Source organism: Mesorhizobium sp. WSM4846 (assembly GCF_055811415.1).
On the sequence record NZ_JBVVPZ010000051.1, the window covers coordinates 6,112 to 46,512 of the forward strand.

Here is a 40,401-nt window from a genome sequence, read left to right on the forward strand (position 1 = left end):
CGAGTGTGTGTGGGTGGCGCGGGTGTGTACCTCCCCGCGGTTATTCAATTCCCCCCTCTGCCCCCCCCCCCCCCGGCGCGGGGCGCCCCCCCCCCCCCCCCCCCCCCGCAGCATGTCAGTCCTTCCAATGCCATTTGGCGGCATGCCAGGATGCAACGCGGGTATTGGAATTTGCCTCGAAACCCTCCAGCCCCTGCTTGCGGCCGAACACGTTGGTGTAGGCAAACAGAGGCAGGAACGGCAGATCCTGACGAACGATTTCCTGCACGCGCAGATAGATGGCGCGCCGCTGTTCCCGATCGAAGGTGCGGGCGCCCTTCTCGAGCAGCGCATCGACCTCCGGGTTGGAGTATTGGCCGGTGTTCGAGCCCTTTCCGCCCTTGGCGACGATCGCCTTGCTGTGCAGGCGGTTGGAAACGTCGGGGTCGCCCGAGATGAGATTGGTTACACCGGAGATGGCTGACTCGAACTGCGATTTGAGCCAGAAATCGCCCCACATGACGGCGGCCGGCAGGTTCGAGATGGTCATCTCCACCCCGATCTCGGCAAATGTCTGCTGCAGGAACTGCTGCGTCTGCTCGCGCAAATGGTTGCCGGAGGTGGTGGAGTTGGCGAACGACAGGCGCACCCCGTCCTTCACCCGTATTCCATCGGCTCCGGGTACCCAGCCGGCCTCGTCGAGGATCTGGCCCGCGCGCTCGAGGTTGAACTCCTGTGCCGGCAGGTTCGGATTGTAGTAGAAGGAATTCTGCGGCATGAACGTCTCGGTGGGTTTGTGGATCCCGTAATAAAGTGCTTCGAGGATCGCTTTCCTGTCGATTGCCGCGTAGAGCGCCTGCCGGACCGCCGGGTCCTTGAATTGCGGCTTCTCAAGATTGAGATAGATCGACTCGACCGATGCCCCAGGCTCCAGTTTGACCGTACGATCCGATAGTGTGCTGGCTTCCGCGTAGTGGTCGGCGGTTATGTATGCCTGGTCGACGAGGTCGATGTCGCCGCTCTTGAACTGGGTGTAGAGCACCGTCATGTCGGGGATGTATTTGAAGACGAGCCGCTCCAAATAGGGGCCCTCCCCGGCATAATCCGCGTTTGCGACGAGTTCGACATGGTCGCCGGCAACGCGCTGCGCCCACTTGAATGCGCCAGTGCCGACAGGCGCCTGATTGAAGGCGGCGGCGTTAGGGTCGGCCTCTTGTTCGAGGATGTGCTTGGGAACCATGAATGTTTCGGCGAGAAACGACAAATAAGGGGCGAAAGCCTCCTCCATCCGCCAGGTCAGCTCGGTCGGCGAGACCACCTTGATATCGCGCACCAGCGAATGGCCGGCCGTGCGCCACGCGCGGAATTTCGGATTGGTGATGAGTTCGAGAGTGAATTTCACGTCCTCGGCCGTGAACGGCTTGCCGTCGTGCCAGCGGACATCGTCACGCAGGCGGATGTGCCACTTAAGACCGTCCTCTGAAATGCCGCCGTTTTTCTGGCTTGGCACTTCGACTGCAAGATTGGGCTGAAGAACGCCTTTGGGATCCATGCGGAAGAGCGCATCGAAAAGCGAGAAATGCACAGCGTCGTCGACCTCGATATGCGGCATCAAGGGGTTGAATACGGTGGGCTCCTGCGAGAGACCGACGACAACGCGACCGGTTGGGCTGGCCGGCGGGTTCTGGGCGAAGGCGGGCTTGGCCAACAGATTGGGCGCAAAGAGGCCTGCAGCCCCGCCTATCGCCATCAACCGCAGTGCATCGCGCCGCGAGTAGTTTGATTTGGTGTTTGAGCGTTCAGTCATTGGAATTCCCCTTGTTCTGGCGGTATCCGCCGTGGCTCTTACCCATTTGCTGCAACCGGACGGGTAGACCCCGGCTGCTCTCCAGGAATCGCCGCCACCAGCTCACGTGTGTAGGCTGATTGCGGGTCGAGGAAGATTTGCGAGGGAGGACCGCGTTCCACGATCCGCCCTTTCTGCATCACCGCGATTTCGTCGCAGATCTGGCTGGCGACGCGCAGATCGTGGGTGATGAAGATCATCGACACGCCGGTCTCCCGCTGGATCTGGTCGAGCAGCTGCAGGATCTGGGCCTGGATCGACACGTCCAGCGCCGAGACAGCTTCGTCGGCGATCAGCAGCTTCGGCTTGAACATCAGTGCCCGAGCGATGCCGATGCGCTGGCGCTGCCCACCGGAAAATTCATGCGGAAAGCGATCAAAGGCGCCGGCATCGAGGCCGACATGAGCCAGGAGCGCTTTCGCCTCTTCACGCGCCTGGGCATAGGGCGTCCCGTGCGCGACTGGGCCAACAGTCAGGATGTGGCCGATCGTCGAGCGCGGGTTGAGCGAGGCGAAGGGATCCTGGAAGATCATCTGGACCCGCGGCCGCACCGGGCGGAATTCGGCTTCGGAAAGCTTGGCGATGTCGTGGCCCTCGAACAGAATCCCGCCGCCGTCGCTGTCCAGCAGCTTGATCAAAAGCCGACCAAGCGACGATTTGCCGGAACCGCTTTCGCCCACAACGCCCAGCGTGCGCCCGGGCGCCAGATCGAACGAGACCTCGTTGACCGCGGGCACGACGCGCTGCGCGCTGAACAGGGAACTGCCGCTGCGGTAGGTCTTCATCAGGCCTTCGACCTTCAGGATCGGCGCTTTGTCGGCCGTCTCCAGAGGAACGCGGTCCTCACCGGTCAGATGTGGGACGGCTGCGATAAGGCGCCTTGTGTAGGGATGGCCAGGCGACTTCAGGACCTGCTGAGCGCTACCCTGCTCGACGATGTGGCCCTTCTCCATCACCACGACGCTGTCTGCGATCTCGGCCACCACGCCGAAGTCGTGAGTGATGAACATGACGCTCATTCCCTTCCGGCGCTGAATGTCGCGGATCAGGTCCAGAATCTGTGCCTGGGTGGTCACGTCGAGCGCGGTCGTCGGTTCATCCGCGATCAGGATCGTCGGTTCAAGCGCCAGCGCCATGGCGATCATCACCCGCTGCCGCTGCCCGCCGGAGAGGCGGAACGGATACTGGTGGTACATGAGTTGCGGGTCCGGCAGTCCCACCTCGGTCAGCAACTCGACAGCGCGGCCGCGACGCGATTTCGGAGTGCCGACGCCGTGCGCCGCCATGACCTCGTCGATCTGCGCGCCCACGGTCATCAGCGGATTGAGCGCCGACAGCGGGTCCTGGAAGATCATCGACACCACCCGGCCGCGCAGGCTGCGCAGCTTGTCCTGCGGCATGCCTATGATGTTCATCCCATCGAGGTGGATGGCACCCGAGGAGACGCGGATCACCTTGGGCAGCAGCCCCATGATGGCGTTGGCGGTGACCGACTTGCCGGATCCGGACTCGCCAATGACGCACAGGATCTGGCCGCGTTTCAGATCAAACGAGATGTTCTCGACGGCAAAAGTCCGTTCCATGCCTTTCGGCAGATTAACCGTGAGGTCGCGCACCGAAAGCGCCACATCGTGGGGGGCTACAGGCTGGATCGTTGCGACCATTGCGATCATCTCCCGTTTGAACCGAGCGGGTCCACGCTGTTGCGGACCGCATCATCGCGCTTTGAGCAAAAGCGCCTCACCATAGCGACCGTCGTCTGGTCATCTCGGCGCTTCGAGCGCTGAGGCTGCGAGAGACTGATTCTGCTCATCCTGGCGGCTCCCTTGCTGAAATTCGGTCCGTGGACCGGACACTGTTCCCTTTTGTTGGAGAACTCTCCGAAGGCGTAAGCCCTGCCTATCGGAAGTCCTCTGGAGCTTACCCATTGTAAGGAAGGGTTGCTCCGTTCTTTCAGCCAGTTTGACTGTTCTGTCTCCGCATAGTCGTCGAAATTTGGCCCTCGGGCGGCAGGAACTTCTGAAAAGAACGTCAGGTTCGGCATTTCACTCTGCTCCCGTTCCGGCGCAGAAAACCGGGATCAGACAACCAGGTCCTTCTTCCGCTAATTTGTGCGCGACAGGCCTTGCGTCACTGCGCGCCGCGTCCCGAAAAGCCCATGCCGCAGATCACGCGACTGGATGAAGTGTACTCCTGCTTGCCCCTGCGAGGTTGGGGCCAGCGAGCGCTTTTCGGCAACAATTGCCTGTTCCAAGGGCTGCAAACCGCAGGAAATTCCGTCCAGGCATGAACTCCGCAGCCTGCCTCTGCGGGCCGCAGGCTAGGATGTTTCAAATTTACCGGAGTCCCATCCATGCCCGCGCCGCTCATTCACATCGAGTCCAGCCCATCCCTGCCTCGCGAGGCGGACGTCGTCGTCATCGGCGGCGGCGTGGTCGGCGTATTCACGGCCTATTATCTCGCACGCCGCGGCGTGAGCGTTGCCCTGCTGGAGAAGGGGCGCGTTGCCGCCGAACAGTCCAGCCGCAACTGGGGCTGGTGCCGTCAGCAGAACCGTGACGCACGCGAGTTGCCGATGGCAACCAAGAGCCTCGATCTCTGGGAGAAAGTGGCGCTGGAGACCGGCGAGGACACCGGCTTCCGCCGCTGCGGCCTGCTCTATCTCTCGCAGGACGAAAACGAGTTGGCAGGCTGGGCAAAGTGGCGCGATTTCGCAAGGACGGTTGGCGTCACGACGCATGTGCTGAGCGCGCAAGAAGCCACCGAACATGGCAAGGCGACCGGCCGGAAATGGAAAGGCGGCGTGTTCTCGCCAACTGACGGAACGGCGGATCCTTCAAAGGCGGTGCCGGTTGCCGCGCGCGGCATCATGGCGGCCGGCGGCACCGTACATCAGAATTGCGCGGCGCGCGGGCTGGAGCTGAGCGCCGGCCGGGTCAGCGGCGTCGTTACAGAAGCCGGAACCATCCGGACAACAACCGTGGTCATGGCCGGAGGCGCGTGGGCGTCTTCCTTCTGCAACCAGCTTGGTATTCGTTTCCCGCAGGCTGCCGTACGGCAGTCCATTCTAGCGGTAGCGCCGGGCGCAAATGGCCTGCCGGATGCCCTGCATACCGCGCGCGTCTCGCTGACGCGGCGCAGCAACGGCGGATACGCGCTGGCGATCAGCGGGCGGGCGCGGGTCGATCCAACGCCGCAGCAGCTCAGGTTCAGCCGCGAATTCGTGCCGATGTTCGCCCGCCGCTGGCGCAGTCTGGCCCCGGGAGCGTTCGAGGGCTGGCGTCAGGGTCATGAAAGCCTGAGGAAATGGGCAGTTGACGACGTGACACCAATGGAACGGAATCGGATTCTCGACCCCAATCCTGACATGAGGCAGATTCGCCTGACCTATCAAAGAGCCTGCGAATTGCTGCCCGAGTTCCAGCGCGTCGCGATTTCTCATGCTTGGGCGGGCTATGTCGACAGCACGCCCGATGGCATCCCGGCAATCGGTGAAGTGGAGGGGATTCCGGGCTTCCTTCTCGCCGCGGGATTCAGCGGCCACGGCTTCGGGATCGGGCCGGGCGCTGGGCATATGATCGCCGATATCATCACCGGCAGCGAACCGATCGTCGATCCGCGTCCTTATAGGCCCGAGCGTCTGAATTCAGCCGCGTGGGGCAAGGTCGCTGAATTCTGAGAAGACCTTTGCCAAGCTGCAACCGGTCGCACACGAGATCGGGGTCGCGAGCGGCCAGCACTGAAAACAGGGCCAGCACTGAAAACAGGAACGTGACGATGCGCGAATATGAGATTGCCGCCATTCCTGCCGACGGCATCGGCCCGGAGGTCATTGCTGCCGGTCTCCAGGCGCTTGAGGCGCTGCAGCAGCGCTGCGGCGACTTCAAGCTGCGCGTCCAGCACTTCGACTGGGGCTCAGACTACTACAAGGCGCATGGTCGGATGATGCCCGAAGATGGGGTGGCGCAACTGAAGCGCTTCGACGCTATCTTCTTCGGCGCGGTAGGCGCTCCCGATGTGCCCGACGACATCACGCTCTGGGGCCTCCGGCTGCCGATTTGCCAAGGCTTTGACCAATACGCGAACGTGCGGCCGACCAGGATATTGCCCGGTATTGTTTCGCCGCTGGCCGGCGTTGGCCCTGTCGATCTGGATTGGGTGATCGTGCGCGAGAATTCCGAGGGCGAGTATTCGGGCCACGGCGGCCGAGCCCATCGCGGCCTCCCCGAGGAGGTCGGAACCGAGGTCGCGATCTTCACGCGCGTCGGCGTCACCCGCATCATGCGCTATGCATTCCGGCTGGCGCAATCACGGCCGCGAAAGCTCCTGACAGTCGTTACAAAATCCAACGCGCAGCGTCACGGCATGGTAATGTGGGACGAAATCGCAGCCGAGGTGGCGCCGGAATTCCCGGACGTCGCCTGGGACAAGATGCTGGTCGATGCTATGACAGTGCGTATGACCTTGAGACCTCGTAGCCTCGATACCATCGTCGCCACCAATCTTCACGCCGACATATTATCGGACCTTGCTGGCGCGCTCGCAGGCAGTCTCGGCGTTGCACCGACCGCCAACATTGATCCCGAGCGGCGCTATCCCTCGATGTTCGAGCCAATTCACGGCTCAGCATTCGACATCACCGGCAAGGGTATTGCCAACCCGGTCGCCACCTTCTGGACCGCTGCCCAGATGCTCGAACATCTGGGCGAAAGCGCAGCTTCCGCCCGGTTGATGAGTGCTGTGGAAACGGTGACGCGTGAAGGCGTGCTGACGCCGGATGTGGGTGGGACAGCGACCACGCAGGAGGTGACAGACGCCGTCTGCCGGACGATCCGCGACTCGAACGTGTGACAGGTTTGCAATGAAGCTCGACAAGATCGACATCAAGATCCTATCCCAACTGCAAAAGAACGGGCGGGTCACGAATGTCGAGCTCGCCGACCTGGTGAACCTTTCACCAAGCCCTTGCCTGATGCGGGTGAAGAAGCTTCAGGCGGAAGGCTTCATCACCGGCTATTCCGCCCAGATCGATGTGTCCAAGCTCGGGCAGACTCTGACGATCTTCACCGAAGTCACGCTCAAGCATCACCAGCAGAACGACTTCGCGAGATTTCTCACCGCAATTCAGAAAGTCGATTCCGTTATCGAATGCCACCTGGTTTCAGGCGGTTACGACTATCTTGTGAAGTTTGTCACAGCGGGCATCAGCGAGTACCAGACGATCATGGAGCGCATGATCGAACTGGATATCGGAATCGACAAATATTTCAGCTTCGTCGTGCTGAAGTCACCAATCGTCAAATCCCATTTGCCGCTCGACGCCATATTCGACAGATGAGGAAGCGGCTGCCGCGCGCATGCAGCGGCAGTCTGGACGATCATCCCTTCATCGCCGACCGCACGTCCTCGTCCTCGAGGGTTTGATCCAGGGTCATCCGGGTGCGTTCGAGGATTCCATCAATATCGTCGTCGGTGCAGCAGAGCGGCGGCGCAAAGCCGAGAATGCCGCTGTTGAAGGCCCGGAGGACAAGGCCGTTCACCCACGCGCGCTCGAAGATGCGGCGTCCCGGATCGGCCGCCGCCGGCAGTGGCGTCTTGCGCTCCTTGTCGGTGACCAACTCGATTGCTGCCAGCATGCCGCGGCCGCGAACGTCGCCAACGAGCGGGTGGTCGGCGAGCGAGCGAAGGCCTTCCATCAGGCGCTTGCCGGCCTTGCGTCCGTTCTCGAGCAAGCTGTCTTCGTAGAGACGCAGGCATTCGAGCCCGACTGCCGCGCTCACGGGATGGGCCGAATAGGTATAGCCATGGCCGACAGGCGCTTTGCCGGCTCCGTCCGCGATCGTATTGTACACGCGGTCCGAGATGAAGACGGCGCCCATCGGCACGTAGCCCGAGGTCAGTCCCTTCGCCGTGGTCATGAGATCCGGCACGACATCGTCTTCCTCACAGGCGAATAGAGGGCCGGTACGGCCAAAGGCAGTGATGACTTCATCGACGACGAACAGGATGTCATGTTCCTTGCACACGGCGTGCAAAGCCTTCAGCCAACCTGTCGGTGGAACGAGGACACCGCCCGAACCCTGGATGGGTTCGGCGTAGAAGGCCGCAACGCGGCCAACACCGAGTTCCGCGATTTTGGCGCGCAGGGCCGCGACGGATGCATCGATGATCGCCTGCGGGTCGGAACCGACCGGATTGCGATAGGCGTAGTGCGAGGGAATCTTGTGCTGCCAGTCGTAAGGCACGCCGAAACCTGCATGGAAAGCCGGAATCGCGGTCAGGCCTGACCCTGCCGTCGAGGAGCCATGGTAGCCATGCTCGACCGAGATGAACTGGTCCTTCTGCGGCGTGCCCTTGGCATGGTAGTAATAGCGGATGAAGCGGATCGTGCTGTCGATTGCGTCGGAGCCGCCAAGCGTGAAATAGACATGGTTCAGATCGCCGGGCGCCAGTTCGGCAAGCCTGGCAGCAAGGCGAATGGCAGGCTCGGACCCCAGCCCGAAATATCCCGTCGCATAAGGAAGCTCTCTCAGCTGCTTGGCGGCTGCTTCAACGACACTTTCCTGGCCGTATCCGATGTTTACACACCATAGACCGGCGAATCCGTCGAGCAGGGTTTTCCCGCTTGCGTCGGTCACCGTTGCGCCCTTGGCGGATTTGAGCACCCGCACGCCCGTCTCCTCATGGCTCCGATAGCATGAAAGCGGGTGAACCAGATGTGCGCGATCGAGTTCGATCAGTGAATTTGCCAGCATTTCTTCCTCCGAATTCAACCGAGTGCCTGATTTAGCCGACTGCCTGATTTAACCAAGCGCCTGACTGACCAACGCATATGTGCGGTGATGCGCGGGCTCGCTTTCCTTGTGCGTGGCCATGGGGCGTCGCATCGTGATCCCACCGCCGACGTGCGCGAGCCCGCGTCTGGTGAGCCATTCAGCAAGATCCGTTGAGACGTCGGTATCGACACGCACGAACTTGCCCTGATGATGGGCGAGCAGAAAGTCGATCAGGGCCTTGGCCTCGGCACCGTTTCTCGCCACCACCGGCCCGATGACCAGCCCCCGGCCGAATGGCCGGATGGCGGAAAAGGCCTGGGTATCGCCTTCATCGCGTATGACAGCGAGCTTCGCGCGCTCGAAAAGCCGCTTCATCAGCGCCGAACGGTCATGGCCAAATGCCTCGCGATCCAGCACCTCGAGGCGCGCAAGATCGCCGCTCTCTGCCCAGGATACACGGGCCGGCGCCGAAACTGCCAACGCCTCGCCTTGATGCTGCACGATCTCGCCAGTCGTGACGAAGCCCAGCTTCTCATAGAGCGGCAGGCCTTCCCGTGTCGCCGTCAGGCAACAGGTGCGCTCACCCGCCTTGGCAAGCGCCTCTTCCATCATCTTTCGGCCGAGTCCGCGGCCGCGCATCGCCGCATCGACGATCACCATGTTGATGGCGGCGGCATCGTCGCCGTAGGGGGTCATCATGATGGTCGCCACCACGCGTTCTTCTTCCAGAGCGACGATCCCCCGGCTGACCGGCTGGGCCAGTTCCCAATCCTCGCGGCGATGCGGCCAATTGACTTGGCGAGACAACTCGACAGCACCTTCCAGGTGCCCCGGTGTCATCTCTTCAAGGATGATCTGTCGTGTGGTCATGATGAGTTTCCAGCCTTCGTCTTCAGTGCTGACGGTAGACCACCAAAGACAGCAGTTCCTTCCGACCGGCAGCCAAGCGCGACGCGTTTTCACTATCCTTCGCCGCTCGTGCCGCATCTTCTGCCGGAGCAAGGCCGACAGGCCGCGCCGCTGCCAAAGCTCGAAAGGACACCTGGCGCAACTCTCTGCCAAACCGGCGATGCAATACGAAACGATCTGCTTCAGGTCGCGGCGAATGCGGCCGTTAGTCTTCCAGATCTCCGACTATGGTGATTGTGGTACAGGCACGCTGTGCCGAGAAAAACCAGGAGGATTGTCGCCATGTCGACGTTCAGACCGAAATACATCACCTTCGACTGCTACGGCACGCTCACCAATTTCGATATGGCCGGCGCGGCGCGGCGCGTCTACGGCGAGCGCCTCTCCCCGGAGGCAATGGCCAGCTTCGTGGAGGCTTTTAGAGGCTATCGCCTTGACGAGGTGCTGGGGCCATGGAAACCCTTCCTCGAGGTGGTGCAGAATTCCATCGAACGCAGCTGCAAGCGCATCGGTATCCAGTTCAAACCCGAAGACGCCCAACGCATCTATGACGAAGTGCCGACCTGGGGTCCGCACCCCGACGTCCCGGCTGGCCTGTCCAGAGTGGCCAAGGAAATCCCACTGGTGATCCTGTCCAACTCCATGAACAGCCTGATCATGTCGAATGTGGAAAAGCTCGGCGCGCCCTTTCACACCGTCATCACCGCCGAAGAGGTTGGCGCCTACAAGCCGCTGATGAAGGGCTTTGAATACATGCTCGACAAGCTCGGCTGCGGCCCGGAGGACATCACTCACGTCTCCTCCTCCTTCCGCTACGATCTCATGACCGCCTACGATCTCGGCATCAAGAGCAAGGTCTGGGTGAACCGCGGCCACGAGCCCGCGAACCCCTTCTACGAATATACCGAGATCAAGGATATCGGCGGGCTGGCCGCCGCGGTCGGCCTGGAGCCCGTTCGGGAAGTTGCTTGAGGCCGGCGGGCCTCCGGCCATCGCGGCATTCGAAGTATCGAAATGAGAAAGGGGCGGTTCGACCGCCCCTTTCTCATTGCTGATGCATGTCGCACAAAAGCATGCCCTCGGATCCTGGGATTGACCGAACCACCCCTCGCTCGTCGTCCCAGGGCAGAGCAAGGAGCGAGCGGCGCAGCATAGACCCTGACATCCATACGGCGGTGGACCTTCGCTGCCTGACGGTCGGGCAGCCAAATCTCCAACGCTGGCGATTGGCATAAGCCACCACGACTTCGGTCGAGGTAGAGGCGATGGTCGCCCATCGCCTCTACTCGACCGAAGTCGAGGGATGCTTCGGCTAATCCCGGAGGTTTGCGATTGCCACTGAAAATCGGCCGCTGAAAAGGGGACTGTGTTCCAATGCATGTCGCGCAAAGGGATGCCCTCGGGGCTGACCCTGGGCCTGACCGAGGGTGTGCAGCGGTTTTGCAATAGCGACAACAACCTAAAGCGCGTCGCATGAGGCCGTCAAAACGCGACGCGCTTTAATTCGCTGTTGCGACTCCGGCAAAGCCTACTGGTTCAACCCGCCAACATGAAGCGTCTTTACCTCGAGATATTCGTCGATGCCGAGCTGCGACCCTTCTCGCCCCACGCCTGACTGCTTGACACCGCCGAAAGGCGCAACCTCGGTCGAGATCAGGCCTGTGTTGAGCCCGACCATGCCGAACTCCAGCGCCTCGGCGACACGCCATGACCGCTTGAGGTCGTCGGTGTAGAAGTAGGCGGCAAGGCCGAACGGCGTCCCGTTCGCGATCGTGATGGCCTCTTCCTCCGTCTCGAAGCGAAAAAGCGGCGCCACCGGACCGAAGGTCTCTTCCGATGCCAGGAGCATCTCGGTGGTAGCCTCCCCCAGGACGACGGGCCGTGCATATTGCCTGCCGTCCGGCACTGCCTCGCTTTGGGCGAGGATCTGCGCGCCTTTCGTCTTGGCATCCGCGATGTGACGCTCGATCTTGTCGATCGCGGCCGCGTTGATCATCGGGCCGATCTCAGTGCCGTCGTCGGTCCCCGCGCCAACCTTCATCCGCGTCACGCGCTGGCTCAGCTTTTCGGCGAAAGCGGCGTAAACGCCTTCCTGCACGAGAATCCGGTTCGCGCAAACGCAGGTTTGACCGCCATTACGGAACTTGGATACGATCACACCTTCAACTGCGTTATCCAGATCGGCGTCGTCAAAAACGATAAAGGGCGCGTTGCCGCCAAGCTCCAGGCTCAGCCGCTTGATGCTGTCGGCCGCGCCACGCATGAGCAGCGCGCCGACGCGGGTCGAACCGGTGAACGAGATCTTGCGCACCGTTTCGTTGGCCATCAGCTCTTTGCCGATCTCGCCCGGCATGCCGGTCACGATGTTGATAACGCCTGCCGGGATGCCCGCCCGCTCCGCCAGGACACCGAGCGCGAGCGCCGAAAAGGGTGTGAACTCCGACGGCTTGATGACAACCGTGCAGCCGGCGGCCAGCGCCGGTGCTACTTTGCGCGTGATCATCGCGTTGGGGAAATTCCACGGCGTGATGATGGCACAGACGCCGACTGCTTCCTTGAGAACCAGAATGCGTCGATCGGCGGTGGGTGACGGAATGGTCGAGCCACCGATGCGGCGCGCCTCCTCCGCAAACCATTTCACGAAAGATGCGCCGTAGCGGATTTCCGCCGACGCCTCGGCAAGCGGCTTACCCTGTTCCAGCGTCAGCAGAAGCGCCAAATCCTGTTCGTGCTGGCGAATGAGGTCGTGCCATCGCTCCAGCAATCTCGCACGCTCGGCATGGGTCGTCTTCTTCCAGCTTTTGAATGCCTCGGCCGCAGCAGCGATAGCGGCCCTGGTGTCGTCGCCGCCCATATCGGGAACGCTGCCAAGAACGGCCAGGGTGGCAGGGTTGGTGACCTCGACGGCGGCCTTTGTATCCGCTTCCCGCCACACACCGCCAATCAACGCCTGCTGGCGGAACAGGTCCGCATCGTCAAACGTGCCAATCTTCGTTATCGCATTCATGGTCTTTCCTCTGCCCTTTCAGCTCAACGCCGCAAGCACGGCTTGCGTGATTGTTTCAGTCCGGTCCTTGCCTGCGATCGTGCCAATGCCCCGCGCGGTTATGGACTCGATTGCCGACATCACTTCTGCCGCAGCATGCCCCTCGCCCAGATGCTCGAGCATCATCGCACCGGACCAGACCGCGGCGATCGGATTGGCGACACCGAGATGCGCGATGTCGGGCGCCGAACCGTGGACCGGTTCGAACATGGAAGGCGCACTGCGATCGGGATTGATATTGGCGGAGGCGGCGTAACCCAGCCCGCCCTGAATGGCCGCTCCAATATCGGTGAGGATGTCGCCAAACAGGTTCGAGGCGACGATCACGTCGAGGCTTTCCGGCGCCAGCACCATGCGGGCGGCAATGGCGTCGATGTGGTAGTGCGAGACCTCGACATCGGCATAGTCCTTCGCCACCTCACGCGTGACCTCATCCCAGAAAACCATGGAATGCTTTTGGGCGTTGGATTTGGTCACGGATGCGAGCTTCTTGCCGCGCGCCAGCGCCTGTTCGAAACCGAAACGCATGATCCGTTCGACACCGGCACGCGTGAAGATTGACGTCTCAATCGCGACCTCATTGGCCGTGCCGGAATGCACGCGTCCGCCGGCGCCGGAATATTCGCCTTCCGTATTCTCGCGAATGCACAGGATGTCGAAACCATCGGAACGGAGGGGCCCCTGAACGCCCGGCAACAGCCTGTGCGGCCGTATGTTGGCGTACTGCGTGAACCCTTTCCGGATCGGCAGCAGCAGTCCGTGAAGCGATACTGAGTCGGGTACTTCCGCGGGCCAGCCTACAGCGCCGAGATAGATCGCATCGAATTTTCGGAGTGTCTCGATGCCGTCTGGCGGCATCATTGCGCCGGTTTCCAGGTAGTAGGCGCACGACCATGGGAAGCGTGTGCCATCAAGGGCGAAACCGCCCCGTTTGGCCGCGGCCTGCATCACCTGCCATGCCGCCCCGGTCACGTCCTTGCCGATGCCGTCGCCGGGGATGAGCGCTATGTCATAGGTCTTCATCGATCGAGGTCCTCATTCGCACTAGCGGAACCATAGCGGACCGCGCGCCGCATTTTTCGTCGAGAATGAGCGGCCCGACAGCGTCGAATCGCGTCGGGCCGAACTTGGATAGTCGATTGTTCTGGAACCGCCGCGCGCTCTACTCGGCCGTACCTTGAGCACTGAACTCAGTCGTAAACGCAGACGTAGATCTTGCGCACGGTCTCGTTCGTGCGCCAGACACCCACGAAACCGGGCTTCATCACGAAACTGTCGCCGGCGCGGTAAGTCTTGGTCTCGCCGCCCTTCTCCTCGATTTCGATGAGGCCCGAAAGGATATGGCAGAACTCGAAGGTGGTGCCCTTGATCGAATGCGTCTCGCCGGGGGTGGCTTCCCAGACGCCGGTCAGAACCTTCTCACCTTTCGAGGCATCCTGCGCCCAGCTCTTGAAGGATGGAGTGCCGGAAATGAGCCGCTCAGGCAGCGGCAATGCCTCCTTCGGCGTGAAGGCGGGATTTGTGTCAATCGTGGTCAGCAGTGACATGTTGGGTTTCCTGGTTAGTAGCCGAGTGTCCGATCGATGAGGCCGATCAGTTCTTCGCCGGCGCGGTGGCGCCGGACGTTGTCGACGGCGGCTTGCGCCGCCGTATGTGGTTGTGTCACCGAGGCAATGTGCGGCGTTATCATCACCTTCGGATGCGACCACAGCGGATGGTCTTCCGGGAGCGGTTCCGGATCAGTGACATCAAGCATCGCCGCGGATACGTGGCCTCTGTCGAGCGCGTCGATCAGCGCGGCCTGGTCGAGTTGCGGACCCCTGCCGACATGCAGCAGGCGCGCCCCTGCTGGCAGCAAGGAGAAGAGTTTTGCATCGAGAATGCCGCTGGTTTCCTGCGTCAGCGGTAGCAGGCAGACGAGAATATCCGTCTGCTTCAGAAAGCGGGGCAACTGATCGGCGCCTTGAAAACAGGTGACTCCCTCTATCCGCTTTTCGCTGCGGCTCCACCCGGCAAGCGGAAACTGGAATGGCTTCAGGCGCTCGATAGCCGCCTGCGCCAGCATGCCAAGACCAAGAAAGCCGACCCGGCGCTCGGCCGCCTGTCGAGCGGCAATCGGCTGCCAGAGGCCCCTTTTCTGCTGATCGAGATAGGCGGGCATCTCCCGGTGGAGCGCCAACACGCCAAGCGCGACGTATTCCTGCATCATGCGGATGATGCCGTCCTCGACCATGCGCACAAGCTTCACATGGCTTGGCACAACGTCTTGCTTGAATTGGTCGACGCCGGCTCCGATCGAAAACAGCACTTCCAGATTGCGATAGCGGGAGATGTCGTCCGGCACCGTCCAGGTGATGAGATAGCGCACCTTCTCCGGCTCCATCTCCTCGCCGGAATGGAAGAATTCCAGATCCGGGAGTTCGCGCGCGAAGATCTCGCGGAACACCGCGGCACGCGCCGCATCGGAATTGAAAAGGAATGCCATGGAACCCGCCTCTAGTTCACGCCGCGAGACGCGCGCCGAGATCCTCGATCATGCTCTGGCAGGCAGCAAGCTCACCGATCTCGATGTATTCATTGGGACGATGCGCGCGGGAAATTTCGCCAGGGCCGCAAATGATCGCATCGATACCGGCCTGCTGATAAAGTCCGGCCTCGGTGCCGTAACTGACCGCTGTGAGCGGCTCCTGCCAGGTCAGCTCGGTCAGAACGGCCGCCAGCTTGCTCCCATCCGCCGGCGCAAGGGCAGGATAGGAACTCAACTCGTGCCAAGCCACCTCGAAGCCGCTGTCGCGTAGATCGAAAAGCCGTGCTTTGACCGGCTCAAGCAGGGCTGCTGGGGAAACGCCCGGCACGGCACGCACCTCGATATCGGCTGTGCAGTGGCCAGCGATGATGTTGACCGCCTGTCCACCGGCGATGACGCCCACCTGCAAGGAAGAATATGGGGGCTCGAAATTTTGATCGAGCGGGCCGCCGGCGAGCGATTGGCCATAGGCCACGGCGTGCGTGATGACGCCGGCCATGGCGTGCACGGCATTGAGTCCGAGATCGGGGCGTGACGAATGGCCGGATCGGCCGATCACCTCGAGCCGCGCGGCGGCCTTGCCCTTGTGCGCGCGCACGGGCTGCATCCGGCTCGGCTCGCCGACGATCGCGCCGAGCGGCCTCTCGCATAGGCTCGGCAACGCAGCCAGGAGATGCGGCACACCACGGCATCCCGCCTCTTCATCGTAGGAGAATGCGAGATGGACTGGCTGCCGCAGGTTCATCGCCGCAAGTCCTGGCAGCGCGGCCAATGCGCAGGCGAGAAAGCCCTTCATGTCGGTGGTGCCGCGGCCGTAAAGCCTGCCGCCCTCGCGACGCAGGACGAACGGATCCGAGCTCCATTCCGGCTCGCCGGCCGGCACGACATCCATATGTCCGGAGATGATGTAGCCCCGACCGCCACGCGGCCCGACCGTGACGAACAGGTTGGACCGGTCGCCCTCGGGACCGGGCAGAACTGTCACCTCGGCTCCGGCTGCCTGACAGTAGTCGCGGATCCAATCGACGATCTCGCCGTTTGGCGCGCCCACAACGGAGGGAAATGCAATCAGGGTCGCGAGGATTTCTTCCACGTTCATGGCGGTCCGCTCTGCTTGAACTATCACCGGGTGCGATCAGCCTATCCCTGTGCAGCAGTGTTCCGTGCCGAATCGGGTCGTGCTTTGGCTGAAGATTGCGAAAAAACGCCTCGAACCAGCGAAACCTGCTGGCGTTCCCGTGTAATGCTGCGGCAAATGAGGCCTGTCGCAAACATGGCCATCGGCGCCAGGATTTAACACCGCGTGCCTTGGTTCATTCGTTAAAGGACTTGGGGCATTCGTTGAAGGAGCGGATCGACTGAGATGCAGAGATCAGTACGCCTGAAATCCTTTGAACTGGTCGCGCGCGACATCAATGATGTCGATGTTGATCTGCTGCATGCACTGTCGATTTCAGTCCGCTGGCCGCATCGCCCAAAAGACTGGGATCTGTTGCGCCGCGCCGGCCACGGCATCGTCGCCGTTGACGGAATCGGGCGCGTCTTCGGAAGCGCGATGTGGTTTCCCCAAGGCGACGATTTTGCCACCATCGGCCTGGTGATCACGACGCCTCGCACACAGGCGCAGGGAGGCGGCCGATGGCTCATGGACCAGGTCCTCGAGCAGTGCGGGGATCGCAATCTGGCGCTGAATGCCACCCATGCCGCCTATCCTCTGTATGTGTCGCTCGGCTTCACGAATGAGGCGATCGTCTACATGCGCCAGGGCGAGATCCCACAAAAACTCCCGCCAATGCCAGCTCCGGATGGTGAATTAAGTGATCTGCCCAGCGGCGGACTTCGCGAGATCACGGAACTGGACGCGCGCGCATTCGGGACCAACCGTGCAAGGCTGCTTGCGTTGCTCTCGGAGGATGCCTCGATCGCCACTTTGAGTCGCGGCGGCGAGGTCGTTGGCTATTCCATGTGTCGCGAGTTCGGGCGCGGCCATGTGATTGGTCCCACAATAGCCCGAAACGACCAGGACGCGGTCCACCTCACAGCCGTCCATCTGAAGAAGCTGGCAGGTCGATTCGCCCGCGTCGATACGCGCGAGAAGGATGGCGTGTTTGCCGAGTTTCTGCAGCAGAGCGGCCTCGGCATTGCCGAGACCGTGACGACGATGTCCAAAGGCCGCCGCTTTCTGAACCGCGAAAGCAACGGGCCCTGGGTCTATGGATTGGCCAGCCACGCCTGGAGCTGAATGCAAGCACGCTGTCGCCGATGCCGCAGGGCCGCTCCGGTCCCGTCAACGCTCTCACAACGACTCCAGCGCCCTGGACATGCGTTCGAGCCCTCTCCGCAACAGCGGACGAGGGCAACCGACATTGAGGCGAATGAAGCCTTCACCGCCGGGTCCATAGACGCGCCCGTCGTACAAATTGACTCCGGCTCGGTCGACGAAAAACCGTTGAACGCCTCCGACCTTCCGATCGAGCCCGCGCGCATCCAGCCACACCAGGAAGGAAGCGTCCGGCCGCATCGGTGTGATGCCCGGCAGGCGATCCTCGGCGAACTTGAGGACGAGATCGACATTACCGCCGATGTAGCGCGTCAGCTGATCCAGCCACGGCGCGCCGGTGCTGTAGGCGACCTCTAGCGCCAGCCGTCCAAAGAAGTTGGCATTGACCATGAACGACGCCTGCATGGTGGCCAGAAGCGCCTCGCGCCGCTGCTTGTTGGCCACCGACACGGTTGCGGAGGGCACGCCGGCCAGATTGAAGGTCTTGGTTGGAGCCGTGCAGATGAATGACTTTTCCGCGGCATCCTCCGAGAGGGACGAGAAGACGATGTGCGGGCGATCCGACAATCTGATATCGCAATGGATGTCATCAGATATGACAAGGATGCCGTAGTGATCGCAGACATCGTTCAGCGCCGTCAATTCCCCGCGCGTCCACGCCTTTCCAGCTGGATTGTGCGGATTACACAACAGGAAGGCCTTGGCGCCGGCTGCCAGTTTCGCGAAGTTCTCCAGGTCGAGTTCATATCGGTTATCCTGCAACCTTAGCCTGTTGACCAGCAGCTTCCTGCCGTTCCCCTGAATCACTTCGAAATAGGGCGAGTAAATGGGAGACTGCACAATCACCCCGTCCCCGGGCTTCGTGAAGGTCCGAAGCATCGCGGCTACCGACGGCATGATCGCAGGCGCCGGCAGCAGCGATTCCAGTGTCGGCGACCAGCCGTGCCGACGCGCGAACCATGATTGCACAATCTCGTAGTGACGGGGGTCGCGGCGGGTATAGCCATAGATTCCATGGTCCGCCGCTTCCCGCAGCCGCGCGATGACGGTTTCAGGCGCGCGAAAATCCATGTCTGCGGTCCACAGCGAAAGCAGATCTTCGCCCTCGACCCGAGGCGAGAATTCGTCCCACTGATTGGCCCATTTGACTGACCCAAACTGGTGGCGATCATAGATCCTGTCGAAGTCGATCATTCCAACATTTCTTTCCGCAACCGTCGGTTGCGATGCATCTGCACAAGCCATTGCTTGGTTTCCGGTGTGGTTTTCGCCGCTCGCGGCTGCTCGAACTTTTGGCGGGCTATTTGAGGATTTGCGCCACGTGCCTCGCTGCTGAAACTGCCTGTCGCATATTCCGCTTCCTAGCTCTTGTGGCCGCGCGCCAACGCGCGCTCCATCGAGTGCGAGTACCGGGACATTCCGAAGCAGAAGATCCAGTAGACCAGCCCGGCGAAGAGATAGCCGGTCGAAGAGATCGTCGGCCCAGCCCAGTTCGGGTCGACTCGCGCCGTTTCGACGGCTCTCAGGAAGTCCGCAATGCCGACGATCGCTACCAGCGTCGTGTCCTTGAACAGCCCGATGAAAGTAGAGACGATGCCCGGGATAACGATAGTGAGCGCCTGCGGCAGGATGATCAGACGCATCATGGTGAAATAGCTGACGCCGAGCGCGTTTGCCGCCTCATATTGCCCCTTCGGGATCGCCTGAAGGCCTGCGCGGACCACCTCGGCCATGTAGGCGGACGAGAACAGCGCTATTGCAATCAGCGGACGCAGCAGCCGATCAGGCGTCAGATAGTCGGGGACGAAAAGCGGCATCATGAAATTCGCCATGAACAGCACCGTGATGAACGGCACGCCCCTGACGACCTCGATAAAGATCACACACACTGCCCTGACGAAGGGAAGCTCCGATCGTCGGCCAAGCGCGAGAAGCACACCGAGCGGCAGCGAGAAGACGATGCCCACGATCGACATGAGCAGAGTGATGAGCAGCCCACCCCACAAGACGGTATCGATGACCGGCAGATTGAAGGACGCGACACCGCGCAACAACGCGAAGGCGATGACCGGGTAGGTAACAAAGAACAGCAACGCCGCCACGTTGCGCCGCGGCGCCCGTTTCCACAGCAGCCAGACGATCAGCACGGCGCCGATTGCCAGCGTCAGGTCCACCCGCCAGCGTTCGGGCAACGGGTAGGCTCCGTACCGGAGATAGTCGAATTTCTCGACGATGAACGGCCAACAGGCGCCGTCAGGGTTGGCGCGGCATTCTTCCTGTCCGCCGGCCCAGACTGCATCCAGGACTGCAAAACTCACGAATTGATGCAAAAGCCATGCGGCGAGAACTGTGAAGCAGATCGTGAGCACGCCGGAGAACGGTGTCGAGAACAGGTTCTTTCTGATCCAGGTCGCCGGGCTCGGCCGGATTCCAGAAGGCGGTGCCATAGAGGGCAGAAGCGGAGCGCCAACGAGGGGCGGATGCAGGGACTGGCCGCTCATTCATCACCTCTCGACAATCGCGAAACGTTGATTGAAAGCGTTCATGGCCATCGACATGACGAGGGAGATCGCGAGATAGACCGACAGCGTGATCGCCATCACCTGGACGGCGGCGCCGGTTTGGTTGAGCACCGTCCCCGCGAAAATCTGAACGAGGTCGGGGTAGCCGATAAACACGGCGAGTGAGGAATTCTTCGTGAGATTCAGGTACTGGCTGGTCAGGGGCGGTATGATGATGCGCAGTGCCTGGGGAACGATGACCAGGCGAAGCGTTTTGCCCGGCGCAAGCCCGAGCGCATGGGCAGATTCGGTTTGGCCTTTCGGCACAGCCTGGATTCCGCTGCGGACAATTTCCGCGATAAAGGAAGCGGTATAGACGGACAGACCGATCAGAAGAGCGGCGAACTCCGGATAAAGCTGGTGCCCACCCCGGTAATTGAACCCTTTCAACTCTGGCGTCACGAACGACACCGGCGAGCCGGCCAGGAGGAAGACGGTCAGAGGCAGTCCAATCAAGGCAGCGAGGCTGACCCACAGCCCGGGCAACTGCTTTCCGGTGCGGTTCTGCGCGCGCCTGGCGTAGAACCAAAAAGCGACGCAGAAGATGCTGGCCGCCAGGAACGCGAGTCCCACGGTACCTGCTCCTGCGTAGAGCTGGATTTCCGGAATGATGAGACCGCGATTGTTCAGATAAATGCCGCCGGGGAGTTCGATCGACGCCCTCGGCGCAGGCAGCGCTTTCAGGACGGCATTGTACCAGAACAAAAGCTGCAGCAATAACGGGATGTTGCGTATGATCTCGACATACGAAGCCGCGACCTTTGAAACGATCCAGTTCGGTGACAGACGGGCAATGCCGACGACAAAGCCCAAGACTGTGGCCAACACGATCCCAAGCAAGCTAACGTAGAGGGTGTTGACCACACCCACCCAGAACGCTTGGCCGTAGGTGGAGAGCGTGTCGTAGGGGATCAGCGTCTGATTGATGTCGAAGCCGGCGGCCTCGTTCCAGAAGCCGAAAGACAGCGGAATCCCGCGTGCCCTCATGTTCGACGCAGTCTGAACGGCAATGCCCACGGCCAATGCCAGCAGGCTGCCCGCTAGCAAAAGTTGATAGATGAGGCCTCGGACCTTGGCGTCGTGCAGGGACAAGCTCCTGCGCGAGGGCGCGGCGAGCAGCACATCGGACATGACCCTGTTCCTGTGTTGGTGCAGAACTAATGCATGTCGCGCAAAAGTGCGCAGCGGTTTTGCGATAACGACATGCATAAACAAGAACTTAAAGCGTGTCGCATGACTCCATTCAACCCCGACGCGCTTTAAGACGCCGGCGCAATCGCCTAGCGGATCGGCGGGGCGTACTGGAGACCGCCCTCGTTCCAAAGCGCGTTCAGGCCGCGCTCCATCTTGAGCGGCGAGGCTTTGCCGATATTGCGATCGAACACTTCGCCATAGTTGCCAACCTGCTTGATAACGTCCACGGACCAGGTATCGCCAAGCCCGAGATCCTTTCCGAGGCTGCCCTCCGCTCCGAGCAGCCGGCGAATGTTCGGGTTGTCCGACGCCTTCATTTCATCGACATTCTCAGAGGTTACTCCCAATTCTTCGGCAGCGACCATGACAAGGAGCGCCCATTTGGCCACGTTGAGCCAATGATCATCGCCCTGCCGCACGGCAGGCCCAAGTGGCTCCTTGGAGATAAGTTCGGGAAGCACGACGCTGTCGTCGGCCTTCGCCATGCGCTGGCGCGACGCATTCAAGGTGGACGTGTCGGCCGAGAGGACGTCGCAGCGACCTTCGTCGTAGGCCTTTACCACCGCTTCTTCGTCGGCAAACCCGACGGTCGAGTATGTCATCGAATGCGAGCGGAAGTAATCGGCGAGATTCAACTCGGTCGTCGTGCCCTGAGTGACGCAGATGGACGCGCCATCCAGATCTTTGGCCGAACCGATGTTCTCCGCTTTGCGGACCATGAAGCCCTGGCCATCGTAGAAATACGTGCCCGCAAAAAGTATTCCGAGAGACGTGTCGCGGGATGACGTCCAGGTTGCGTTATGTGCGAGTATATCGATTTCGCCCGACTGAAGCGCGGTGAACCGGTCCTTCGGCGTAAGCGGAATGAACCTTACCTTCTGCGCATCGGCCAGAACCGCTGCTGCAACAGCGCGACAATAGTCGACCACGAACCCGGTCCATTTGCCCTCATTGTCTGGAAGGCTAAATCCGGCCGTCGCTGAGTTGGTTCCGCAGGTCAGAACTCCGTTCTTCTTGACATTTTCGATCGTCGCGGCGGACGCGTTGGATACAACGAGCCCTACCGCTGCTCCGACCAGACCCTTGAGAATTGCTTGCATCTTGGTTCCCCTTATTTTTTTGTGGAGCACCAAGGTTGCGCAGGCCTCATTATTGGTCAAATTCATTCTCGTCATGATGACTATGAGGCCTGCTCATACAATGGCTGCACTCGTAATGGTTTCAGCCGTGTGTCTCCTGTTTATTTCTTCTGTTCTCTCTCAGAAACAATTTCTCTCTTTTTAATCTGTGACTCAGAGTAGATGTTTGAGAGAACTTCTTTGAGCCAGATCGTCCCTGGGTCCGTGGCCATTTGCGGATGAAGGAGCAACCACGCGCTCACATTCGGGATCGGCAGCGGCGGCGAAAGCAGCGTCACGTCACTCGCTCTATCAAGGATTTGGAGGATTCCGTCACCACAATGAGCAACAAGTTCGGTGCCTCGCAAAACCCACGGAAGTGCCAGATAATTCGATATCGTCGCGACCACGTTACGCCGCAAACCAAGCTCCTTGAGGGCGGCATCCGCAAGTCCGCTGGAAACGCCATCGGCGGAAACCTGCAAGTGAGACGCTGACAGATATGTCTCCAACGACATCGCCGAACTTGCGATTTGGCTGCCGCTCCAAACTGCGCAGAAGAGACGATCCTGGCCCAGTTCGATCTTCAACAGGCTTGGGTCGTCCTTGATCACTGCTCCAGTCAATGCACAGTCGATCTGTCGAAGATGAACCGAGGACGAGATATCGAGCCCGTTCGCTGGAATAATATTCAACGTGGCACCGGGCGCCTGCCTGGAAAACTCCCGGAGAAGACGGGGTATGATTATCATCGCATGGTAGTCGGTGAGGCCGACACGAAAGTTCCGCCGCGTGGTTGCGGGATCGAAAGTTTGATGGCGATCAATCGAGGCTCGAATCGTTGCCAATCCGGCCGAAATGTCTGGCAGAAGCTCGACCGCCCGCGGGGTCGGCCTCATAACTCCTCCATCGCGCGTGAACAGCTTGTCGCCGAAAAGGTGCCGCAGCCTGGATAAAGAATGGCTGATCGCAGATTGCGTTCTTCCCAATTCGCATGCCGTACGCGTAACGCTTCTTTCGCGCATCATTACGTCGAACACGCGCAGCAAATTCAGGTCGAGGTCATCGAAGCTCATGAGCCGAACAGGCCTTGGTTTTTCATCATGAGGCGAGAACGTCCACGTGGCGTTCGAAAAGGAAATCCTCGTTCCGCTTCTGGCGCCGGTCCATCCGTTCAGCCACAACGCTTCCTGAGTCGCTCGAGATCGGGCACATCGACCTGGGTCACTGAGCTGATTGCAATGACTTTCTCCGCGCGGAGCCTGGACAACTGCCGCGAGACGGTCTCGATCGTCAGCCCGAGGAAATCGGCGACGTCACCGCGCGTGAGAGGCAGAATAAACTTGCGGCCCTTCTGTTCGCTGTCCGCTGAGGGATCGAGGTGCGTGGCGATGAGATAAAGGAAGCTGGCGACCTTCTCGGCAGCTGTCTTTCTCCCCAGTGTGACCATCCATTCGCGGGCTTCATCGAGTTCCCTGAGAGTCTGCTCCATTAACCGACGCTCCAGTTTGGGATTCGCCGCGATCAACCGTTCCAGACCGCTCTGCGACACGCGGCAGAGATCGACGTCGGACGCAGCTTCGGCAGTTACGGCACTGTCAGGCGCGAAAAGTCGCCCGAGGAAATCCGGGGCGAACTGCAGCCCGACGATCTGCTGGCGGCCGTCTTCCAGCACCTTGGTCAGCTTGACTACGCCCCGCATTACATTCGCATAGGACTCGACAGGCATGCCCTCCGCGGCGAGTTCCTCTCCGGCAGAATGCCGCGCCAGGCGCGTGTGACGAGAAAGCGCAACAAGCTCGGCCGAATCGAGCACGCCGCACATTCCCTTGTGCCGAGCCTCGCAGCTCCGGCAAAGCACAGGAATGTCGGAGTTGTGTATGTCCTTGCGGTTCGTGTCCATGGCGCTGTCGTGAATATCGGACACTCCGGCGCCGAATGCCAGCGTGGCGTACACAAGGTTCGCATATTGCCGCAGACGCAGCCGATCCAGAAACTCGTCCGCACGTTTGATCCATGTCAAGAGAGCTCCGGCCCGTTGCCGGATAACGCTGGCGCAAGGGAGGCGCTTGGTTCTTCTGGGCAATTGACAGAGGGTTCGATCGAAGCGGAGATAGCGCTGCCAACGCAACCCCGACGTAACACGTACCTGATCCAGGAACTGAAAGGCCTGATCCAGGAACTGAAAGGAAAGAGTCGGGATTTGGGAGGATAGCATGGGCGAGGCTCTAGCCGGTCATCATGCCGATCGGATACAGGCCGCAATCATTTCAGATGCCGCTGCGAAATCGGCGCTGGTCGCTTCATGGCGACGCTCGTCCAATTTGCATAAACTCGATCCAACCGATCCCAAACCGCCGCGATACCTGACTGAGGCCGAATTTATCGACGCCAGGCAACGCATCGAACCGCTAATCCGAGCCGCCCAATCTAGCCTCGACAGACTCTACCTGGCGGTGGGAGGTGTTGGATGCTGCGTGCTTCTCGCCGACCGTGAGGGCGTGCCGGTCGAACGGCGCGGTGCACCCGCGGATGACGAGACGTTTCACTCCTGGGGGTTGTGGACAGGCTCAGTATGGAACGAGGAGAGCGAAGGCACCAACGGCATCGGCACCTGTCTTGTCGAGCAGCGCGTGCTGACGATCCATCGCGACCAGCATTTTCACACGCGCAACACAGCGCTGAGCTGCATCACCGCGCCCGTCTACGATCACGAGGGAGACCTCGTTGCCGCCCTCGACGTGTCTTCCTGCCGGGCAGATCTAACCGAAGCCTTCGCCAATCTTATTTCGGTGGCCGTAGCCGACGCCGCGCGACGCATCGAGGCGGAGAACTTCAAGATGGCATTCCCGAAGGCGCGCATTCTGCTCGCGCCAATAACCGACAAAGGTTCGGGCGGGCTGGTCGCGGTCGATGCGGACGACCTTGTGGTCGGCGCGACCCGCTCAGCGCGACTGGCGCTGGGAATCACGCAAAAAAGCCTTCGCAAGCCGCTCCCCGCGGCCGATCTGCTTGGCGGGGCGAGGAAGGTCACCGAAGCCCTCGCCGAGGCGGAGCGCGGGGCTCTGCAACGGGTGCTGGCACGGACAGATGGAAATGTCTCGGCCGCGGCCGCAGCACTTGGGATCAGCCGTGCGACGCTCCACCGAAAGCTCAACCGCCTCGATCTCCATAGATCGCACTGATCTTTTCGAATCCCGGCATGACTGTCGCAGTTCTGCGACACGTCCTGCGGGTCCACTGTTCTCACCATCGTGACAGCGAGCGGGCAGATGCGGCAAGACTTTCCGCCGAAGCGCCGCATCCCGCGGCGTTGTTTCGGGAGGTTGATATGAACAAGGTTGAATTCTCACGCTCCGTCAAGGCGCCCTTCGACAGGCGTTACGGCAATTTCATTGGCGGCAAATGGACCGAGCCGCTGTCCGGCAAGTATTTCGAGAATTTCTCGCCGGTAAACGGTCAGCTTCTCTGCGAAGTCGCCCGTTCCGACTCCAAGGATATCGAGGCCGCGCTCGACGCGGCCCATGCTGCCAGGGACGCATGGGGCCGCACCAGCCCGGCCGAACGCGCTTTGATTCTCAATCGCATTGCTGATCGCATGGAGGAGAACCTCGATCTCCTCGCGCGCGCCGAGACCTGGGACAACGGCAAGCCGATCCGTGAGACGACCGCCGCCGATCTGCCGCTGGCCATCGATCACTTCCGCTACTTCGCCGGCGCGATCCGCGCCCAGGAGGGCAGCCTCTCCGAGATCGACCACGACACCGTTGCCTATCACTTCCACGAACCGTTGGGCGTCGTCGGTCAGATCATCCCGTGGAACTTCCCGCTGCTCATGGCGGTATGGAAACTGGCCCCCGCGATCGCGGCCGGCAACTGCGTGGTTCTGAAACCCGCAGAGCAGACCCCGGCGGCGATCATGCTCTGGGCGGACCTCATCGGCGACCTGCTGCCGCCGGGCGTGCTCAACATCGTCAACGGCTTCGGCCTCGAGGCAGGCAAGCCCCTCGCCTCCTCCAACCGGATCGCAAAGATCGCCTTCACCGGCGAGACGACCACTGGCCGGCTGATCATGCAGTACGCCAGCCAGAACCTTATCCCGGTAACGCTCGAACTCGGCGGCAAGTCGCCCAACATCTTCTTCCAGGACGTCACCGCCGAGGACGACGATTTCTTCGACAAGGCGATCGAGGGTTTCGTCATGTTCGCACTCAACCAGGGCGAGGTTTGTACCTGCCCGAGCCGGGCGCTGATCCATGAAAAGATCTACGACCGCTTCATGGAGCGGGCGCTGAAGCGCGTCGAGGCGATCGTCCAGGGCGACCCGCTGGATCCGGCGACGATGATCGGCGCGCAGGCCTCGTCCGAGCAGCTCGAGAAGATCCTGTCCTACATCGACATAGGCAAGCAGGAAGGCGCCGAAGTGCTCACTGGCGGCGCGCGCAACGAGCTGCCGGGCGATCTCGCCGGCGGCTATTACGTCAAGCCGACGGTGTTCAAGGGTCACAACAAGATGCGCATCTTCCAGGAGGAGATCTTCGGGCCGGTGGTTTCGGTGACAACCTTCAAGGACGACGACGAGGCCTTGTCGATCGCCAACGACACGCTCTACGGCCTCGGCGCCGGCATCTGGAGCCGCGACGCCAACCGGCTCTACCGCTTCGGCCGGGCGATCCAGGCGGGCCGCGTCTGGACCAACTGCTACCACGCCTACCCGGCGCACGCGGCGTTTGGCGGCTACAAGCAGTCCGGCATCGGCCGCGAGACCCACAAGATGATGCTCGACCACTACCAGCAGACCAAGAACATGCTGGTCAGCTACAGCCCCAAGAAGCTCGGCTTCTTCTGAGGACTGCCTCACGGGGCGCGGGACGTTCCCGCGCTTCGCTTTCCGGAGGGAGGATGGAATGCACGACAAGGTGAGCGCCACGCCGGCGGCGCTGGAGTTCCTGGCGGAGATCATCGCCGAGCATGGGCCGGTGCTGTTCCACCAGTCGGGCGGCTGCTGCGACGGTTCCTCGCCAATGTGCTACCCCCAGGGTGATTTCGCTCTGGGGGACAGCGACGTATTGCTCGGCGAGATCGGCGGCGCGCCGTTTTACATCGGCGCGGCGCAATACGACGCGTGGAAGCACACCAACCTCGTCATCGATGCTGTGCCCGGACGCGGTGGCATGTTCTCACTCGATAACGGCCGCGAGAGACGGTTCCTGACGCGGTCCACGGTGTGCCACATGGGGATCTGATTTCGAGTATCAGCGGACGTCTATCTGGCGCGCCCTCGCGCCCTCAAGCTGGTTCATGTCTGCGCCGTTGCTTCACGAAATCGACAAAAGCACGAAGCCCGGCCGGCGTCAGACGCTTCGATAGCGAGAAGCGTAATTCTTGAACCCTCGCCTGCCAAGGCAGCAACGCGATAAAACGGCTCGTCGAAAGCGGCTGTCCTCTGGCAGGCGGCCAAGCTCAACCGCTTGAGCACCTCCGGTTCTACTCGAGCGCATCTGCGCAGATTGGGCCGCTTTGATCTCGATCAAGCTGAAAAGAAGGCCCAAAGGTAGAGTTCAAGCCAAGGCCTCGTCCCGGCGTGTCTGTGGACTGGACGCGCCAAGTGCGAGCGTTCCTTGGGCGGAACAGGCAACAGAGGACAAGAAGGCAATGTACAAGCACATCCTGATTTCGACGGACGGCTCCGACGTCGCGCAGAGGGGCGTCGACCATGGGCTTTCGCTTGCCAAGAGCCTCGACGCGAAGGTGACCGTCATCACGGTCACCGAGCCTTTCCCCTTCCATGCGAGCGCGGCCGGCGGCGGCTGGGTCCCGCTTCCCGGGGATATCTCGGGGTATGAAGAGGGGCAGAAGAAGGCTGCGGAGAAACTCCTGGCGACGGTGCGGGAATCGGCCGCCAGGATCGGCGTCAGCGCGGACGTGCTGCACGTGCCCGACTCGAGGCCAGCGGAAGCCATCGTCGAGGCGGCGAAGGCCCAAGAATGCAGCCTGATCGTCATGGCCTCGCACGGCCGGCGCGGCCTCGGGCGCCTGCTGCTGGGCAGCCAGACCTCGGAAGTGCTGGCCCATAGCCCCGTTCCAGTGCTCGTCGTACGCTGAGCGGGATGGAGGAAATTCCTGTCCTGAAGGACTACATCGAATGAAGCTTCGCGCACTTGTGCCCCTACTCACCTATCCGGAACCCCACACGACGGCAGTCGTAGCCAATGCTGTGGCGGTGACGGATCTGCTTGGCGCGGACCTCCACGCGCTGGTGCTAGAAGCTGACATTCCAGAGGTTTCGAACGCGTTCTCCCGCATGCTCATGAATCTGCCGGAAATGATCCGCAACGCCGAGAAACTCAGCGCGAGCAACGGCGCGGAACTGCTGGCCGCGGCCAGGGTTGAGGCGGAAGCCAGAAGCCTGAATCTGACGACTTCCGTGGAGAGGACGCAGGTCGCGCTGCTTGGCGAGGCGGCCGCTCGCCATGCCCGCTATTTCGACATGGCGCTTGTCGGGTGGAACTCCGACAACCCCGGTATCCGCGCGTTGGCGGAGGCCGTTGTCTTCAGCTCCGGCCGCCCGACGATCCTTCTGCCCGATCAGGCGCCGCCCGCCAGTTTTAGCCGGGTGTCGATCGCATGGGATGGCACGCGCGTCGCAGCCCGCGCCGTGTCAGACGCCAGGTTTGTTCTGGAGCGCGCCGTGGAGATGAAGGTTGTCACCGTCACAGACGAAAAGTCAATCGACGAGGCAGATGCGGGGGAGCGGCTCGCGGGAAGTCTGCGCGAAGCCGGGCTGAAAGCCACCTTCTCGGCAGTGCGCGCGGAGGACTGCCCGATTGCAGAAACCCTGCAGCGCCACTCTGCCGTCCTAGGTTCGGATCTGCTGGTGATGGGAGGCTACGGTCACTCACGGCTCAGGGATTTCGTTCTCGGCGGCGCGACCGAAGGCGTCTTGGCGGACCTGAGGATGCCAGTGCTGCTTTCGCATTGACCGCCCTGCTGATGATGGATGCTTACCTTGCCTGATGCGCGGTGGCCGATTCTCTCGTTGAGAGGAGTGCTCCTCGGCGTGGCGCTCAGCGGACTCATGGTCGGCATTACTGGATGGGCGTCCGGCGCAGGCTGGCATCCCTGGCCGTGGGCCGTCGCGACCGCGTTGGTGCTGGCGGCCCTCGCCGTCGAGATCGTCCGCAGTCTGTCGCGCGGCGAAGTCGGGCTTGACCTGGTCGCCGCGCTATCGATGTCGGCCGCGCTCGCGTTCGGCGAGATGTTAGCGGGCAACGTCGTCGCGCTGATGTACGCGGGTGGCCAGTTTCTCGAAGGCTATGCGGCCGGCCGCGCACGCAGGGAGATGACCGCCCTACTCGGTCGCGTGGCCCACAGCGCCATGCGGTACGGCAATGACGGGCTCGACGAAGTCCTCATCCAGGCTATCGTTCCAGGCGACCGGCTCCTCGTTCGCCGCGGCGAAGTGATCCCCGTCGACGGCAGCCTTGCGTCACCTTCTGCCGTCCTGGACGAGTCCGCCTTGACCGGAGAGAGCCTGCCACGCACGAAGTTGCTGGGTGACGAAGTCCTGAGCGGAGCAACCAATGCTGGCGATGCCTTCGATCTCCTTGCGGACAGACCCGCGGCCGAAAGCACCTACGCCAACATCGTCCGGCTTGTAACCAAGGCACAGGAAGGCAAGCCTCCCAGCGTGCGTGCGGCGGATCGCTACGCGGTCTGGTTCCTGCTGCTGACGGTCTTGGCGGCAGGAACTGCCTGGGCCATCTCCGGCGACCCTGTCAGAGTGCTGGCTGTGTTGGTGGTCGCAACGCCGTGCCCGCTCATCCTCGCCCTGCCCGTCGCCATCATCTCCGGCATGTCGCGTGCCGCCAAGCTCGGCGTTCTCGTCAAGGACGGCGGGGCTCTCGAGACCCTTGCGAAGGTCAAGACGGTTATCCTCGACAAAACCGGAACCCTGACGTTCGGCCAAGCCGAGGTGGTCGACGTACGCACCGTCGGGACCTGGTTACCTGACGAGGTCCTGCGGCTCGCCGCCTCGCTCGACCAGGCGTCCGGCCACGTCACGGCAGCGGCGCTGGTGGCGGACGCACGCCGGAAGGGGCTCCCGCTCTCTGCGCCGACGGACGTCAGCGAGGTCGCCGGAACCGGAATCAAAGGGATTGTCGAAAGACGCAGGCTGGTTATCGGCGGCAGCCGCTTCGTCAGGGACGCGATCACGCAGGGCGATCCCCATGGGTTGCGGGAAGGTCTTCCCTGGGGAAGCGCCGTGGTGGCCGTCGGCGTAGACGGCGTCCTGGCCGGGATCATCGCCATGGCTGACGCGATCAGGCCGGAGGCGCCCGCCATGCTCCGGGCGCTGGAGAAGGCTGGGATCGACCGCGTCGTGATCGCCTCCGGCGATCGCCAGGATGTGGTCGACGCCGTGGCTGCCCGGCTCGGGATAGCCAAGGCGGATGGCGAACTGGATCCGGCGCAGAAGGTCGAAGTCGTGACCAGGGAACGCATGCGCGCTCCCGTGCTCATGGCTGGAGACGGCGTGAATGACGCTCCCGCGTTGGCGAGCGCCGACGTGGGCGTGGCGTTGGGCGCGCGCGGCTCCGCCGCCTCGTCGGAAAGCGCCGGAGTCGTCATTCTCGTCGACCGCATCGACAGCCTGGCGTCCGCGGTAGAGGTCGCGCATCGGACCCGCCAAATCGCAACGCAAAGCGTGGTCGCCGGCCTCGGCCTCTCCGTCGTCGGGATGGCTGTGGCTGCGCTCGGCTATCTCCCGCCTGTGGCTGGCGCACTCGTGCAGGAGGGCATAGACGTAGCGGTGATCCTCAACGCCCTGCGTGCCCTCCGGTGATGTTCCGGACTCCTGAGCCACTCGGCCCCAGATTTCCCGCGTTCAGGCGTTTCAGTGCCCCGCGTGTTCGCCGTGAAGCAGTTCCAGACCGGGCGCCGATCGCTCCAGGTCATGAGCTGTCTGGCCCTCGGCCGGAGCCTGGGTCCATTCTGCCCTGTCCGTGCCGCAGACCTGGATCACCGGGAAATAGATCGTTTCGCCCGCCGGGAGGCTTGCGTCGAGAGTCGCCCTGAAGACGAACTCATCATCGTACTCGTCGTCCGCCACGCTTCCGCCGCTCCAGGATAGCTCGGTAACGCCTTCGGCCACCTTCTTGCCGTGCAGATCGTACTCTGCCTTGTACCCCGTCACCGTCTTTTCGATCGTCCATCCGGCCTTGGGCATCGGCTTGACCGCGATAACGCCTTCCGGGATCCGGACCCGGACCTCGTCCGTGGCCTTGCCGTCGCAACTGTGCGGAATCCTTAGAACCGCCTTGTAGGTCGTGCCGACGGCAGCCTGGGCGTTTTCGAACGAAACATGCGCATGGGCCGGTCCGGCCACGATCGCAGCGACCGCCGCAATTATAAGAGGCCTGTACATCTGACTGTCTCCTTTCTTCTCCAGGTCGAATGACCTCTCCAGGTCGAATGACACTCGAATTGCGCGACGGGTTGTTCCGCACGCTTATGGAGCCACTGCATAGCCGCGTTGGCCGTCAGCTATTTGCGCTGCAGCAAACTCCGCAGATACGCCTTCAGGTCGCTCCCCCGAAAATCCATCGGGAGTTTGTTCCAGGACAAACTCCTCTGTCATGGCGGGCGTAGAAGTCGCTCATCGACAACGATGGATCACAAGGAGAACCGAGATGTTCACGCGTCGCCGGGCACTGATGGGAGCAGCGGCCGCCGCCATGCTGGCCGCGATGCCTTCAATGACCGCTTTCGCGAACGAGACCGAGATCGCCGCGCTGCCGCGCGAGCAGGTCACACTCGTCGCACCGCCCTTCGTGCATGCGCACGAACAGGTGGCCAAGAGCGGTCCGAAGGTGGTCGAGTTCACGATGACCATCGAGGAAAAGCCCGTCACTATCGATGACGAAGGCACCGTGCTGCAGGGCATGACCTTCAACGGCTCGATCCCCGGCCCGATGATGGTCGTCCATGAAGGCGATTACGTCGAGTTGAACCTGGTCAACCCCGGCAGCAACTCGATGCCCCACAACATCGACTTCCACGCCGCCACCGGCGCGCTCGGCGGCGGAGCCCTCACGCTCATCAATCCCGGGGAACAGGTGAAGCTGCGTTTCAAGGCAACCCGAACCGGAACCTTCGTCTACCACTGCGCGCCCGAAGGCCCGATGATCCCGTGGCACGTCGTGTCCGGCATGAGCGGGACGATCATGATCCTGCCCCGCAACGGCCTGAAGAACGAGAAGGGCGAGCCGCTCACCTACGACAAGGTCTTCTACATCGGCGAGAACGACTTCTACGTGCCGAGCGACGAGGACGGCAACTTCAAGTCCTACGAGAGCCACGGCGACAGCTACGCCGACACGCTGGAGGTGATGAAACGTCTCGTCCCGTCCCATGTCGTTTTCAACGGCGCCAAGGGCGCCCTGACGGGCGACAACGCCATGGAGACAAAGGTCGGCGAGACGGTCCTGATCGTCCACTCGCAGGCCAACCGCGACACCCGGCCCCACCTGATCGGCGGCCATGGCGACTACGTCTGGGAAGAGGGCAAATTCGCCAACCCGCCCGCCAAGGACCTGGAGACCTGGTTCATCCGCGGCGGATCGGCGGGAGCCGCGCTCTACACCTTCCTCCAGCCGGGCGTCTACGCCTACGTCAACCACAACCTGATCGAAGCGGTCGAACTCGGAGCGACGGCCCACTTCGTCGTCGAGGGCGAATGGAGCGACGACCTGATGAAGCAGGTCGAGGCTCCCGGACCGATCCCGACTCACTGACCGATCAGGCTGGCGGCCCGGACCAAGGGGGATCCGGGCCACGTTCCCATGGAGTATTTCGATGCCCGTCACCATGCTGGAAGCAGCTTTCGGCACCGTCGCCGCGCTGGTCGTGCCGGCGCTCGCCGTCGGATTGCATGCGCCGCTGGAACACGAACGGTCAGTTCCGGTCGCGGCAACCGTCGAGATCGGGGAAAGGATAGTGACTTTCCGGCACCGGGCGAATTCCTGTCAGGCGGTGTTCCTGCACCGGCTCCCGCCAAGCCTATCATGGTCGCCGGCTTCCGGATGATGACGCGGCAGGTCAGCCTCGCCGAGTACGATCGCTGCGTTGCCGCAGGCGCCTGCATGGCGGCCGACGCACGACCTTCTCAGGCAGACGTTCCGGTCACCGGGGTCAACTGGACGGACGCCGACACATATGCTCGCTGGTATTCTGAGGCCACTGGCGAATCCTGGCGGCTTCCGACCGCGCTCGAGGCAGCCGCGGCGGCCGGCGAACGTTTTGGTGGCGAATCCTTCTCCGCAACGGCGGACGACCCCCAAAATCCCGCGGTGCGCTGGATACGGCGATACAAGGAGGAAGCCGCGGCCAGGCGCCCCGCGGATCCAGAGCCGAAGCCCGGCGGCCACTACGGCGTCAACACTCTCGGCGTCGAGGATTTCGGCAGCAACGTCTGGGAATGGACTTCGAGCTGCTACAGCCGCGTCACGCTCGAGGCCAAGAGCGGCCTGCCCGAGACCGTCGTCGAGAACTGCGGCGTACACGTGCTCGAGGGACGGCACCGGGCCTACATGTCCAATTTCGTTCGAGACGGCAGGAGTGGCGGATGCGCCGTGGGCACGCCACCGGAGAATCTGGGATTTCGGCTTGTTCGCGATGAGCCCTTTTGCGGGCCTGCATGCTGGATCAGCGCGCTCTTCTCCAGGGAAAGTTCCCAATCGTGACACAGAAATCAGACGCGTCGAGAATGCTTGCGGCAGCCTCGTCGCGGTTGCTGGAACTTGCCCAACAGGGGCGAAAGTTCCTTTGCCGCGGAGTTGCTGCGCCGCCTCGCCGAGGTGGGGCGTGACGGTGTTGCAACTGAAATCAACGACACCGCGTCCGATCGAACGGGAACGGTGGATCATGCGCCGAGTCCCGCCAAAAACTTCGCTGAAGCGAAGCGGATGCGCGACGCGATCGACGTCGCATTGGCGCTCCTCGATGAGATATTCGAGTTGGCGCCTCGCGAGCCCAAGCAGGCCGTCGCGAGCGACATCGCAGAGATATTCCGCGAGATCTCCGAGATCGCGGCGCTTGGAGAGAGTGCGGCCAGGAAGGCGATTGAGGAATGAAGAAACGCCGTCGCCCCAAGGAGACTACACCAATGGGTACCGATACTGCGCGACGACCGACACTCCCGATCGAATCCCTGACGCGGCCGTCGCTGGTCGAACGCATTCGTCAGGGAGTAGCCGGCGCAGCGCTCGAACGTCAATGCGCCAAGGCCGCGAACGGCATGCCAGATTATGTCGGCTTGGAAGGCGATCTGGTCCAGCGCGCTGGCGGGCTCGCGGACGCCAGAAGGATGCGAGACGCCATCGTGCTCGTCCTCGCGCTTCTCGGGGAACTGGACGAACTCATGCCCGACGAGCCTGATCGCTCCGCGTTCCACGAGATCGCGGATCTGTTTCAAGACGTCTCTGAATTCGCGGCGTTCGGGATGGAGGCCGCAAGACAGGCGGCAGGCGGAGGAAACAGCTGATGTCCGCCGCTACCACGCTAACCGACAGGTCCGTGCTGCGCTCGCTGCGCAAGTCCGGCTACGTTTCCCGTGACGGCCGGGGGCGGGTGTCCTCCATGCCGCCGATCCTCCAGTATGGATTCAGGCCGTTCTTCTTCCTCGCCGCGCTCCACGCCGGCGCGGGGATCCCGGCCTGGCTTTGGATCTATTTTTCCGGCCATGCTTTGCCCGGCCCCTTCCCCGGCCTGCACTGGCACGCCCACGAAATGCTGTTCGGCTATCTGCAGGCCGTCCTGGCCGGCTTCGTGCTCACCGCAATCCCGAACTGGACGGGCCGGTTGCCGCTGAGCGGCTGGCCCCTCGCGGGCCTGGTGACACTGTGGCTGGCCGGGCGCATAGCTTGTGCCGCCGCCCCCGGCCCGGTCGCTGCCGTCGTCGTTGATATTTCGTTCCCGGTCATGCTTGGCTTCGCGGTCTGGCGCGAGGTGGTGGCGGGGCGCAACTGGAAGAACGCGCCCGTGGCTGTCATGATCACGCTGTTCGGGCTGGCCAACGCACTGGACCACGCGGCCAATCTCGGGTTCGTTCCGCATGGCTTGGGCGTGCGGCTGGCACTGGGCGCGATCGCTATGCTGCTTGCCCTTGTCGGTGGCCGCATCGTTCCAAGTTTCACCCGGAACTGGCTTGTCAAGAATGGCGGGACGCGCCTTCCGGCAAGCTTCGGCGCCTTGGACAAGGCGGCGCTGGCGACGACCGCCGCTGGCGCGGCCGCCTGGGTGGCCGTTCCGGATTCAACTGCCGCAGGAGGCATGCTCGGTCTCTCCGGTGTGCTTCTGGCCGCGCGTCTGGCGCGCTGGCAAGGCCGGCACACCACGCGCGAGCCAATCGTGCTGATCCTCCATATCGGCTACGCCTGGCTCGGCTTCGCACTATTGCTGCTCGGTGGCTCCGTGCTGTTTTCAGGGCTACCGGAAAGCGCCGCTCTGCACGCGCTGACAGCCGGCGCGATCGGCACGATGACGCTCGCCGTCATGACCCGCGCCAGCCTCGGCCACACTGGACGGGAGATCGTCGCGGACCGGACCGTTCTCGCAGCCTACATAGCGGTTACATTGGGAGCTGTCCTGCGGGTCGCGGCGCCGTTGGCAGGAGACTGGCACGCGCACTTACTGATCTGCGGCGGTGCGCTGTGGAGTGCCGCCTTCCTGCTGTTCGCCATTCGCTATGCGCCTGTCCTGTGGGGGCGCAGGGCCAGCGCTTGAGATGGGCGGATACTCCGAGCTTCGGCCGGCATAGTTCGAGACGTTGGAGCCTCAGAAAAAAGGTATTGAAAAAGCCACTTAAGACGATAGCCTGTTCAGCGGTCTGACGCTTCACAGTATCTGGCCAAGTCCAAGGCACATGGAGTGGTCATGACCCAGGACAGCCCCCAGGCCCTTTCCGACCCCGGACCTTCGCGTTCGAAGACGAGGCGACGAGAGTTGCTGGCCTTTCTCGCACTCGCTTTCGGCATCTGGCCCATCGTCGCTGTCGGCGTCGTCGGTGGCTACGGCTTCCTGGTCTGGATGTATCAGATCGTGTTCGGGCCGCCCGGCCCTCCGGGAGGGTGAAGCAATGCGCGAAAATCCTGCTATCACCCGCAGATCCCTTCTCAAGGGTGGATTTCAGGCTCGGCATCATATTTCGAGCGCCGTCGTCGTCGTGCTGCCGGCGCGAAGGGAAGAATTGAGCAGGCGACTGGTGGAAATGCCTGGCGTGGAGATTCACGCCGGCGAAGGCAGCCGGATCGTCGTCACGATCGAGGGTCCAGGCAGCGGCATGCTCGGCGAGACCCTGACCACTATCTCGATGATGGACGGCGTGATCGCCGCCAACATGGTCTTCGAGCATATCGAGGGACGGGAGGACGAAAGCAAATGACGTCATCCATCAACCGTCGTGATCTGCTGAAGGCGCACGCGGCGTCGCTCGCGGCAGCGTCGGCCGGGATCGTTCTCCCGGCCGCGGCGCAGCCCGTTCCCGGTGGCGTCGAAGCACTGGAGATCAAGTGGTCCAAGGCTCCCTGCCGCTTCTGCGGCACCGGGTGCGGCGTGATGGTCGGCGTGAAAGACGGACGTGTTGTCGCGACACACGGTGACATGCAGGCCGAAGTCAACCGCGGCCTGAACTGCGTCAAGGGCTATTTTCTCTCCAAGATCATGTATGGCGAAGATCGCCTGACAAGGCCGTTGATGCGCAGGCGCGGCGGCGCCTACGACAAGGACGGCGAGTTCGAGCCCGTCTCCTGGGACGAGGCCCTCGACCTGATGGCGCAGAAGTGCAAGACCGTGCTCCGGGAGAAAGGTCCCGAAGCGGTCGGCATGTTCGGCTCCGGCCAATGGACCGTCTTCGAGGGTTACGCCGCAACCAAGCTGATGCGCGCCGGCTTCCGTTCGAACAATCTCGATCCCAACGCCCGACATTGCATGGCCTCGGCCGCCGTCGCCTTCATGCGCACATTCGGCATGGACGAGCCGATGGGCTGCTACGACGATTTCGAGCACGCCGACGCCTTCGTGCTGTGGGGCTCGAACATGGCCGAGATGCACCCAATCCTGTGGACACGGGTGGCGGACCGCCGGCTCGGCCATCCCCATGTGCGCTGCGCGGTTTTGTCGACCTTCACGCACCGGTCGATGGACCTTGCTGACATCCCGATTGTGTTCAAGCCGGGCACGGATCTGGCGATCCTGAATTACATCGCCAACCACATCATCCTGTCCGGGCGGGTCAACGAAACGTTCGTGCGCGACCACACTGTGTTCATGAGCGGGGCCACCGACATCGGCTACGGGCTGCGGCCGGACAATCCCGTAGAGATGGCTGCCAAGGGTGCGGCGGATCCCGGAAAAACGGAGCCAATCGACTTCGACGCGTTCAAGACGATGATCTCGGACTACACGCTCGAGATGGTCTCGGAACTGTCTGGCGTCGAGCCCGAGTTCCTCGAGGAACTGGCGGAGCTCTATGCCAACCCCGACGTGAAGGTGATGTCGCTGTGGACCATGGGCTTCAACCAGCACGTCCGCGGCGTGTGGGCCAACCAGATGGTCTACAATATCCACCTGTTGACTGGCAAAATCTCGGAGCCTGGCAACAGCCCGTTTTCGCTCACCGGCCAACCGTCGGCCTGCGGCACCGCGCGCGAGGTCGGCACCTTCGCCCACCGCCTCCCCGCCGACATGGTTGTGACCAACCCCGAGCACCGAAAGCACGCCGAGGAGATATGGCGTCTGCCGCACGGCCTCCTGCCGGAGAAGCCCGGCTTCCATGCCGTCCAGCAAGACCGCATGCTGAAGGACGGCAAGCTCAACTTCTACTGGGTCCAGGTCAACAACAACGTTCAGGCCGCACCGAACAATTCGAACGAGACCTATCCGGGCTACCGCAACCCTGACAACTTCATTGTCGTGTCCGATGCCTATCCGACCGTTACCGCGCTCTCGGCGGACGTGATCCTGCCGGCGGCGATGTGGGTGGAAAAGGAAGGAGCATACGGCAATGCCGAGCGCCGCACTCATGTCTGGCACCAACTCGTGGATGCGCCCGGCGAGGCGCGCTCCGATCTTTGGCAGTTGGTCGAATTCTCGAAACGTTTTACCACCGAAGACGTCTGGCCGGCCGACCTCCTGAATGCCAATCCTGACTACAAGGGCAAGACGCTGTTCGACGTGCTGTTCAGGAACGGCATGGTCGACCGCTTCCCATTAGGAGAACTCGACGCCGAGTATGAAAACAGGGAATCGCGCGAATTCGGCTTCTACCTGCAGAAGGGCTTGTTCGAGGAGTATGCCGAATTCGGCCGCGGTCATGGCCACGATCTCGCGCCTTACGACGTCTATCACGAGGTGCGTGGCCTGCGCTGGCCCGTCGTCGACGGCAAGGAGACGAAGTGGCGCTATCGCGAAGGCCTCGACCCCTATGTGAAGCCGGGCGAAGGCGTAAAATTCTACGGCAGGCCAGACGGCAAGGCAGTGATCCTCGCCGTGCCTTACGAGCCTCCGGCGGAATCCCCTGACGAGGAATACGACGTCTGGCTGGTAACTGGACGCGTCCTCGAGCATTGGCATTCGGGATCGATGACGATGCGGGTGCCGGAGCTCTACAGGGCGTTCCCCGGCGCGGTCTGCTTCATGAACGCCGACGACGCGCGACGGCGCGGCATCAACCAGGGAGCCGAGGTCCGGGTCGTTTCACGGCGCGGCGAGATCAGGCTCAGGGTCGAAACCCGGGGGCGTAACCGCATGCCGCGCGGCGTGGTGTTCGTGCCCTGGTTCGACGCCAGCAAGCTCATCAACAAGGTGACGCTCGACGCCACTGATCCCATCTCCAAACAGACGGATTTCAAGAAATGCGCGGTCAAGGTCATGCCCGTCTGACGCGCCGCGCGCGCGTCGCACTTGTCGCCGCAGGCCTGTTCGCCGTCGGCACTGCGGCGTTGGCGCAAATGTCGGCCGAGATCGTCCCGCCGCTTACCGGGGCAGCGCAGCCCATGGACGAACTTCCGGCTGATCCGACGCCCAAGTGGACAGTCGACGATATCAGAAAGATGCGCGCCTATCCCGACCAGCCGCCCGTCATCCCGCACTCGATCGAGGGCTACCAGCTTTCGGTCAACACGAACCGCTGCCTGTCGTGCCACAAGCGCGAGTTCACGCAAGGGTCGGGCGCACCGATGATCAGCGTCACGCATTACATCACCCGCGAGGGCCAGATGTTGGCCGACGTCTCACCCCGACGCTATTTCTGCACCGCCTGTCATGTGCCGCAGGCCGACACCGCGCCGCTCGTCGGCAACACGTTCACCGACATGAGCAAGCTGGGCGTCGGCCACGCGGGAGATGAGTAGCATGTGGTCACGGCTCAAGGCCGCCGCCTTATGGGCCTGGCGCATATTGGCGACGCCCGCCGCGACGCTCAGCCTGGGCTTCCTGACACTCGGCGGCTTTGTCGGCGGTGTGATGTTCTGGGGTGCGTTCAACACCGCCCTGGAACTGACCAACACCGAGCAGTTTTGCATCTCCTGCCATGAGATGGAGACGAACGTTTACGAGGAGCTCACGCGCACCGTCCACTTCTCGAACAGTTCAGGAGTGAGGGCCTCGTGCCCGGACTGTCACGTCCCGCACGAATGGACCGACAAGATCGCCAGGAAAATGCAGGCTTCCAAAGAGGTCTGGGGCAAGATCTTCGGCACCATCAACACCCGCAGGAAGTTCCTCGAATACAGGCGTGAACTGGCTGAGCACGAATGGGCCCGACTGAAAGCGAACGACAGTCTCGAATGCCGCAACTGTCATTCCTCGGTGGCGATGGACTTGTCCAAGCAAACCGAACGCGCGGCAACGATCCACACACGCTACCTCCTGTCTGGCGAGGCTACCTGCATCGACTGCCACAAAGGCATAGCCCACGAGCTGCCGAACATGGAAGGCGTCGATCCCGGCTGGAAAGTTCCCCCCGAATTTGAGGGAGAGGAACTGCCGGCGGCTTCTGTATTCGATCGCCTGGAAAGGACTGCGCGGTGTCCAGTTGATGGATGGGTAACACTTTGAACCGGATACATGGGTTACAGTTTTCCCCCTGTCGTGGGGGGGGGGGG

The 40,401-nt window shown here is 62.2% G+C and carries 38 protein-coding genes; 22 read left to right on the plus strand and 16 right to left on the minus strand.

All coding sequences use genetic code 11. The annotated features are described in order from the left end of the window. Positions 1-115: 115 nt before the first annotated feature. Positions 116-1,786 (minus strand): peptide ABC transporter substrate-binding protein, encoded by a 1,671-nt coding sequence (locus tag AC0L15_RS28780; protein WP_473497868.1) that lies wholly within the window; start codon positions 1,784-1,786, stop codon positions 116-118. Between the two features lie 38 nt (positions 1,787-1,824). Further along, the gene (locus tag AC0L15_RS28785) at positions 1,825-3,489 is read right to left on the minus strand and encodes an ABC transporter ATP-binding protein (RefSeq protein ID WP_473497869.1); all 1,665 of its coding nucleotides are present in this window, start codon (positions 3,487-3,489) and stop codon (positions 1,825-1,827) included. Between the two features lie 689 nt (positions 3,490-4,178). Between AC0L15_RS28785 and AC0L15_RS28790 the strand changes: the two genes are divergently transcribed. The 3 genes from AC0L15_RS28790 to AC0L15_RS28800 all read left to right on the plus strand — a co-directional run bounded on the left by AC0L15_RS28790 (position 4,179) and on the right by AC0L15_RS28800 (position 7,163). Beyond that, the gene (locus AC0L15_RS28790) at positions 4,179-5,504 is read left to right on the plus strand and encodes an NAD(P)/FAD-dependent oxidoreductase (protein WP_287249145.1); all 1,326 of its coding nucleotides are present in this window, start codon (positions 4,179-4,181) and stop codon (positions 5,502-5,504) included. Positions 5,505-5,602: 98 nt separating this feature from the next. Beyond that, positions 5,603-6,676 carry a tartrate dehydrogenase gene (locus AC0L15_RS28795; protein ID WP_287249146.1) on the plus strand — a complete coding sequence of 358 codons (1,074 nt, stop codon included), beginning with the start codon at positions 5,603-5,605 and terminating at the stop codon, positions 6,674-6,676. 10 nt (positions 6,677-6,686) lie between these two features. Then, a complete protein-coding gene (locus AC0L15_RS28800; protein WP_027151795.1) occupies positions 6,687-7,163 on the plus strand; it encodes an Lrp/AsnC family transcriptional regulator in 477 nt (158 codons plus the stop codon). 40 nt (positions 7,164-7,203) lie between these two features. Here the strand turns inward: AC0L15_RS28800 and AC0L15_RS28805 are convergent, their stop codons facing one another. Both AC0L15_RS28805 and AC0L15_RS28810 read right to left on the minus strand, forming a co-directional pair. Further along, entirely contained in the window at positions 7,204-8,580 is a 1,377-nt protein-coding gene (locus AC0L15_RS28805) for an aspartate aminotransferase family protein (RefSeq protein ID WP_128172485.1), read from the minus strand. Between the two features lie 48 nt (positions 8,581-8,628). Beyond that, complete coding sequence (locus AC0L15_RS28810; RefSeq protein ID WP_287249290.1) at positions 8,629-9,471, minus strand: GNAT family N-acetyltransferase; 843 nt, start codon at positions 9,469-9,471, stop codon at positions 8,629-8,631. Between the two features lie 321 nt (positions 9,472-9,792). On the opposite strand from AC0L15_RS28810, the gene AC0L15_RS28815 reads away from it, so the two are divergent. Beyond that, positions 9,793-10,482 carry a haloacid dehalogenase type II gene (locus AC0L15_RS28815; RefSeq protein WP_287174371.1) on the plus strand — a complete coding sequence of 230 codons (690 nt, stop codon included), beginning with the start codon at positions 9,793-9,795 and terminating at the stop codon, positions 10,480-10,482. 556 nt (positions 10,483-11,038) lie between these two features. Here the strand turns inward: AC0L15_RS28815 and AC0L15_RS28820 are convergent. From AC0L15_RS28820 to argE, 5 genes are all read right to left on the minus strand, one after another. Next, positions 11,039-12,517 (minus strand): NAD-dependent succinate-semialdehyde dehydrogenase, encoded by a 1,479-nt coding sequence (locus tag AC0L15_RS28820; protein ID WP_287249147.1) that lies wholly within the window; start codon positions 12,515-12,517, stop codon positions 11,039-11,041. 18 nt (positions 12,518-12,535) lie between these two features. Next, positions 12,536-13,579, minus strand: a complete 1,044-nt coding sequence (locus AC0L15_RS28825; RefSeq protein WP_287249149.1) for a tartrate dehydrogenase — start codon at positions 13,577-13,579, stop codon at positions 12,536-12,538. Between the two features lie 167 nt (positions 13,580-13,746). Next, positions 13,747-14,103 carry a cupin domain-containing protein gene (locus tag AC0L15_RS28830; RefSeq protein WP_473497873.1) on the minus strand — a complete coding sequence of 119 codons (357 nt, stop codon included), beginning with the start codon at positions 14,101-14,103 and terminating at the stop codon, positions 13,747-13,749. Between the two features lie 14 nt (positions 14,104-14,117). Continuing rightward, positions 14,118-15,041: a 2-hydroxyacid dehydrogenase gene (locus tag AC0L15_RS28835; RefSeq protein WP_287249152.1), complete on the minus strand. Its 924-nt coding sequence runs from the start codon at positions 15,039-15,041 to the stop codon at positions 14,118-14,120. A 16-nt stretch (positions 15,042-15,057) separates the two neighbouring features. Further along, positions 15,058-16,182, minus strand: a complete 1,125-nt coding sequence (gene argE, locus AC0L15_RS28840; RefSeq protein WP_473497874.1) for an acetylornithine deacetylase — start codon at positions 16,180-16,182, stop codon at positions 15,058-15,060. Between the two features lie 264 nt (positions 16,183-16,446). Between argE and AC0L15_RS28845 the strand changes: the two genes are divergently transcribed. Continuing rightward, complete coding sequence (locus AC0L15_RS28845; RefSeq protein ID WP_473497876.1) at positions 16,447-17,325, plus strand: GNAT family N-acetyltransferase; 879 nt, start codon at positions 16,447-16,449, stop codon at positions 17,323-17,325. A 54-nt stretch (positions 17,326-17,379) separates the two neighbouring features. On the opposite strand, the gene AC0L15_RS28850 is transcribed toward AC0L15_RS28845, so the two are convergent. From AC0L15_RS28850 to AC0L15_RS28875, 6 genes are all read right to left on the minus strand, one after another. Continuing rightward, positions 17,380-18,558: a MalY/PatB family protein gene (locus AC0L15_RS28850; protein ID WP_473497878.1), complete on the minus strand. Its 1,179-nt coding sequence runs from the start codon at positions 18,556-18,558 to the stop codon at positions 17,380-17,382. Between the two features lie 167 nt (positions 18,559-18,725). Further along, positions 18,726-19,865: an amino acid ABC transporter permease gene (locus AC0L15_RS28855; RefSeq protein WP_473497879.1), complete on the minus strand. Its 1,140-nt coding sequence runs from the start codon at positions 19,863-19,865 to the stop codon at positions 18,726-18,728. Between the two features lie 3 nt (positions 19,866-19,868). Further along, the gene (locus AC0L15_RS28860; RefSeq protein WP_473497881.1) at positions 19,869-21,056 is read right to left on the minus strand and encodes an amino acid ABC transporter permease; all 1,188 of its coding nucleotides are present in this window, start codon (positions 21,054-21,056) and stop codon (positions 19,869-19,871) included. 149 nt (positions 21,057-21,205) lie between these two features. Next, a complete protein-coding gene (locus AC0L15_RS28865) occupies positions 21,206-22,219 on the minus strand; it encodes an amino acid ABC transporter substrate-binding protein (protein ID WP_473497904.1) in 1,014 nt (337 codons plus the stop codon). A gap of 140 nt (positions 22,220-22,359) precedes the next feature. Beyond that, on the minus strand, positions 22,360-23,313 hold the full coding sequence (locus AC0L15_RS28870; protein WP_287305661.1) for a LysR family transcriptional regulator: 954 nt from the start codon (positions 23,311-23,313) through the stop codon (positions 22,360-22,362). Between the two features lie 98 nt (positions 23,314-23,411). Continuing rightward, positions 23,412-24,140, minus strand: a complete 729-nt coding sequence (locus AC0L15_RS28875) for a Crp/Fnr family transcriptional regulator (RefSeq protein ID WP_473497906.1) — start codon at positions 24,138-24,140, stop codon at positions 23,412-23,414. A gap of 313 nt (positions 24,141-24,453) precedes the next feature. On the opposite strand from AC0L15_RS28875, the gene AC0L15_RS28880 reads away from it, so the two are divergent. From AC0L15_RS28880 to AC0L15_RS28905, 6 genes are all read left to right on the plus strand, one after another. After that, positions 24,454-25,422, plus strand: coding sequence for a GAF domain-containing protein (locus AC0L15_RS28880; protein WP_473497883.1), 969 nt, complete (start codon positions 24,454-24,456; stop codon positions 25,420-25,422). A 146-nt stretch (positions 25,423-25,568) separates the two neighbouring features. Then, positions 25,569-27,086 (plus strand): aldehyde dehydrogenase, encoded by a 1,518-nt coding sequence (adh, locus tag AC0L15_RS28885; protein WP_287260359.1) that lies wholly within the window; start codon positions 25,569-25,571, stop codon positions 27,084-27,086. Between the two features lie 58 nt (positions 27,087-27,144). Beyond that, complete coding sequence (locus AC0L15_RS28890; protein ID WP_023798470.1) at positions 27,145-27,483, plus strand: DUF779 domain-containing protein; 339 nt, start codon at positions 27,145-27,147, stop codon at positions 27,481-27,483. Positions 27,484-27,892: 409 nt separating this feature from the next. Then, complete coding sequence (locus tag AC0L15_RS28895; protein WP_473497886.1) at positions 27,893-28,342, plus strand: universal stress protein; 450 nt, start codon at positions 27,893-27,895, stop codon at positions 28,340-28,342. Between the two features lie 40 nt (positions 28,343-28,382). Further along, positions 28,383-29,219: a universal stress protein gene (locus AC0L15_RS28900; protein WP_473497888.1), complete on the plus strand. Its 837-nt coding sequence runs from the start codon at positions 28,383-28,385 to the stop codon at positions 29,217-29,219. Positions 29,220-29,297: 78 nt separating this feature from the next. Then, on the plus strand, positions 29,298-31,082 hold the full coding sequence (locus AC0L15_RS28905) for a heavy metal translocating P-type ATPase (RefSeq protein ID WP_245277625.1): 1,785 nt from the start codon (positions 29,298-29,300) through the stop codon (positions 31,080-31,082). A gap of 51 nt (positions 31,083-31,133) precedes the next feature. On the opposite strand, the gene AC0L15_RS28910 is transcribed toward AC0L15_RS28905, so the two are convergent. Continuing rightward, the gene (locus tag AC0L15_RS28910; protein ID WP_473497890.1) at positions 31,134-31,664 is read right to left on the minus strand and encodes a YcnI family protein; all 531 of its coding nucleotides are present in this window, start codon (positions 31,662-31,664) and stop codon (positions 31,134-31,136) included. Between the two features lie 265 nt (positions 31,665-31,929). Between AC0L15_RS28910 and nirK the strand changes: the two genes are divergently transcribed. The 11 genes from nirK to AC0L15_RS28965 all read left to right on the plus strand — a co-directional run bounded on the left by nirK (position 31,930) and on the right by AC0L15_RS28965 (position 40,354). Then, positions 31,930-33,033: a copper-containing nitrite reductase gene (gene nirK, locus AC0L15_RS28915; protein WP_473497892.1), complete on the plus strand. Its 1,104-nt coding sequence runs from the start codon at positions 31,930-31,932 to the stop codon at positions 33,031-33,033. Positions 33,034-33,094: 61 nt separating this feature from the next. Then, positions 33,095-33,325, plus strand: a complete 231-nt coding sequence (locus AC0L15_RS28920; RefSeq protein ID WP_473497894.1) for a hypothetical protein — start codon at positions 33,095-33,097, stop codon at positions 33,323-33,325. Next, positions 33,304-33,981: an SUMF1/EgtB/PvdO family nonheme iron enzyme gene (locus tag AC0L15_RS28925; protein WP_473497896.1), complete on the plus strand. Its 678-nt coding sequence runs from the start codon at positions 33,304-33,306 to the stop codon at positions 33,979-33,981. The genes AC0L15_RS28920 and AC0L15_RS28925 overlap by 22 nt, the downstream gene beginning before the upstream one ends. 57 nt (positions 33,982-34,038) lie before the next feature. Continuing rightward, positions 34,039-34,371: a hypothetical protein gene (locus AC0L15_RS28930; RefSeq protein WP_473497898.1), complete on the plus strand. Its 333-nt coding sequence runs from the start codon at positions 34,039-34,041 to the stop codon at positions 34,369-34,371. Next, positions 34,368-34,781, plus strand: a complete 414-nt coding sequence (locus AC0L15_RS28935) for a hypothetical protein (RefSeq protein ID WP_287239540.1) — start codon at positions 34,368-34,370, stop codon at positions 34,779-34,781. The genes AC0L15_RS28930 and AC0L15_RS28935 overlap by 4 nt, the downstream gene beginning before the upstream one ends. Continuing rightward, a complete protein-coding gene (locus AC0L15_RS28940; RefSeq protein ID WP_473497899.1) occupies positions 34,781-36,022 on the plus strand; it encodes an NnrS family protein in 1,242 nt (413 codons plus the stop codon). Before AC0L15_RS28935 ends, AC0L15_RS28940 begins: the two co-directional genes overlap by 1 nt. A gap of 150 nt (positions 36,023-36,172) precedes the next feature. Further along, complete coding sequence (gene napE / locus AC0L15_RS28945) at positions 36,173-36,370, plus strand: periplasmic nitrate reductase, NapE protein (RefSeq protein WP_023798480.1); 198 nt, start codon at positions 36,173-36,175, stop codon at positions 36,368-36,370. 4 nt (positions 36,371-36,374) lie between these two features. Beyond that, positions 36,375-36,680, plus strand: coding sequence for a chaperone NapD (locus tag AC0L15_RS28950; RefSeq protein ID WP_287249177.1), 306 nt, complete (start codon positions 36,375-36,377; stop codon positions 36,678-36,680). After that, positions 36,677-39,178, plus strand: a complete 2,502-nt coding sequence (gene napA, locus AC0L15_RS28955; RefSeq protein WP_287249178.1) for a periplasmic nitrate reductase subunit alpha — start codon at positions 36,677-36,679, stop codon at positions 39,176-39,178. The genes AC0L15_RS28950 and napA overlap by 4 nt, the downstream gene beginning before the upstream one ends. Next, a complete protein-coding gene (locus tag AC0L15_RS28960) occupies positions 39,151-39,648 on the plus strand; it encodes a nitrate reductase cytochrome c-type subunit (RefSeq protein WP_473478485.1) in 498 nt (165 codons plus the stop codon). Before napA ends, AC0L15_RS28960 begins: the two co-directional genes overlap by 28 nt. After that, complete coding sequence (locus tag AC0L15_RS28965; RefSeq protein WP_473497902.1) at positions 39,641-40,354, plus strand: NapC/NirT family cytochrome c; 714 nt, start codon at positions 39,641-39,643, stop codon at positions 40,352-40,354. Before AC0L15_RS28960 ends, AC0L15_RS28965 begins: the two co-directional genes overlap by 8 nt. Positions 40,355-40,401 lie beyond the last annotated feature (47 nt).

Excerpts from the sequence above, each read along its gene's own strand:
- AC0L15_RS28810 (WP_287249290.1), bottom strand. The coding sequence starts at position 9,471 with ATGACCACACGACAGATCATCCTTGAAGAGATGACACCGGGGCACCTG.
- AC0L15_RS28900 (WP_473497888.1), top strand. The coding sequence starts at position 28,383 with ATGAAGCTTCGCGCACTTGTGCCCCTACTCACCTATCCGGAACCCCAC.
- AC0L15_RS28875 (WP_473497906.1), bottom strand. The coding sequence starts at position 24,140 with ATGGACACGAACCGCAAGGACATACACAACTCCGACATTCCTGTGCTT.
- napE (WP_023798480.1), top strand. The coding sequence starts at position 36,173 with ATGACCCAGGACAGCCCCCAGGCCCTTTCCGACCCCGGACCTTCGCGT.
- AC0L15_RS28950 (WP_287249177.1), top strand. The coding sequence starts at position 36,375 with ATGCGCGAAAATCCTGCTATCACCCGCAGATCCCTTCTCAAGGGTGGA.
- argE (WP_473497874.1), bottom strand. The coding sequence starts at position 16,182 with ATGAACGTGGAAGAAATCCTCGCGACCCTGATTGCATTTCCCTCCGTT.
- nirK (WP_473497892.1), top strand. The coding sequence starts at position 31,930 with ATGTTCACGCGTCGCCGGGCACTGATGGGAGCAGCGGCCGCCGCCATG.
- AC0L15_RS28820 (WP_287249147.1), bottom strand. The coding sequence starts at position 12,517 with ATGAATGCGATAACGAAGATTGGCACGTTTGACGATGCGGACCTGTTC.
- AC0L15_RS28895 (WP_473497886.1), top strand. The coding sequence starts at position 27,893 with ATGTACAAGCACATCCTGATTTCGACGGACGGCTCCGACGTCGCGCAG.
- AC0L15_RS28870 (WP_287305661.1), bottom strand. The coding sequence starts at position 23,313 with ATGAGCTTCGATGACCTCGACCTGAATTTGCTGCGCGTGTTCGACGTA.
- AC0L15_RS28835 (WP_287249152.1), bottom strand. The coding sequence starts at position 15,041 with ATGGCATTCCTTTTCAATTCCGATGCGGCGCGTGCCGCGGTGTTCCGC.
- AC0L15_RS28850 (WP_473497878.1), bottom strand. The coding sequence starts at position 18,558 with ATGATCGACTTCGACAGGATCTATGATCGCCACCAGTTTGGGTCAGTC.
- AC0L15_RS28780 (WP_473497868.1), bottom strand. The coding sequence starts at position 1,786 with ATGACTGAACGCTCAAACACCAAATCAAACTACTCGCGGCGCGATGCA.
- AC0L15_RS28920 (WP_473497894.1), top strand. The coding sequence starts at position 33,095 with ATGCCCGTCACCATGCTGGAAGCAGCTTTCGGCACCGTCGCCGCGCTG.
- AC0L15_RS28890 (WP_023798470.1), top strand. The coding sequence starts at position 27,145 with ATGCACGACAAGGTGAGCGCCACGCCGGCGGCGCTGGAGTTCCTGGCG.
- napA (WP_287249178.1), top strand. The coding sequence starts at position 36,677 with ATGACGTCATCCATCAACCGTCGTGATCTGCTGAAGGCGCACGCGGCG.
- AC0L15_RS28960 (WP_473478485.1), top strand. The coding sequence starts at position 39,151 with ATGCGCGGTCAAGGTCATGCCCGTCTGACGCGCCGCGCGCGCGTCGCA.
- AC0L15_RS28910 (WP_473497890.1), bottom strand. The coding sequence starts at position 31,664 with ATGTACAGGCCTCTTATAATTGCGGCGGTCGCTGCGATCGTGGCCGGA.
- AC0L15_RS28825 (WP_287249149.1), bottom strand. The coding sequence starts at position 13,579 with ATGAAGACCTATGACATAGCGCTCATCCCCGGCGACGGCATCGGCAAG.
- adh (WP_287260359.1), top strand. The coding sequence starts at position 25,569 with ATGAACAAGGTTGAATTCTCACGCTCCGTCAAGGCGCCCTTCGACAGG.
- AC0L15_RS28860 (WP_473497881.1), bottom strand. The coding sequence starts at position 21,056 with ATGTCCGATGTGCTGCTCGCCGCGCCCTCGCGCAGGAGCTTGTCCCTG.
- AC0L15_RS28880 (WP_473497883.1), top strand. The coding sequence starts at position 24,454 with ATGGGCGAGGCTCTAGCCGGTCATCATGCCGATCGGATACAGGCCGCA.
- AC0L15_RS28865 (WP_473497904.1), bottom strand. The coding sequence starts at position 22,219 with ATGCAAGCAATTCTCAAGGGTCTGGTCGGAGCAGCGGTAGGGCTCGTT.
- AC0L15_RS28965 (WP_473497902.1), top strand. The coding sequence starts at position 39,641 with ATGAGTAGCATGTGGTCACGGCTCAAGGCCGCCGCCTTATGGGCCTGG.
- AC0L15_RS28935 (WP_287239540.1), top strand. The coding sequence starts at position 34,368 with ATGAAGAAACGCCGTCGCCCCAAGGAGACTACACCAATGGGTACCGAT.
- AC0L15_RS28830 (WP_473497873.1), bottom strand. The coding sequence starts at position 14,103 with ATGTCACTGCTGACCACGATTGACACAAATCCCGCCTTCACGCCGAAG.
- AC0L15_RS28785 (WP_473497869.1), bottom strand. The coding sequence starts at position 3,489 with ATGGTCGCAACGATCCAGCCTGTAGCCCCCCACGATGTGGCGCTTTCG.
- AC0L15_RS28940 (WP_473497899.1), top strand. The coding sequence starts at position 34,781 with ATGTCCGCCGCTACCACGCTAACCGACAGGTCCGTGCTGCGCTCGCTG.
- AC0L15_RS28925 (WP_473497896.1), top strand. The coding sequence starts at position 33,304 with ATGGTCGCCGGCTTCCGGATGATGACGCGGCAGGTCAGCCTCGCCGAG.
- AC0L15_RS28815 (WP_287174371.1), top strand. The coding sequence starts at position 9,793 with ATGTCGACGTTCAGACCGAAATACATCACCTTCGACTGCTACGGCACG.
- AC0L15_RS28845 (WP_473497876.1), top strand. The coding sequence starts at position 16,447 with ATGCAGAGATCAGTACGCCTGAAATCCTTTGAACTGGTCGCGCGCGAC.
- AC0L15_RS28795 (WP_287249146.1), top strand. The coding sequence starts at position 5,603 with ATGCGCGAATATGAGATTGCCGCCATTCCTGCCGACGGCATCGGCCCG.
- AC0L15_RS28800 (WP_027151795.1), top strand. The coding sequence starts at position 6,687 with ATGAAGCTCGACAAGATCGACATCAAGATCCTATCCCAACTGCAAAAG.
- AC0L15_RS28805 (WP_128172485.1), bottom strand. The coding sequence starts at position 8,580 with ATGCTGGCAAATTCACTGATCGAACTCGATCGCGCACATCTGGTTCAC.
- AC0L15_RS28790 (WP_287249145.1), top strand. The coding sequence starts at position 4,179 with ATGCCCGCGCCGCTCATTCACATCGAGTCCAGCCCATCCCTGCCTCGC.
- AC0L15_RS28855 (WP_473497879.1), bottom strand. The coding sequence starts at position 19,865 with ATGAGCGGCCAGTCCCTGCATCCGCCCCTCGTTGGCGCTCCGCTTCTG.